At 41.8% G+C, this 57,671-nt stretch carries 39 protein-coding genes, 1 tRNA gene and 1 riboswitch (1 of these 41 running past the window's edge); of the genes, 12 read left to right on the forward strand and 28 right to left on the reverse strand.

The features are described from left to right. The first annotated feature begins 611 nt into the window (after window positions 1-611). The gene (locus tag NBH01_RS04630; RefSeq protein WP_062694572.1) at window positions 612-1,970 is read left to right on the forward strand and encodes a purple acid phosphatase family protein; all 1,359 of its coding nucleotides are present in this window, start codon (window positions 612-614) and stop codon (window positions 1,968-1,970) included. On the opposite strand, the gene NBH01_RS04635 is transcribed toward NBH01_RS04630, so the two are convergent. After that, on the reverse strand, window positions 1,959-3,122 hold the full coding sequence (locus tag NBH01_RS04635) for an exo-beta-N-acetylmuramidase NamZ family protein (RefSeq protein WP_225629871.1): 1,164 nt from the start codon (window positions 3,120-3,122) through the stop codon (window positions 1,959-1,961). The two genes, NBH01_RS04630 and NBH01_RS04635, sit on opposite strands and share 12 nt — an antisense overlap. A 75-nt stretch (window positions 3,123-3,197) precedes the next feature. Between NBH01_RS04635 and NBH01_RS04640 the strand changes: the two genes are divergently transcribed. Both NBH01_RS04640 and NBH01_RS04645 read left to right on the forward strand, forming a co-directional pair. Further along, complete coding sequence (locus NBH01_RS04640) at window positions 3,198-3,734, forward strand: HD domain-containing protein (protein WP_011108149.1); 537 nt, start codon at window positions 3,198-3,200, stop codon at window positions 3,732-3,734. Window positions 3,735-3,824: 90 nt separating this feature from the next. Beyond that, window positions 3,825-6,533, forward strand: a complete 2,709-nt coding sequence (locus NBH01_RS04645; RefSeq protein WP_062694577.1) for a putative LPS assembly protein LptD — start codon at window positions 3,825-3,827, stop codon at window positions 6,531-6,533. On the opposite strand, the gene NBH01_RS04650 is transcribed toward NBH01_RS04645, so the two are convergent. The 4 genes from NBH01_RS04650 to asnA all read right to left on the reverse strand — a co-directional run bounded on the left by NBH01_RS04650 (window position 6,530) and on the right by asnA (window position 10,210). Then, window positions 6,530-7,111, reverse strand: a complete 582-nt coding sequence (locus NBH01_RS04650) for a Crp/Fnr family transcriptional regulator (protein ID WP_062694579.1) — start codon at window positions 7,109-7,111, stop codon at window positions 6,530-6,532. The two genes, NBH01_RS04645 and NBH01_RS04650, sit on opposite strands and share 4 nt — an antisense overlap. Before the next feature lie 612 nt (window positions 7,112-7,723). Next, the gene (locus NBH01_RS04655) at window positions 7,724-8,074 is read right to left on the reverse strand and encodes a hypothetical protein (RefSeq protein ID WP_011108146.1); all 351 of its coding nucleotides are present in this window, start codon (window positions 8,072-8,074) and stop codon (window positions 7,724-7,726) included. A 430-nt stretch (window positions 8,075-8,504) separates the two neighbouring features. Then, window positions 8,505-9,167 carry a uracil-DNA glycosylase gene (ung, locus tag NBH01_RS04660; protein ID WP_062694581.1) on the reverse strand — a complete coding sequence of 221 codons (663 nt, stop codon included), beginning with the start codon at window positions 9,165-9,167 and terminating at the stop codon, window positions 8,505-8,507. Between the two features lie 5 nt (window positions 9,168-9,172). Beyond that, window positions 9,173-10,210: an aspartate--ammonia ligase gene (gene asnA, locus NBH01_RS04665; protein ID WP_008759769.1), complete on the reverse strand. Its 1,038-nt coding sequence runs from the start codon at window positions 10,208-10,210 to the stop codon at window positions 9,173-9,175. A 219-nt stretch (window positions 10,211-10,429) separates the two neighbouring features. Between asnA and NBH01_RS04670 the strand changes: the two genes are divergently transcribed. After that, window positions 10,430-10,502 (forward strand) — tRNA-Arg (locus NBH01_RS04670). Between the two features lie 62 nt (window positions 10,503-10,564). On the opposite strand, the gene NBH01_RS04675 is transcribed toward NBH01_RS04670, so the two are convergent. Genes NBH01_RS04675 through NBH01_RS04685 form a run of 3 tightly spaced genes read right to left on the reverse strand, consistent with a single transcriptional unit; the run spans window position 10,565 to window position 14,947 of the window. Then, complete coding sequence (locus tag NBH01_RS04675) at window positions 10,565-13,432, reverse strand: bifunctional fucokinase/fucose-1-phosphate guanylyltransferase (protein ID WP_502801500.1); 2,868 nt, start codon at window positions 13,430-13,432, stop codon at window positions 10,565-10,567. Between the two features lie 4 nt (window positions 13,433-13,436). Further along, complete coding sequence (locus tag NBH01_RS04680; RefSeq protein ID WP_055220002.1) at window positions 13,437-14,111, reverse strand: inorganic diphosphatase; 675 nt, start codon at window positions 14,109-14,111, stop codon at window positions 13,437-13,439. Window positions 14,112-14,140: 29 nt separating this feature from the next. Continuing rightward, window positions 14,141-14,947 (reverse strand): DUF8479 domain-containing protein, encoded by an 807-nt coding sequence (locus NBH01_RS04685; RefSeq protein ID WP_250700014.1) that lies wholly within the window; start codon window positions 14,945-14,947, stop codon window positions 14,141-14,143. A gap of 194 nt (window positions 14,948-15,141) precedes the next feature. Between NBH01_RS04685 and NBH01_RS04690 the strand changes: the two genes are divergently transcribed. Next, window positions 15,142-15,645, forward strand: coding sequence for a DUF5035 domain-containing protein (locus NBH01_RS04690; RefSeq protein WP_165360479.1), 504 nt, complete (start codon window positions 15,142-15,144; stop codon window positions 15,643-15,645). Between the two features lie 93 nt (window positions 15,646-15,738). On the opposite strand, the gene NBH01_RS04695 is transcribed toward NBH01_RS04690, so the two are convergent. From NBH01_RS04695 to lysS, 3 genes are all read right to left on the reverse strand, one after another. Further along, on the reverse strand, window positions 15,739-17,076 hold the full coding sequence (locus tag NBH01_RS04695; RefSeq protein WP_008759774.1) for a glucose-6-phosphate isomerase: 1,338 nt from the start codon (window positions 17,074-17,076) through the stop codon (window positions 15,739-15,741). A gap of 145 nt (window positions 17,077-17,221) precedes the next feature. After that, complete coding sequence (locus NBH01_RS04700) at window positions 17,222-18,217, reverse strand: NAD(P)H-dependent glycerol-3-phosphate dehydrogenase (RefSeq protein WP_008759775.1); 996 nt, start codon at window positions 18,215-18,217, stop codon at window positions 17,222-17,224. 94 nt (window positions 18,218-18,311) lie between these two features. Next, complete coding sequence (gene lysS / locus NBH01_RS04705; RefSeq protein ID WP_151209635.1) at window positions 18,312-20,042, reverse strand: lysine--tRNA ligase; 1,731 nt, start codon at window positions 20,040-20,042, stop codon at window positions 18,312-18,314. Between the two features lie 105 nt (window positions 20,043-20,147). Here lysS and NBH01_RS04710 point away from each other — a divergent pair, with 105 nt between their 5' ends. After that, window positions 20,148-21,509 (forward strand): MATE family efflux transporter, encoded by a 1,362-nt coding sequence (locus NBH01_RS04710; protein WP_055220010.1) that lies wholly within the window; start codon window positions 20,148-20,150, stop codon window positions 21,507-21,509. A gap of 210 nt (window positions 21,510-21,719) precedes the next feature. On the opposite strand, the gene NBH01_RS04715 is transcribed toward NBH01_RS04710, so the two are convergent. Beyond that, window positions 21,720-22,154, reverse strand: coding sequence for a DUF6078 family protein (locus NBH01_RS04715; protein ID WP_250700015.1), 435 nt, complete (start codon window positions 22,152-22,154; stop codon window positions 21,720-21,722). 224 nt (window positions 22,155-22,378) lie between these two features. On the opposite strand from NBH01_RS04715, the gene NBH01_RS04720 reads away from it, so the two are divergent. The 3 genes from NBH01_RS04720 to NBH01_RS04730 all read left to right on the forward strand — a co-directional run bounded on the left by NBH01_RS04720 (window position 22,379) and on the right by NBH01_RS04730 (window position 24,316). Next, a complete protein-coding gene (locus NBH01_RS04720) occupies window positions 22,379-22,531 on the forward strand; it encodes a hypothetical protein (RefSeq protein WP_162838069.1) in 153 nt (50 codons plus the stop codon). 2 nt (window positions 22,532-22,533) lie between these two features. Further along, a complete protein-coding gene (locus NBH01_RS04725; RefSeq protein ID WP_008766601.1) occupies window positions 22,534-23,085 on the forward strand; it encodes a GNAT family N-acetyltransferase in 552 nt (183 codons plus the stop codon). Between the two features lie 454 nt (window positions 23,086-23,539). Further along, entirely contained in the window at window positions 23,540-24,316 is a 777-nt protein-coding gene (locus NBH01_RS04730; protein ID WP_250700016.1) for a hypothetical protein, read from the forward strand. A gap of 118 nt (window positions 24,317-24,434) precedes the next feature. Here the strand turns inward: NBH01_RS04730 and NBH01_RS04735 are convergent, their stop codons facing one another. The 10 genes from NBH01_RS04735 to NBH01_RS04780 form a co-directional block, all read right to left on the reverse strand. Then, window positions 24,435-27,860, reverse strand: coding sequence for a glycoside hydrolase family 38 N-terminal domain-containing protein (locus tag NBH01_RS04735; RefSeq protein WP_250700017.1), 3,426 nt, complete (start codon window positions 27,858-27,860; stop codon window positions 24,435-24,437). Window positions 27,861-27,903: 43 nt separating this feature from the next. Continuing rightward, window positions 27,904-28,941 (reverse strand): glycoside hydrolase family 43 protein, encoded by a 1,038-nt coding sequence (locus NBH01_RS04740; protein WP_225693463.1) that lies wholly within the window; start codon window positions 28,939-28,941, stop codon window positions 27,904-27,906. Between the two features lie 23 nt (window positions 28,942-28,964). Next, window positions 28,965-32,093, reverse strand: a complete 3,129-nt coding sequence (locus NBH01_RS04745) for a GH92 family glycosyl hydrolase (protein ID WP_250700018.1) — start codon at window positions 32,091-32,093, stop codon at window positions 28,965-28,967. Between the two features lie 106 nt (window positions 32,094-32,199). After that, window positions 32,200-33,429 (reverse strand): DUF4998 domain-containing protein, encoded by a 1,230-nt coding sequence (locus NBH01_RS04750; protein ID WP_061473409.1) that lies wholly within the window; start codon window positions 33,427-33,429, stop codon window positions 32,200-32,202. 19 nt (window positions 33,430-33,448) lie between these two features. Then, a complete protein-coding gene (locus NBH01_RS04755) occupies window positions 33,449-34,648 on the reverse strand; it encodes a DUF5000 domain-containing lipoprotein (RefSeq protein ID WP_061473427.1) in 1,200 nt (399 codons plus the stop codon). A 23-nt stretch (window positions 34,649-34,671) separates the two neighbouring features. Next, complete coding sequence (locus tag NBH01_RS04760; protein WP_016268600.1) at window positions 34,672-36,600, reverse strand: RagB/SusD family nutrient uptake outer membrane protein; 1,929 nt, start codon at window positions 36,598-36,600, stop codon at window positions 34,672-34,674. Window positions 36,601-36,607: 7 nt separating this feature from the next. After that, the gene (locus NBH01_RS04765; RefSeq protein WP_048697081.1) at window positions 36,608-39,760 is read right to left on the reverse strand and encodes a SusC/RagA family TonB-linked outer membrane protein; all 3,153 of its coding nucleotides are present in this window, start codon (window positions 39,758-39,760) and stop codon (window positions 36,608-36,610) included. 236 nt (window positions 39,761-39,996) lie between these two features. Beyond that, on the reverse strand, window positions 39,997-41,157 hold the full coding sequence (locus NBH01_RS04770; RefSeq protein ID WP_008766592.1) for an MFS transporter: 1,161 nt from the start codon (window positions 41,155-41,157) through the stop codon (window positions 39,997-39,999). Window positions 41,158-41,167: 10 nt separating this feature from the next. Further along, on the reverse strand, window positions 41,168-44,311 hold the full coding sequence (locus tag NBH01_RS04775) for a GH92 family glycosyl hydrolase (protein WP_011108135.1): 3,144 nt from the start codon (window positions 44,309-44,311) through the stop codon (window positions 41,168-41,170). A 31-nt stretch (window positions 44,312-44,342) separates the two neighbouring features. Beyond that, window positions 44,343-47,036 (reverse strand): ROK family protein, encoded by a 2,694-nt coding sequence (locus NBH01_RS04780; protein WP_008766590.1) that lies wholly within the window; start codon window positions 47,034-47,036, stop codon window positions 44,343-44,345. A 129-nt stretch (window positions 47,037-47,165) separates the two neighbouring features. On the opposite strand from NBH01_RS04780, the gene NBH01_RS04785 reads away from it, so the two are divergent. Continuing rightward, window positions 47,166-47,900, forward strand: a complete 735-nt coding sequence (locus NBH01_RS04785) for a GntR family transcriptional regulator (protein WP_008766589.1) — start codon at window positions 47,166-47,168, stop codon at window positions 47,898-47,900. A gap of 26 nt (window positions 47,901-47,926) precedes the next feature. Here the strand turns inward: NBH01_RS04785 and NBH01_RS04790 are convergent, their stop codons facing one another. The 6 genes from NBH01_RS04790 to NBH01_RS04815 all read right to left on the reverse strand — a co-directional run bounded on the left by NBH01_RS04790 (window position 47,927) and on the right by NBH01_RS04815 (window position 55,143). Further along, the gene (locus tag NBH01_RS04790) at window positions 47,927-48,490 is read right to left on the reverse strand and encodes a Crp/Fnr family transcriptional regulator (RefSeq protein WP_008766588.1); all 564 of its coding nucleotides are present in this window, start codon (window positions 48,488-48,490) and stop codon (window positions 47,927-47,929) included. Window positions 48,491-48,503: 13 nt separating this feature from the next. Next, complete coding sequence (locus NBH01_RS04795; RefSeq protein WP_225693469.1) at window positions 48,504-49,859, reverse strand: MATE family efflux transporter; 1,356 nt, start codon at window positions 49,857-49,859, stop codon at window positions 48,504-48,506. Between the two features lie 123 nt (window positions 49,860-49,982). Next, the gene (locus NBH01_RS04800) at window positions 49,983-50,738 is read right to left on the reverse strand and encodes an ABC transporter ATP-binding protein (protein WP_008766586.1); all 756 of its coding nucleotides are present in this window, start codon (window positions 50,736-50,738) and stop codon (window positions 49,983-49,985) included. After that, window positions 50,735-51,751, reverse strand: coding sequence for a FecCD family ABC transporter permease (locus tag NBH01_RS04805; protein ID WP_008759785.1), 1,017 nt, complete (start codon window positions 51,749-51,751; stop codon window positions 50,735-50,737). The genes NBH01_RS04800 and NBH01_RS04805 overlap by 4 nt, the downstream gene beginning before the upstream one ends. Continuing rightward, complete coding sequence (locus tag NBH01_RS04810; RefSeq protein ID WP_225693471.1) at window positions 51,748-52,887, reverse strand: ABC transporter substrate-binding protein; 1,140 nt, start codon at window positions 52,885-52,887, stop codon at window positions 51,748-51,750. The genes NBH01_RS04805 and NBH01_RS04810 overlap by 4 nt, the downstream gene beginning before the upstream one ends. A gap of 192 nt (window positions 52,888-53,079) precedes the next feature. Further along, window positions 53,080-55,143: a glycoside hydrolase family 127 protein gene (locus NBH01_RS04815; RefSeq protein ID WP_250700019.1), complete on the reverse strand. Its 2,064-nt coding sequence runs from the start codon at window positions 55,141-55,143 to the stop codon at window positions 53,080-53,082. A gap of 166 nt (window positions 55,144-55,309) precedes the next feature. Between NBH01_RS04815 and NBH01_RS04820 the strand changes: the two genes are divergently transcribed. After that, a complete protein-coding gene (locus tag NBH01_RS04820) occupies window positions 55,310-56,287 on the forward strand; it encodes a GntR family transcriptional regulator (protein ID WP_008766583.1) in 978 nt (325 codons plus the stop codon). Between the two features lie 127 nt (window positions 56,288-56,414). Then, a riboswitch (cobalamin riboswitch) is annotated at window positions 56,415-56,627 on the forward strand. Between the two features lie 180 nt (window positions 56,628-56,807). Continuing rightward, window positions 56,808-57,671, forward strand: partial view of a YncE family protein gene (locus NBH01_RS04825; RefSeq protein ID WP_225693475.1) — the 5' portion only. The gene runs 204 nt beyond the window's last position; 864 of the gene's 1,068 nt are visible here — the first part of the coding sequence; the start codon lies at window positions 56,808-56,810; the stop codon falls past the right edge of the window.

The raw sequence follows: 57,671 nt of genomic DNA on the forward strand, positions 1-57,671 counted from the left end.
CAAAAGACAACTAACATAGGAATAAGAATAACAAAAGTAAACCTATTTAGATATTAAAGTATATTGAGTAAACTAATTCAGTTATAACAAACGAAGTTGTCAACTAAAACCAGTACACATCAACTGCTGATAGTTTCCTATTGTAGAAATTGTTTTTTGCTTGATGAAACTTTAGTTTCATCGTCTTGAAACTGGAGTTTCCTCTGCTTGAAACTTTGGTTTCTTCAGCTTGGAACTAAAGTTTCTGCGGCTTGAAACTATTGGTTTCAATGCTTTGGAACTATAGTTTCATCGCATGGAAACCAACTAGACTAAGCTATTCTTTGATTTATCATTCCAAGGAGCAATATATGATAGTAGCAGGATATGACAGCAAAGCGTGACGGCATTGTGACAACAAAATGTGCTGTCACAATGCTGTCACGCCCTGCTGTCACCTCTTTATTAGCTTATAATCAGTGTGTTATTTAGCTTTTGGTGACAGATGACAGCAATTTTAGATATTTAAATTCTCATGTAGAGGTGAATTTGTTAAAGGTTAAAAAAGGACATAATTTCCGATTTATGGGACACTATATTTATCTTTGCTACCAGTTTTTAAAATCGGAAAAATGAAGATTACGAAGAAGAAAATAGCTTGGGGCATCGTTCTCCTGATATTGATTGCCGGTGGTGTCATTTGTAAGATACGCTGGAAAGTCTGGTTCCACAATATCCCTGAAATACGCTATGTGCTGACGGAAGACCCGCAACGGGTATTTCTGACATTCGGAAATGACGGCGAACTGTCCCGTAATGTGAGCTGGGTGTGCGGAGGCGTTTCCAAGCAGGCAAAGCTGGAATATACAAAGATCGGTTCCGGAGATACTCTTCTCGTTGACGGCTCTTCCAAATTTCTCCGTACACTGGGCGGGTTCGGTTATGCCAACTGGGCAAAATTTAAAGAACTCTCTTATGGCGATTCCTACTCTTATCGGGTATGGAATGACGATCGCTCATCCGATTGGTATTCGTTCACGATGCAACCCGATTCGACTGATCATTTCTCCTTTATATTTATAGGTGACGTGCAGGATACTTTGCGTGGAAAGACACGTGGCTTTATGGAAAATGTGCGCCATCGCTATCCGCAGGCGGACTTCTATATGTTTGCCGGTGACTTTGCAGAGCGTCCGATGAACTGTTACTGGGATGAAGCCTATCAGAGTGTGGATTCCATAGCTCCCACCAAACCGATATTGGTTTCTCCGGGAAATCATGAATATGTAAAAGGACTGGTACGTGTTTTGGAGAAACGATTTGCTTATGTCTTTTCTTATCTGCTCGAATCGAGGTATAAAAATAATAATGTATATTCTATTGATTACAACGATGCCACTATCATCACGCTGGATAGTAACCGTGATCCTTGGTTCCTCTTCTCTCAACGGGAATGGCTGGAGAAAACGCTGAAGGCTTCGAAAAAGAAATGGAAGATCGTCATGCTCCATCACCCGGTATATTCTATAAAAGGTAAGACGAACAACCTTGCCGTGCGCTGGATGTTCGACGGACTGTTCCGTGAATATGGAGTAGACTTAGTGCTTCAGGGACATGAGCATAACTATGCCCGTATGACTAATAAGAACGATGAGGGCGAAATGACCACCCCGTTGTATCTGGTAAGCCACGCTTCCCCGAAGAGTTACCGTCTATCTTTCAATGATAAGTATGATCGTTTCGGGACGAACCGCCGTTTCTACCAGCATATCGACGTGACGGGAGACACGCTCCGGATGCAAGCTTATCTGGAGAATGACTCACTGTACGATGATGTCCGTATTGTGAAGAACGCTTCCGGCACTCAAATCATTGACAATGCAAAAGACATTCCGGAGATACTTGAAATGCCTGCAAGGTTGAGTGGAAAGAAGGCCGAAGAGTTCGAACGGAATGCTGAGAAGTGGAGGAACCGTTCCTTAGTAAAGTAAATACTTCTGTCTCATATCACGGTAGGTCTGCAACTCCTTTTGCCAGCTGTCACGGATTTCCTCTTCCGATTCTCCTTTAAGGATCGCTTTGCGTACCGAATCCGTTCCCATCAGTAAGTCAAACCATCGGGGACGGGAGAAGAATGCTGCGCCTTCGCCGAATAAACGGTAGAAACGCAGAAAGTAACGGAGCGTGAAACCGTTTACGTCTGTTACGTTCCGTAAATCTTCGCCATAACAAGTGACTCCTTTGTGCATCGGATTTTTGTCGAATCCCGGCAGGGAGCGCGGAGTGAAGGCAAAATCGCCATACTTTTTGTTAGGTGCGCCTAACACCTGAAAAGGAAAGGTCGTTCCGCGTCCCACACTGACACGTGTTGCTTCAAAAGGGCAAAGTGAGGCATAAAGGCGGATGGATTGTGCATTGGGCAAGTTGGGAGATGGTTTCACGGGAAGTACATAGGGCTGTCCGTGTTTCCACCCTTTTACGGGAATCACAGTCAGCGGACAAGTCTTTGCCTGGGTAGTCATCCATCCTTCTCCATTGATCATCTGCGCCAGCTCTCCGATAGTACAACCGTGAAGAACCGGCAAAGGCAGCATTCCGACAAAACTTTTATATCCGGCTTTTAATACAGGTCCCTCTACGTAATCGCATGGATTGGGGCGGTCCAGTATAATCATCTCTTTTTTGTTTTCCGCACAAGCTTCCATTACATAATACATCGTACTGATATATGTATAGAAACGTGCGCCCACATCCTGGATGTCGAACAAGATTACATCGATATCTTTCAGTTGGGCGGCAGTCGGTTTTTTATTATCTCCGTAGAGCGAGACGATGGTTACTCCCGTACGGCTGTCTTTTCCGTCTTTTACTGTTTCACCGGCATCCGCGTTGCCGCGGAAACCGTGTTCCGGTGCAAAGACTTTCACTATATCGATTTTTTGTTTTAATAAAGTATCCAGCAGATGAATTGGCTCTGTGCCGACGATGGAAGTGTGGTTTACCACCATTCCTACCCGTTTCCCTTTGATTAACGGCAGGTATTGATCCATACGCTCGGCACCCGTAATTACTTTTCCACTGGCGTATGTAGAACACAGTATTATGAACAGAGAGAAAAGAATGAGGGAACTTCTGGCTTGCATATCAGTAAATTTTTGTAATATTGCACAAAAATATCATTTATCAGTAAGGGAACAAGTAATAACTAGTGAAAAAGTATGAATCCAATAGAAATCATCGACAAATTTTATCCGCAGGATACGGAACAACGACACATTCTACTAATACATAGCCTTTCTGTAGCCCAAAAAGCTTTGAAGATTGTAGATGCACATCCTAACTTACCTATCAACCGCAGCTTTGTCAGAGAAGCCGCGCTTCTGCACGATATAGGAATCTTTATGACCGATGCTCCCACCATCCAATGTTTCGGAGAGCATCCCTACATCGCACACGGTTATCTGGGTGCAGACCTTTTGCGAAAAGAAGGTTTTGAACGCCATGCACTGGTTTGCGAACGTCACACCGGAGCCGGACTGACACTGGAAGAAATCATAGAACGCCAGCTTCCTGTTCCTCATCGTGAGATGGTGCCCGTCACTCTGGAAGAGCAAATAATCTGTTTTGCCGATAAATTCTTTTCTAAAACTCATCTTGACGAAGAAAAGACAGTAGAAAAAGCCCGGAAAAGCATTGCAAAATATGGTGAAGAAGGTCTAAACCGCTTTGATGGGTGGTGCTCTTTGTTTTTATAGCACTAAAAAATAATTAAATAACGGAGATTCTCACGCATTATTGATGAAGATTGTGTACTTTTGCCACTTCAAGCGTAAAACTATTAGTTAATGGCGCCATTGAGAGCAAAAATAATTATATCATTCATATTGCTGATTGTCTTGCTGATGCTTCCTGATGAGGCTACGTCTCAGCGTCGAAGAAGAGGGATGATTGCCTCCAACACTGTACAAACGGATTCCCTTAACAGGAAAGATTCGTTAGGGGCGGATACAGTTGTGGTACGCGTCGACTCTGTAGCACCGACAAAGAAACAACCGCTCGATGCACCGGTTATTTATGAATCTAACGACTCCACCACTTTTACATTGGGAGGTGCCGCTACGCTTTATGGTAGCGGCAAAGTCAACTACCAGAACATTGAGCTGGCAGCGGAAGTGATTTCCATGAATCTGGACAGCAGTACAGTACACGCCTACGGTATTAAAGACACGACGGGAACGATCAAAGGTAAACCTGTCTTTAAAGAAGGTGAAACTGCATACGATACAGAAACAATCAGCTATAACTTCAAGAGCAAGAAAGCGGGAATCACCGATATTATCACTCAACAGGGTGAAGGTTATGTGACCGGTAGCAGAGCCAAGAAAGGAGCAAATGATGAAATCTTTATGGAGCACGGTCGCTACACGACTTGTGATCATCATGACCATCCTCACTTCTATATGCAGTTGACAAGAGCCAAAGTGCGCCCCAAGAAGAATGTAGTGACAGGACCTGCCTATCTTGTGGTGGAAGATGTTCCCCTGCCGCTGGCTGTGCCGTTTTTCTTCTTCCCTTTCTCCAGCAGCTATTCTTCGGGTTTCATTATGCCGACGTATATGGATGATTCAAGCCGTGGTTTCGGTCTGGCGGAAGGCGGATATTACTTTGCTATGAGTGACATCATGGACTTGAAGCTGACAGGAGATATATTCACGAAAGGTTCATGGCGGCTTTCCGGATTGACCAATTATAATAAGAGGTACAAATACTCCGGTACATTGCAGGCGGATTATCAGGTGACCAAGACCGGAGACAAAGGAATGCCGGATTATACGGTTGCCAAAGACTTCAAGGTAGTGTGGAACCACCGTCAGGATGCCAAGGCAAGTCCGAACAGTACTTTCTCCGCCAGTGTGAACTTCTCTACCAGTAGTTACGAACGATCTAACATCAACAACCTTTATAACTCCCAGTTGTTGACTCAGAATACAAAGACATCAAGTATCAGTTACTCCCGTAGTTTCCCCGATATCGGTCTGACCTTGTCTGGAACGACCAATATTGCGCAGACCATGCGTGACTCATCCATTGCAGTAACGCTTCCTGACCTTAATATTACATTGAGCCGTCTGTTTCCCTTCAAGCGGAAGAAGGCTGCCGGAGCCGAGCGTTGGTATGAGAAGATATCAATCAGTTATACAGGACGTCTGACGAACAGTATCCGTACTAAGGACGACCGTCTGTTCAAGACCGGTATCAGCGGATGGGAAAATGCGATGAATCATAATATTCCTATCAGTGCTACTTTTACACTGTTCAAGTATTTGCAGGTCAATCCTTCGGTGAATTATACGGAGCGTTGGTACACCCGCAAGATAAATCAGACATATAATGAGGAAACGGGACGTTTGGAACAGAATCTGAATGATACTATTAATGGCTTTTATCGCGTATCCAACTATTCAGCCAGTTTGTCTTTAAGTACTAAGCTGTATGGTATGTACAAGCCTCTTTTCATGAAGAAGAAGGAAATACAAATTCGCCACGTTGTCACTCCGCAGGTTAGCATTAGTGGTGCTCCTTCGTTTAGTAAATACTGGGAAGAGTATACAGATAATAACGGAAATACTCAATATTATTCTCCTTTTACGGGGCAGCCTTTTGGAGTTCCTTCGCGTGAAGGTTCAGGGACGGTTAGTTTCTCTTTGGCTAATAATTTAGAGATGAAGTATTTTGATGCAAAGAAGGATACATTAAAGAAAGTCAGTTTGATTGATGATTTGAGTGTGAATATGTCATATAATATGGCTGCAAAGGAAAAGCCATGGAGCCCCTTGAGTATGAATCTTCGACTGAAACTGACAAAGAATTATACTTTCAATATGAATGCATCATTTGCTACTTACGCTTATACGTTTGATAAAAGTGGTAATGTGGTCGAAGGTAATCGAACTGAATGGTCGTATGGACGTTTCGGACGTTTTCAAGGGTATGGTTCTTCTTTTAACTATACCTTTAATAACGATACCTGGAAAAAGTGGTTCGGTCCGAAGGAAGACGAGAAGGATAAAGACAAGAAGGAGTCAGAAGATGGAGACGGAGAAGATTCTGAAGGTGCGGAAGATGGAACTACGACCAAGAAAGTAGAGAAGGCGCAAGCCGACCCGGATGGTTATCAAGTATTCAAGATGCCCTGGTCTTTAAGTTTCAGTTATTCATTCAATATTCGTGAGGACAGGACTAAGCCTATCAACCGTTATTCAATGCGTTATCCGTTTACTTATACTCACAATATCAATATGAATGGTAATGTGAAGATTTCCAATAACTGGTCGCTTTCGTTCAATTCGGGTTACGATTTCCAAGCGAAGGAAATAACGCAGACTTCCTGTACGATTTCTCGTGATTTGCATTGCTTTAACTTGTCTGCCAGTCTTTCACCATTTGGACGTTGGAAATACTATAATGTTACGATTCGTGCTAATGCAAGTATTCTTCAAGACTTGAAATATGAGCAGAGAAGTCAGACGCAAAGTAATATTCAGTGGTATTAGGGTGTTATTAGTAAACGCTTTCTAATTCTGCATAAAGCTTGGGGAGTGATTCCTAAAAATGATGCAATGTATTTTAATGGAACTGTTAGGAACAAATTTTGATATTGTTTACATAGTTTGGTGTATCGCTTTTCAGGAGTCATTCTTAGTAGAGCCACTTCCAATTCTAAATTTTCTTTAATAATATTTAGACTGTATGTTTTCAAATTTATTTCTTCTCCTATTTCTTCTAAAATCACGTTTGATATAGATAAAATTGTGCATTCTGACAGACAACTTAAGCATTCTGTCGCTTCTGTAGCTGTTCCATAGTGACACAGTAAGTTGCCTGAGAGTGTAAATCTTAATGTTTGTTCTTCTGATGTGTTGCTGTCTATTGTATAGTGCCTTATAGTTCCGTGGGTGAGTATGCAAAATGAATCATTTAGTAATTTATTTTCAAGTATAGTCGCCTTGGGATATTTTGTAGAAGTAAATACTTTATATAATTTTTTCAATTTAATCATAGAAAAGGCTGATATGTATGTAGATAGCGCTTTTATGTCGTTTTCAATATTAATGTCATTTTTACTATACATGTTGTTTTTGTTATTGTGAGTTATAATAGATCTTTTGTTACAAATGTAATGAAGAATAGTATATATATGATATATGTAGTGATAAAAGATGCAAACATGGAGGTGTTGATGAACTTAAGTTTATAAATAGAGGATATTTTACCAACAATATACTGTATATATCTAATTGCTGGGTGCTCTAATTTGAATACTGATATGAAATTGATTAAAATTATTTTGATTATAGAGAATCGTTATTGTGATTTTTTTATAGAAGAACTTGGTGATTGTGAAGATTGCATATTGTTTATGCTGTATAAAATAATCTATTTCTTTTTTTTGTTGTTTATTTTGTGATTATAGTGATGAGATTTACTTGAAAGTGATAATTGCTATGATTTTGATGTTATAATAGAGAACAGAACTATTTGAATTTGTAGGTATAGGTAAAGGATGATGTTATGGATAGAAGTTAGTCAAACATGATGATGAAGACTATGTGGTATTAATAGGTGTAGTTTTTATAGAAATCATATATTAAAATTATTCTAAATAATTGAAATCTATGAATTAGTCTTTATAAAAAGAGTTTGCGTTTTAAACATACTCTTTTTATAAAGACTTGTTGGCAGTTTAGCGTCTTCTAACTTCAAGGTAAACAGAAATATTACCTGTGATCCAATAATCAGCGAAACTCTTGTCTAAGCTTAACTTTTGACCATTATAGTAAAGATCAAAATACCTTGTGCCCAAGATAGCAGAGGCTTCATTCCAAACTTCCTGAATCTTTGTGTTTTCAGATAAATTGGGTACGTAAATGGGATAAATGGCACCATTATCATTAATGAACATGTTGACAAATCTGGGAGTTGCAGATTCTGATGTAGTGTTGATATCTACATCTTCAGATACTGTTTGTGCATACATTGGCAATGAGCAGAATAATGCAAATGCCAAACCGAAAAATAAATTTGTTCGTTTCATTTTACTTTTGGTTTAAAGGTTGATAATTTTTTGTCTCATGAGTACAAAGCAAAGGTAGAATTATTTATGGAAAAAGAACTGAACTTAAATTAATGATTTTCAATTCTATAGAATTTATGAACAATAGTTCATTGTATATTTTGTAGTAGTGAAATAAATACTGATAATATTATATGGTGTTTGGATTTAATCTTGTTTTATAGGATTGATCTATTGGCTAGCTTTATGTATGAGAAATATTTTTTAAGATTAAATAGACTTAGTGGTGTGTAAGGTAAGCTAATGCGGATATTTAAGAATAGAAAAGTGTAGACAGATATATAACAATATCTAGCAATAATAAGATGAATGGAGAGTTGAGAGTTACTATGCAGCGTCATCATTTATTGTGCAGCCAACTCTCAACTTTCCATTTTCAACTCTCAACTTCTTACCATGTTATTTCCGTTTCTCCGTTTGCTTTCAGATAATCGTTTGCACGGCTGAAATGTTTGTTGCCGAAGAAACCATTGTAGGCAGAAAGGGGAGAGGGATGAGCAGAGCTAAGTACCAGATGCTTGTTGCGGTCGATGAAAGCTCCTTTGCGTTGAGCATAAGCTCCCCACAGGATAAATACAAGATGTTCCCGTTCTTCTGCCAGTGCGCGGATAGCGGCATCTGTAAAAGCTTCCCATCCACGATTCTGATGAGAGCCTGCCTGATGGGCGCGTACAGTCAGAGTAGCGTTGAGCAATAATACTCCTTGCTCAGCCCAGCGAGTCAGGTTACCGGTAGTAGGAGCGTCTGTACCTATGTCTGCCTTTATCTCTTTAAAGATATTGACCAAAGAAGGAGGGAAGGGTACTCCGTCGTTTACAGAGAAACAGAGTCCATGTGCTTGCCCCGGTCCGTGGTACGGGTCTTGTCCGATGATTACTACCTTCACTTTGTCGAAAGGACAAAGGTTGAAGGCGTTGAAAATAAGTTTTCCCGGAGGGAAAATCTGATACTGGCTATATTCACTTTTTACGAATTCTGTCAGTGTGCGAAAGTAATCTTTTTCAAATTCAGGCTGTAAGTGTGTTTTCCAGCTTTCTTCTATTTGTACGTTCATAGCAATTATATAAGGTGTATATCAAGTTCCTCACATTCTTTGCGCATATCTTCGGGCCAGATGCTGGCTTGTATTTCTCCGATATGAGCTTTGCGAAGGTAGAACATACACAAACGGGATTGACCGATACCACCACCAATAGATAGTGGAAGTGTGTCGTCCATTAATCGTTTGTGGAAATAAAGTTTCAGTCTCTCTTCTTCGTTTTCTTCTTTGAGCTGGCGTTGTAGCGCTTCTTTGTCTACACGAACACCCATAGAGGACAGTTCGATGGAGCGTTGCAGTACATCATCCCAAAGTAAAAGGTCACCGTTCAGTCCGGGCAGGTTGTTTAGGCCGGTGGATGTGTAGTCATCATAATCCGGTGCACGTCCGTCATGTTTTTTGCCGTCGCTTAGTTTGCAACCGATACCGATGATAAATACGGCACCGTATTTTTGGCAGATGGCATGCTCACGGCATTTGGGTTCCAGGTTCGGATAGAGTTGGCGTAGTTCTTCCGAATGGATAAAATGTAATTTCTGAGGCAGACAAGGTTTGATCTGCGGATACATTTCATATACCATGTATTCTGTACGGATCATGGCAGCGTAGATACGATTTACGATCTCTTTCAGGAAATCTACGTTTCTGTCCTCGTTGGTGATGACACGTTCCCAGTCCCATTGGTCTACATAGAGCGAATGGAGGTTTCCGAGTTCTTCATCAGAACGGATGGCGTTCATGTCGGTATAGATACCGTATCCCGGTTCGATATTGTAATCGGCGAGAGTTAATCTTTTCCATTTGGCTAATGAATGAACGACTTCTGCTTGTGCGTCACCTAAATCCTTGATAGGGAATGAAACAGGACGTTCTATACCATTCAAGTCGTCATTGATACCCATTCCTTTCAGTACGAAAAGAGGGGCTGTCACGCGTCTGAGGCGTAATTCGGATGACAAGTTTAACTGGAAGAACTCTTTTATTTGTTTGATTCCCAACTCTGTTTGTTTTAAGTCGAGTAACGGTTTATAGTTCTTTGGTTTTATCAAGTAACTCATAGGATTGTTGATTGTTAATTGTCGGCAAAGATAGGAATAATATTAATATCTGTATTGGATATTCTCTAAAAGATTGTCAAATTGATAAAGTATATGCTCTAAAGCATTTCAAAATAACAGAATGTTAAGGGGCAATACTGACTTAAGAACTATAAAAAAAGATGAATCATTAGGAAGATGAGAAGATTTTTTATACTTTTGTCATCGCATTTAGGAAATGGCCCCGTAGCTTAGTGAATAGAGCGTCAGATTCCGGTTCTGAAGGTCGTGCGTTTGAATCGCACCGGGGTCACATGAAAATCCCTTGATAATCAGCAGTTATCAAGGGATTTTTGTTCTTATATGACCTTTCTTCTAGCTTCTCGATACCTGCAATCCTTTATCGGAAAGCGTCATTTCAACAAAGCGTGCACGCGGATTAGGAGCCTGTTCGGTCAATATCCGACGGATGCACCCTGCTGCTTGCGGATCTTTAGCCACCATATATAAGTAACCGCCACCTCCTGCACCGGGTAATTTATATCCTAGTGTATAATCTTTAATCTGTTCGATAATAGCTGCTACTGCCGGTGGATTCGTGCCACTGTCCAATGCTTGGTTTTGTATCCAGCTTTTGCCGACAAGATTGCCGAAAGTTTCGAAATTACCTCGCAGGATAGCTTCGCTCATATCCATTGCATGGGCTTTCATTTCTGCCAATAAACTCAGATGCACTCCGGAGTTAAGGAACATGGAACTGACAATTTCAGCTAAAATTCCTTTTGCTGTACGGGTGATTCCGGTATAATAAAGCAGATGGCAGTCCCGATATTCCGGCTGCACAAAGAGCTGGTCGGGTAACCACCGTACTAACGGATGTTGTTCAAAGCCGGATTCGGATTGCAACAATTTTACGCCGGGGAATACGCCACCGTATTGATCCTGCCATCCGCCGCCGGTGGTGAGCAATTGTTCCAATACCAGTGTATAGTTGCAGATGTCGTTCCTATCCCATGCCAGTCCGCAAAAATCATTGATAGCTCCGAGTACGGTAGATGCAAGAATAGAACTGGTACCTAGTCCCGAACCTGCCGGAATGGCGGCCAGTAAAGTGATTTCCAGTCCTGAACCGAACGCTTTCAGATGCTTTTCCAATGACGCATGAGATTCTGCCGCAAATAATGGGGAAAATCCTGCCAAGGTAAGTGCTGCCTTCGGTATGGAGAAAGGCGAACCGACTTTCTTGTAATCCTGCAATTCCTCATAACTTCGGATAACCTCCACAGCTCCCATATCAATGGAACGAAGTACGATATGGAACTCGTGACATGGTTTGACGTATACCTGTAGCGGCGGCTGCCCATTCAACTCAATCGCCAGATTGACTACACTTCCTCCCGAATAGAGAGAGTAGGGAGGTGTATCTGTCCATCCTCCTGCAACGTCAATGCGCACCGGACTACGCCCCCATACGATCTGATCCGAATAAACATTGAGTTTAGGATAGTTCTTTTTTCCGGCAACGGCTTCCAGTAATCCGTCACGGAGTAGCTGGAACGCGGCTTGTTCTTCTTTGCAGCCTTCATTGCCTTGCAGCTTCAGGATACGTGCCCGAAGCATACGGTTATGTATACGCACCATGGGTGCGGCATCCTCTTTCAAGACAGCGGGAACATCCAGATTGAGCCGGACAAATTCATTGGCTGCGTCTTGCAAGTCAAGCTGATAGAATACACTCTTCTCATAATTGGCGGACAATCCTTTCCAGTTATCCCTGCGGAAAGCGCTACGCTGTGCGTAAAGACGTTCCAGGTTCGCTTGTGCCGATATCTCGTCAGCGGATAGTTTTTCAGCTCTCAGCCATAACTCTTTTCCTTCTTTCAATTGCGGTTCGGCTATCATCCAGCGTATTAAAAGGCCCAGTTCTTCGATGGAAGTCGTTACGGGGAAAACAGGAGCAGCTTGCAGATCATCTGTACGTCCTTTTATGTCTTCCAGCCCAATCTCTCTTTCCTTCATCCACTGTGTGAAAGAGTTCCCCAAGTAGGTGGTCGAGTCATTACTTAAATCACCTTTGAAAACATCATCCAGCCCATAAGGCCGTGCGACAAAGGCTGCGTCTCCCATAGGAACGATGTCGATGCAGACTCCGTCCGGCAGGTTTATATTCCAATGGTTTTCGGGAACTCCTGTAATAATCTGTCGTGAACCTAATTTCCATCCTTCTCCTACGTGGCTGTTCTCAATCCATAAATTGGCGTTCTCTGCAGATAACTTCACTTGGGTAAACGAGTTTTGTATAAAGATGGCAGGATTCGGTTTTACTTTCCGGTGCATGATACGCCTTTGGTCATGCACTTTATCCTGTATGGCGAGCGTGGAAGAAATCAGTTCCCGACTCGTTCCGAAATGATAAAACTCTCCGCCGGGCAAAGGCAGGATTGCTACCGAAAGTTTGTTTACTTCGTCGTCTGCCGTTTGGGGATGCTCTCCCAGTGCCAGACCATAATCCGAATATAAATCGTAGTAGCTGATATCATTCGTGCCTTTTTTCAATGACCGTTTCATCAGTACCTCTACGGCACGGTCACTTAATATCCATATACCGATATCCATCAGGAAAAGATGGGTCTTCGATAATCCTTCCAATTCCTCTAAAGAAGGTTTCTGCAACATGAAGTCGAGCACTTCCGGCTTCTTGCGGTCCGATACGAATACCCCGTGGTGAGTAGCCAGTGAAGGGTTCACCCATAAACCATAACATACGACATCTACTTCCGGAATGTCTTGCAGCGGTTTTTCCGAACGGATATATACGTCTCCACTGGCTATCAGCGTGTTCAAGCCTTTCGGGGCCTGCTTCATGATTCTTTCGTATAGCGGAAGTTGCAGTGACAGCAGATTCTGTCCCAGCTTTTGTCCTCTCTCCCAACTGAAAACCGGTATGGGAGTCAGTATTTTGCCCGAAGGAGCATAGCCGGGCAAGCGGCGGCTTTGTCCTCCCGCATGTAGCAGAATCCTTTTCTCGTTTCCAATCCATTTGCTGAAAGTCTCTTCCGGTGCAAAAGCCTGATGGCACGCCTGCAACAGCCAGGTTGTTCCGCCGCCGGAACCTAACTTGCTGCCTACAGGGTCTGATGTACAAAACCAGTCAGTATGATTCACTTCTTCCAGTTGATGAAAACTGTCAATTAAGTTGGGAGGTAAGGATAATAACTTTTGCATAGTAGAATCGGTGTTTATTGGTTTATAACATGATTGTATCCCAGCTGTCGCAGAGTGCCTGCATAGAAGGAAACAGCAGATCGGCTCCGGCATCCAGCAGCACTTGTCCGTCCAACGGACCGGTATTGACCGCGATTGTGAAAATTCCGGCTTTATGTCCTGCTTCCACGCCCAAAGGTGCGTTTTCAATCACAACAGCTTCATCCGCTTTCAAGCCTCCTTTCTTAAGAGCCATCAGATAAGGTTCCGGATGGGGCTTGCCATATTTAACGTCAAAAGCGGTCACCATCAGCTCTTTCTGAAACATTCCCGGAAAATTGTGTTCCAGACGTTCCAACAAAGAAAGCTGTCCCGAACCGGTGACTACCATAGGAGTCAGCCCTTCACTCTTTACTTTCTGCAAAAGTTCCCATGCGCCGGGCATACGTTCTGCTTCCGGGTAAGAATTGAACAGGATACTTTTTTCGTGATATATACTTTCTATTTCCTCTTGTGTGGCCTCTTTTCCTAATTCACGTTGAAATACGATATTGATAGTCGATGCCCCCGTGCGTCCTTCGTGCATATATGCTTCTTCACGGCTCAGATCAAGGCCGTGGGTTTTCATTACCTGATGCCATGCTTCGGAGTGATAGGGCATTGAATTAAAGAGTACGCCGTCCATATCGAACAGGACGGCTTTCAGTTTCTTCTTCATAATTGAGTTAGATGGAATCTGTTTGGTATTTATTCTTTTTTCAGCAGATCTTTTAGTTCAGATACGGTAATGACCACATCGTGTTGAACTTCCGATTGATTGCCGATATATCTGTAGGTTATATTTCTGTTACAATTCACACAGTATTTGATGAATAGTTGGGTAGCAATATCCGTCTGATCGGCTAATGTTTCGACAATGCCTTTTTTTACCTCTACTGCGTTTGCTTCAATCTGGTCCATATCACACAGGTCTTCGTCAACGCGACAGATATAAATCACTGCTTCATCGTTGAGCTCGACCTTCTCGATTATCACTTCCTCACTAGCCTTCATCGGGAACTGTAAGTTCGCCATATGAACCTGTGATTCCAGTTTTGCCAGCTCACTTTCGGAAGCATTGACATCCGCATTGAGAGCTTCCTTAATTTCATCCGTTGTCAGTTCGCAGACTACCTGTTCTCCTGAATCTTTTCCTATAAATATCATCTGCAGACCAGCTTTGCATTTCATTACGAGATCCAGTAGTGTTTTCACCTCTTTAGACGGATTTTGGAACATGGTTTTCAGGGAAGTCTTCATGCTTTCCGGATTTTTCTGCAGGGCTTTGATATTGGCAATCTCTTCGTTTAAGTAAAAGGTATACACTACGTTTTCTCCATCAAAGACGATGCTGGTGATTTTGCCGGCCTCGCCCATTTCCATCGGGCATTGTTTGTTGGCAACCTCAATGGCTGCTTTGAGTTTGATTTCCTGACAACTGGTGGTTAACATCATCAGTAGTGACAAGCTGATAAACAATATCACTGCATTCGGTCTTCTTACTAATTTTTCCATTGTTTTTTTATTTAGAATTCATTTGTTCTTGGGATAAAAAGAGATATACGAAGCAAAGATAGTCATAAAATATGAGAGATATAACAGAATGGAGGAGATAGTTGCTGGTTGTGTTTTGGATGATAAATCGTATGATAATTTGTCGTTTAGAAGATAATATGTATTTTTGTAGCATGATAAAACTAGTCGATAGCATGAAAAAGAAAGTATTATTTCTGCTGCCATTGTTTCTGGGTGCTTGTTCGGATAGCGGAGAAAGCCCTGTTATCACGATAGAAAAGCTATATGTGAAAGTAGATCAAGGCGATGGAGAAACCATCCGCGAAGACTATGCAAACCGGATGAGTGAAATGCCTGCTTTGAAAGTGGGAGATAAGGTCGATGCGTTTTTGGTCTTGGACGGCAATGGAGCCGAACTGAAATCTTTCCAGCTTCAGAATGGTGAAGAGATGAAGACTGAGCTCCGTTATGAAAAGACAGAAGTCACTACCGAAGGAAATCTGACAGACGAAGAAAAAGGGCAGTTGCGCTTCAAAGATGGCGTGACAAAGACTAAGGTGCTGGTTCATGCCACTGTTGAGCATGTAGATAAAAATGGTGATGTACAATTATCTTTTTATCTCTCTTCAAAGGCGGAGTGTGAAGGAGCGCAGGAAGTGATTGACTTGAAAACAGAAGTCGTTGAGAATGAATCCTGAAAGGGAATGAGTTACTTTAACGTAACGAAGGAAATAGAATAAAAGAAGCGGTCTCCGGAGAGGCCGCTTCTTTTTATTGTCAGTTATTGGATATTACAGTTTAGCCTGAATAGCCTTTGATTCTTCTTCATATCCTGGTTTGTTCAGCAAAGCAAACATATTTTTCTTGTATGCTTCCACGCCCGGTTGGTTGAAAGGATTCACACCCAGCAGATAGCCGCTGATGCCGCAAGCCTTTTCGAAGAAGTACAGCAGACCGCCGATGTTGTATTCGCTCAGTTCCGGAAGAACGATGCGCATGTTGGGTACACCGCCGTCTACGTGAGCCAGCTGAGTTCCCAGTTCGGCCATTTTGTTCACTTCGTCCACCCGTTTGCCGGCAAGGAAGTTCAGGCCGTCCAGATTAGCTTCATCGAAAGGAACTTCCAGTTTATGGTCTACTTTATCCAGTGAGATCACAGTTTCGAAGATCGAACGTTCGCCTTCCTGAATCCATTGTCCCATAGAGTGCAGGTCGGTAGAAAAGTCAACAGATGCGGGGAAAATACCCTTGTTGTCTTTACCTTCGGATTCTCCGTAAAGCTGTTTCCACCATTCACTTACGTAGTGCAGTTTCGGGCAGAAGTTGACAAGGATTTCAATCTTCTTGCCTTGTCTGTACAGTTCGTTGCGGGTAGCAGCGTAGATAGCCGCAGGGTTTTCTGCAAACGGCACGTCAGAACCGCATGCCTTTTCCATATCGGCAGCACCGGCAACCAGTTTGTCGATGTCGAATCCGGCAACTGCGATCGGCAGCAAACCAACCGGAGTGAGCACAGAGAAACGTCCGCCTACGTTGTCCGGAATGATAAATGTCTTGTATCCTTCTTTGTCGGCAGTCACACGTGCAGCACCTTTCTTGGCGTCTGTTACGGCAACGATGACTTTCTTGGCAGTTTCTTTGCCGCGTTGGTCTTCACATTGCTTTTTCAGCAGACGGAAAGCAAGAGCGGTTTCGGTAGTCGTTCCCGATTTGGAGATATTGATAACACCGAATTTCTTGTCTTTCAGATATTCGGTCAGTTCATACAGATAGTCTTCGCTGATGTTATGTCCGGCATAGATCATGACAGGAGCAGTTTTCTTATCCTGCAACCATGTGAAACTGTTAGACAGCGCTTCGATTACGGCACGTGCGCCCAGATAGCTGCCACCGATACCTGCTACGATCACTACTTCGCAGTTGTCTCTTAATACTTTTGCAGTAGCGTTCAGGTCAGCCAGATGTTCTTTGCTGATGGACGAAGGCAGATGTAACCATCCCAAGAAGTCGTTACCTTCTCCTGTTCCTTTTTCCAGCATTTCCTGTGCAGCTTTTACCTCGGCTTCATAAGCAGAAACCTTTTCTTTGGAGATGAATCCAAATGTTTTTTCAATGTTCAAGCTAATCATATCTATCAATTTTAAGTAATATGTAATAAGTATTAGGTAATAAGTATTAAGTATTACGCATTAAGTATTATACATGAAATGTGAAGCCTAGGTAGCTACGGTTAATACCTAATACTTATTACTTAATACTTATTACTTATTTCTCTCATCTAAAAGAATCAGTCAGCAATTTGATCTCTATCATGGGTGAGATGCGTTCATACAAGATATTGTATACGGCATCCAGTATCGGCATGTTGACGTGGTGATGCTTGTTGATCTCTTTGATGCACTTCGTGCCGTAGTATCCTTCCGCGATCATTTCCATTTCAATCTGCGCACTTTTAACGGAATATCCCTTGCCTATCATCGAACCGAATGTGCGGTTACGGCTGAAGTTGGAGTATCCTGTCACCAATAAGTCTCCTAAATAAACAGAATCATCTACATTTCTGTTCAGGGGATGTACTGTATTCAGGAAGCGGTTCATTTCCTGAATCGCATTGGATATCAGTACTGCTTGGAAGTTATCGCCGTATTTCAGTCCGCTGCAGATGCCGGCGGCAATGGCGTATACATTTTTAAGCACCGAACTGTATTCGATGCCGGCTACGTCGTCGCTGACGGAAGTCTTGATGAAGCTGCTTCCCAGACGGCGGGCGAAGATGCGTGCTTTGTCCTTGTCCGGGCAGGCGATGGTCAGATAAGAGAGGCGTTCCAGCGCTACTTCTTCTGCGTGGCAGGGGCCTGCAAGGACAGCGATGTTTTCGGGTGGTACGCCATATTCTTTTGTGAAATATTCCGATACAATCACGTTGTCATCGGGTACGATTCCTTTGATAGCAGTGATAATAAACTTATCCTTAATCTTTGTTTTCAGCTTTTTCAGATGAGCTTTCAGATAAGGAGAGGGGGTGACGAAAATCAGTGTATCCGATTCCTTCACGACATCGTTGATGTTAGAACTGAAAGTGATACGCTTCGTGTCGAATTTCACCCCTGTCAGATAGGCGGGATTATGTCCAAGTCTCTTAAAATCGGCGATGCGGTCGTCTCGTCGCATGTACCAATTAATAGAGTCTTCCTGAGCCAGACACATCTTTGCGATGGCTGTAGCCCAACTTCCTCCGCCCATTATCGCTATCTTACCGGGTAGTTTCATATTTAGTTGAAAGTTGAAAGTTGAAAGTTGAGAGTTGAAGATTGGAAGTTGTTGCTTGAACAACATTTTCAATTTTCAACTCTCAACTCTCAACTTATTTAAGTTTATTTATCCACTCGGTCACGTCGTTCACGCTTGGATTGGTCAGTTCTAATTTGTATTTCTTATTGATGCCGCAGATGTCCTGGTGCAACTTTTGCGGATTGACATCCTGCATATCAGCTACTGTGTTGTAGCCGGCTTTCTGGATGACCGGCACCCAGTCTTCTGCAATACCCAGTTCCATGTATTTGGCGGCAGGGTCTTTCTTGATTACTTTCTCCGGACGCATTTGCGGGAAGAACAGTACTTCCTGAATGGTGGTCTGTCCTGTCATCAGCATCACCAGACGGTCGATACCGATACCGATGCCGGATGTAGGAGGCATACCATATTGCAAAGCACGCAGGAAATCCTGGTCGATAATCATTGCCTCGTCGTCACCCTTGTCGGCAAGACGCATCTGTTCTTTGAAGCGTTCTTCCTGATCCAGCGGATCGTTCAACTCCGAGTAGGCATTGGCCAGTTCCTTGCCGTTCACCATCAGTTCGAAACGTTCGGTCAGGCCCGGTTTGGAACGGTGCATCTTCGTCAGCGGTGACATTTCCACCGGATAATCGGTGATGAAAGTGGGCTGGATGTAGCTGCCTTCGCAGAATTCACCGAAGATTTCATCAATCAGTTTGCCTTTGCCCATGGTGTCGTCGATTTCTTCCATCTTCAGTTCTTTGCAGACCTGACGGATTTCTTCTTCGCTCTTGCCGTTGAGGTCGTATCCAGTCTTCTCTTTGATAGCGTCGAGGATAGGCAGACGGCGGTAAGGAGCTTTAAAGCTGATTGTCTTTCCGTCTACAACGGTTTCGGTGCTTCCGTTCACGGCGATACAGATGCGTTCCAGCAACTTTTCGGTGAAGCTCATCATCCAGTTGTAATCCTTGTACTGTACGTAAAGTTCCATACAAGTGAATTCAGGGTTGTGGGTTCTGTCCATTCCCTCGTTACGGAAGTTCTTTCCTATTTCGTATACACCTTCAAAACCACCTACGATGAGTCGTTTCAGATAAAGTTCCGTTGCGATGCGCAGGTAGAGGTCTATATCCAGTGAGTTGTGGTGAGTGATGAACGGACGTGCGCTTGCTCCGCCGGCGATGGATTGCAGGATCGGAGTTTCTACTTCCGTATATCCGGCTTCGTCGAGGGCGTTGCGCAGTGTTCTCACTACGGTGGCACGCTTTTCGAATGTTTCTTTGATGCCGTCGTTTACTACCAGGTCCACATAACGTTGGCGATAACGGAGTTCGGGATCTTCAAAAGAGTCGTAAGCTACGCCGTCTTTATATTTTACGATAGGCAGCGGTTTGATAGACTTGGCAAGTACGGTCAGTTTTTTGGCATGGATACTGATTTCGCCCATTTGTGTACGGAATACGAAACCTTCGATACCTACGAAGTCACCTAAGTCGAGCAGGCGTTTGAATACAGAGTTGTACAATTCCTTGTCTTCTCCCGGACAGATGTCGTCACGTGTAATGTATACCTGTATACGACCTTTAGAGTCCTGCAGTTCGATGAACGAAGCCTTGCCCATCACGCGGCGGCTCATAATACGGCCTGCAACAGAAACCTGACGCGGTTCGTCTTCATCTTTAAATTCTGCTTTTATATCAGTAGAGAAAGCATTGGTTACATACTCTGCAGCGGGGTACGGATCGATACCCATTGCACGAAGCTCATTCAGACTATTGCGCCGAATAATTTCCTGTTCACTTAGTTCTAATATATTCATTTCGTTATGTATTAACTCAATTTTGGAGGCAAAAATACGAAACTTTTCTCATATATCCTGTAATCCGTCTCTTTTTTGTATCTTTGCGCCCTCAAAACAATAGGTATGACAGGACAAAAGACACCCACTGCGCTGGGTACGGAAAAAATCGGGAAGCTTTTAATGCAGTACGCCATTCCGGCAATTATCGCCATGACGGCATCTTCTCTTTATAATATGGTAGATAGTATTTTCATCGGTCACGGGGTGGGGGCAATGGCTATTTCGGGCCTGGCACTTACGTTTCCGCTGATGAACCTTGCGGCGGCTTTCGGTTCGCTGGTAGGTGTGGGAGCGGCAACACTGGTATCGGTGAAGCTGGGACAGAAAGATTATGATACGGCACAACGGGTGCTTGGCAATGTGCTGGTATTAAATATTATCATCGGACTGGCTTTTACGGTTCTTACCTTGATCTTCCTCGATCCGATTCTTTATTTCTTCGGGGGAAGTGAGGCGACTGTCGGCTATGCCCGCGACTATATGGTGGTTATCCTCTGGGGAAATGTCATCACTCATCTTTACCTGGGCCTGAATGCGGTACTTCGTTCCGCAGGGCATCCACAGAAAGCGATGTATGCCACGATTGCTACCGTGGTCATTAATACGATACTCGACCCTATTTTTATTTACGGCTTTGGCTGGGGAATACAGGGTGCGGCTATCGCTACGATTACCGCACAGGTCATCGCACTTCTCTGGCAGCTTAAGCTGTTTAGTAATAAGGACGAACTCCTGCATTTTCATAAAGGCATTTTCCGTCTGAAAAAGAAGATCGTTTTTGATTCTCTGGCCATCGGTATGGCTCCCTTCCTGATGAATCTTGCCGCCTGCTTTATCGTCATCCTTATTAATAAAGGGCTGAAACAGCACGGAGGGGATCTGGCTATCGGAGCTTTCGGTATTGTCAACCGCCTGGTATTCCTCTTCGTTATGATTGTGATGGGTTTGAATCAGGGAATGCAGCCCATTGCCGGCTATAACTTCGGCGCCAAACAGTATCCGCGCGTGACGCAAGTGCTGAAAATAACGATTTATGCCGCGACTATTGTTACGACCATCGGTTTTCTGATGGGAATGTTTATTCCGCAACTGGCTGTTTCCATCTTTACGACGCACGAAGAATTGGTGAATATCTCGGCAAAGGGCTTACGGATTGTTGTGATGTTTTTCCCGATTGTCGGTTTTCAGATGGTGACTTCCAACTTCTTCCAGAGTATCGGTATGGCGAGTAAGGCTATCTTTCTCTCTATTTCGCGTCAGGTGCTTGTACTGATTCCTTGCCTGTTGATTCTTCCCCGGTTTTACGGGCAGCTCGGCGTGTGGATCAGTATGCCTATCTCTGATTGCCTTGCCAGTCTGATTGCAGGAGGGATGCTTTGGTGGCAGTTCCGTCAGTTCTCACTGTCGGCTGATAAAACTCATTAAAAGTAAACCGAAGACTCCTTTACTGTAATAACTTATCTTTCTTACTTTTCTCAAACCATTCTCACTACGATGAGAAAATTTTCTCACTATGGTGAGAAAAAATTCTCATTGCATTGAGAAAAAATTCTCATACCTATGAGAAAATCTTCTCATTGTGGTGAGAATAATACTACTTAGTAATAGTCTGATAATGATTGCTTATCTTTACTTTTACCAATCGTATTTCTCTATGTATTTATCGAATGCAGGCTTAAACTTGATTCCATGTTTTGAGAAGATGGCGGCAATTTGCTTTTGTTCGTCAGGGTGTAAAAGGCGCTCTTTGTTGCGGATGCGATAATACATGTTACGTCCCATTAGGGAGTACATTTCTTTGCGTATGGTGACGGCCATGGCATGCGGAATGTTATCGAGCAGATGATCCATGCCGGAGGCAAAGAGGACAGTGCGGAACGGACTGAAAAAAGTACAGTTGGTTTCGTTGTCTGCTATGTGGTTTGGGTTTACTGCCGAATAGTAAGGAGTCGTTTGCGGTATGCAGAGGGCAGCCTGATAGCGGAGGCATTTGCTGTGGCGTGGACATTTGTTGTGGGTACAGTATAAATAATTCTTGGGGATGTCATTAAAGTCTATCTGTGTGTGCATGATTCTTGAATGCTTTTATAGTTTGTTGTTGCTTTATTTTCTATTTATATTCAGCTCATTGGAGCAAAGGTAGTGTTTCTTTTTGATATAAAGAAATATAGAGAAGATATAGTGAGTGTATTTGAGACATATATGTCTCGAAGATAAATTCCTGGTTACTTGCACTTCCCGATTTATTAGGTTACTTTTGTAGCGTATTAAATGAAGAAAGGAGATAGGTGAGTATGGCAAGACCGATTAAAGAAACTCCGATACTTTTCGGAGAAGATGCACGGCGGTTTGAAGAGCGGATGAAAGAAAAACGCAGGGAGACCCCCGAGCAGCGGGCAAAAAGATTGAAGGACTATGAACTGGCAATGAAAATATTTAAAAAATAGATATGGATCGTCAGTTAATAGAGACAACGTATGAGATGCGTAAACTAGATACCTCAGAAAAAATAGAATCGTTCGATTGCGGAGATACCGACTTGAACGATTTTATTTTGAATGAATCTTTCCTGTATCGGGAAGCTTTGCTGGCTGTCAGTTATGTACTTGAGAATAAAGTTAATCAGCGATCAGTTGCTTATTTCAGTCTTGCCAATGACAGGATCTCTTTGTCTGATTTTGAAAATAAAACTGAATTCAATCGTTTCCGCAAACATCGGTTTGTGAATGAGAAGCGTTTAAAAAGCTATCCTGCTGCAAAGATTTGTCGTTTGGGTGTTGACTTGTCTGTAAAAGGTCAATCAATAGGCTCATTCCTATTGAATTTTATTAAAAGTTATTTTATTATTGAGAATAAAACAGGTTGCCGTTTTTTAACTGTTGATGCGTATGCGGCTGCTGTTCCTTTTTATATGAAAAACGGTTTTGTCCCATTGAATGATGAAGATGTGGATTCTGCTACACGTTTGCTCTACTTTGATCTGAATGATATTGTGAAATAATTCAGATTCTGTTCTACTTTTATATAATATAAAATGATGGATTGGTAATGTTAATTGTTACAACATAGTCTTTTGAATTTATATAATAGTGACGATTGCTTTGTTTCTAATTTTCCCCAAACATTTATTAGCCTCTTTTGTTATTTTCCGAAAACTATTTGTAACTTTGTCATCGGAACGTAGCATACCGTTTAAAGGTGTGCGATTGCGCGTTTCCTCGGCTAATAGGAAATTGTAACGGATTTTTTTGATGTATGCCGGGAAGACGCCTGTACTTCTATGACTTCTCATAGGGTACGGGCTGTCTGCCCGTATACATCAGGTAGCCGTTACTACCTCCTATTAGCGGGATGTGACAGCTCCGTACTCTTTTATAATATAAAAGGTACGGAACTAGGTAAGAGTATTAACTTAGTTCCGTTTTTTTATGTCCTATTGGCTCACAACAAAACAAATGTCTGAAAGACATGGCGTTCAGGAAGCAACTCTGCGAAACTGGGCGAATCTCGGTTACATTACCAGTTGCCGGATGGGCAACCAACTGTTCTTGGATGACGAAAGTCTGACTGCCTATCTCGAAGCTCACAAAAGGCTTGGATTGCAAGCGGATTATCTGGCAAAGATTGTGGAAGAGAAAAAGCTGGAACGCGACTTTATTATTTCCAGATATGATGATCTGCTATATGTATTGCGAACACAGAAAACGTGTAAACCTCTATATGAAATTATTATTCGTGAACTTTCCCAATTGATTGTTCATCCCGGAGCCCGTGATATTTTCTACTCCATCTCTATGGGGGAGTCAATAGAGAAAGTTGCCGGTCGGCATCGAATTACTTATGACAGGGCGTTACAGATTTATAATTCTCATCTCAGAGGACTGAAAGTGAGAAAGAATGTGTTGGCTACTTATCGGAAACATATCATAGATGCCCGTTTTCAGTCTTTGGCGGATAAAAGCAAGAATATAAATTTGAATCAGGAAGAAAGGGTACTCCATTTGTCTGTCGGCAAAGTGGCCGATACGAGGCTGACTAATGTCTTGTATAAAGAAGAAATCCGGACGGTAGGGCAACTGCTGGAATTAGTATCGGGAAAGGGATGGAGATGGCTGCTGAAAATGGAAGGAGTAGGGAGGGTTTCTTATGACCGCTTGCTGTCCAATCTTCAGTTGGCGGGAGTGGTCGATGAAAGTTTGGAGCAGATACTTTCCGGTCGTTCTGACAGATGATGAGGGGCAAAAGTCAATAGTATTAGGAGAGTTGCTACTGACTTTTGACATCTCCTCGTCTCTTTGTGGTGATGATTCTTCCGTTTTTTAGGGTAGACTACGCATTTGATTCTTTTGATTAAAAACGTTTTATCTTTATAAATTTATTCTGGTACCCCTCAAATATATGCTCTGACGTTTCATTTTTCAATTTCTCTTCAATAGCGTTTACTATTGTGAAGGGGACGGTTTGCCCGTCTTCATTTAAAATCCTGAGGTTGGTTCTCTTTCCATCTATCTCTCTAATGTTCAGTAGTATATAACCTTCTTCTTTAGAGGGGGTACATGAAGTCATCAGGAAATTGTCTTTCTCAAAATGGAAGGCTGAGTACTCTGTGGGTTTATGATTCTCTGTTCCTGTCGGCATTACCCGGGCATATAGAGGAATACGTGAGCTCCAGCCAAACTTGGTAGCAAGGTTGTTAGATGGGTCAACGGAAGAGGTCAGATGGTAACTCCAACGGAACTCTCCTTCTTGGGAAGCTTTGAAGTTGGTATTCCAGTAATTATTCATCACCCACGAGTAGACATGAGGCCTTTCGTATTGTTTCTGATATTGAAATTTACCGAGATTTATGTCTCCTAGTTGATAGAGGGGGATGAGGCTGCTTCCTATAATAATTTGCGCCTGATTATTTTGTACCGATACAAAGTTTTGAACAGTATTCCAGTCTGTAGATGTCCCTTCCAGTTGATTCTTGCCAGATATAACTGTTCCGCCCTGAACGTCGAATGCCAGTTTTCCTTCGGGCAGTTGGAAGGGAAAAGCAACGTATATCCCTGAGGGATCCGTTTCCGGCAGACGCTTGATTGCGTACTCCAGTTCTATTCGTTTGGTATCATGATATAATTTAATTTCCAGATTGACCCCGAATGCTTCGTCTGTTCCCGGAGATTTTCCCTGCAACAGGATACGTTGATAAATAGGTCCATTCGAACTGTCGATGATCCGGCACTCACTCAATCCTGTTCTGTTGTAATCATCCAGGCGATATTGGGCCAATTGGTCACGATTACCTAATTTCTCATAGATAAAAGCACCCAGTTCCCATGGAGACGAACTATCGACCAGTTCACAATTCAATTCTTTATCATACAAACTTTGGATCGTTCCTTTGTCCGGGTTGAGTTGTAGTTTGTAGAAATGATTTTCGATACTGGCATTGTTTATTGTAATAGTTCCTGTATCAGTAGACGGTTGTTTGAAGACAATTTCAAACGTCTTGTATCCCATAGGCGGAATATCCTCTGCGAAAATTGTATAGTAGCACCCTTCTCTGCGATAACGGATCGGTTGAACTTTCAACGAATGTCCTTGAAAGTCTGTTATTTCGAAGAATTGGTTTCGGGGGATCACTTCAAAATCAATATATACAGTCAGCATCTCCGAACGTTTCCAGTTCAACGTATTGAAAATTGTAAGGGTCGGGTTCTTGCCTCTGCGGAGGTCTCCTTGAAGTAAACCGACGGAGGTTTCATACAGCATTTGTGTTCTTTTGACTGCTTCCCATGCATAGGCTGACTTTTCTCCCCATTGCACCTGACTGTTTTCGCACAACGGATCACTGACGCTTTCGGATGCTCCGAACGTGTGTTCATCATAGAATAGCAGGCTTTCATGTATGTGCTCTATTTGTTGATGAGTGGCCTGTGGCAGGCATTTGTCTTTTAATACAGCCATAGACAGTAGCCCTTCTACCGCTGTCATATCCGAATGAGTTTTGCGTGAAGCCGCTGTTTCTCTTGCGGCAGAACCGAAACCGTCCGTCCACCAGTCCGGATATGCGGCTCTGTATGCGGGAATTTTATCCCCGTATCGCTCCGTTACATAATCCATAAATTCGGATGCAGTGGCACTTCGTAACTTAGGATATGCGTACTTTTCATTCCATTCTCTGATGAGTTTGCATTCAATGATGGAGGGGGGTGAATTATCCGTGAAATAACCGGAGTATTGTACGCCTACTGCATCAAACGGATAATGCTTACGCTCCAGTTCTGATAAATAATGTAGTAACTTCGGTTCTGTCTTTTGAATGTCTCCCTGCTCTATTCCCCAGAAATTGCCGGTATTATAATGGTCGGCACGGTAAGTCAGGATCGGTTTACCTGACGGAGATTCCCATTGGAAGACAGTCGGCATATTAAACGGAACCTGCGATTTGTAATGGTGTTCTCCCATCCACAGGTATTTTATCTCGAGGTCCGGCAGATAATCTGCCAGACACCATGCAATTCCGTTGACGTCATTCTGCATGGCCAGCGCAGAGGGAATTCCATGTTTTCTGAATTCTTTGACAGGCTGAAGGAAAGTCTTGAAAGAGTTTTCGTCTACAATCTCCGACATATTGAAATACATGGAAGCAACTTCTATTTGTCCTTCGGCAATGTATTTTTTTAGTTTGTTCACTTGTTCTTCCGGTCTGTTTTTCAAATACTCGTCTACAGCCCATGCCGATTCGCAGGTCCATCTGAACTTCGCATCATTTGTGTAGTCTTTTGTTTGTTCGCAGTATTCGATGGCATAATCTATATACCGGAGATGTTCCGACAGGATTTCGGTTTGAGGTTTGGTGTAGCCTATATCTGTGTGAGTATGCTGAACGAGATATACCGTCCATTTCTTGACAGGAGTTGCCTTTTCATTGATTTTGCTGACGGTTTTTCCTTGTTCTTTCAGTATGATCGGTAACTCACATGGAGCGGTGACTTCCGGAATGGATGTCTCAATATTATTTATTCCGGGGGTCAATACGTATCTTTCCGGTGGGAAATTACCGACTTGCAGTTCCACCGGTCTCTTTTTATGATGCCAGTTGACTGCTTTTATTTTGACCGGCTGTCTCAGTTCTTTTTTCTTTCCGATCACCAATACAGGAGAGAAGGCGGAAGATACGAGACTGGCTTTGGTCGTAAGATTGTTTGTTTGCAGAGGAGAGTCAGATGTCAGCTTTATCTGGTCGAATGCTACCCAACTACCTGATATGTTTCGGATCGTGAGTGTGTTGTTTCCTGCTCTGAACTCATCAGCCGGAATGTCAAGCGTGACGGATAACTCTTTTGAAGTTGTTTCTTTTGTGTCCAGATATTCAGGGTTTGTGCCTTTGGGTGTTTGGATGGATTTCTCGAAGCTGTTGAGCCTCACCTCCAGTCGGGGAGGTGAGGAAGGATGAGTTTCTGCAAATAGAAGTCGTAGTTGTATTTGGGTTGTCGGAGAAGGAGCTTCGGCCAATGAAAAGCCAATAACAGCCTGCCCTGATATGCCACCTGCCCAGGCATCACTAGGCCCCGGCAGAAAGTAAGGAAAATCAGCAGAATGATTTTTCCCTACTTCGTATAGATAAACATCATTGATGTAGTTCCGATAATCGTTTTTATAGAACCTGAACTCTTTGGCGGATTTATCTTTGTTTCCTATTTGCCAGACTGTATTTTGAGAATGAACTGTGAGAGTTCCCAACAATCCGATGATACAAACGATTTCTTTAATTTTTATCTTTCTCATGTGAGTTCCTTTTAGAAAATGATATGCTGTTGCTATATCTTAATTAGAATTCGTATGTATCAGGTGACCAGCTATCCAGCCATTGAATAGCCATGCTTCCGTCTTCACGGAACTGTATAGGCAACCAGATATAGGTGGAGTGAATTAGGTCTGTTTTATTCCATTTGTCAAACATGGCTATGTATGCGTCTTTCTTTCCTTGAATCGGCAGTACATGGGTACTTTGTCCATAGAAGGTTTTGTCGGCATCTTTTCCTACACAAGGATTTCCTTTTACGGTCCACGGTCCTAAAATTTGGGTAGCCACTGCATATTCCGCTTCATTGGGACTCCAGCCGGTACATCCCGAACTAATGACGTAGTATAGTCCGTTGTGTTTGAACACAGCAGGGGCTTCCCGGAATTTACCTGCGAAATTGCGTGTGAAAGTGCCGGAAGGTTTCAGGTAGTCGTCGGACAGTAAACTGATATATAATGTAGAATTCTGTTCGGAAGAGTAGATATGATAGGCTTTGCCGTCGTCATCTTTGAAGAGGGTCATGTCCCGGCTGATTTGCCCGTTCGGGTGCATAGAACCCAGATAGGTGAAAACACTGGTCGGTGAATCGGAAACAGCGACTCCGGCAGCGGCTTTATTGTAGTCGTCACTGTCCACGTGCAGCCACATTACAAATTTCTTGGTTTTATCATTGTATATAACTTTAGGTCTCTCCAGCACTTTGGAAGGATGGAGATCGGATTGTGTATCGGACATCTCCGGTTGGAGAACGAGTCCTTCATATTTCCAGTTAAGAAGGTCCTTGGAAGAGTAACAATTTACTCCACCGGCTTCCGTACGATAACATTCCCAACCAGGAACATTGGGATTCCAGTAAGTGGAATCACTTTTACATTCGCCATACCAGTAGTAGATTCCCTCGTGATATAATATACCGCCTCCGTGAGCATTTATTTTCTCGTTGTTGGTGTCGAGCCATTCTACTCCCGGAGTGATGGCTGTATACTTGTGTGATGTGTCATGTGATGACTGACATGATAATAAAATGGCTGCTGTGATAAGACTGAGTAAGATCTTTTTCATTTGTTACTATTTTTTTTATGATGTTATTTGATTCCCCAATTTTTATTCGGACGATCTCCCATTTCAAGTTCCAATGTGCCGCCTTTGAGCAGTTCTTTTGCCGGAAACTTGAAAGAATTCAACTTCTTGCCGTTTAGTTTGGCGGACTGGATGTACTTATTTTCCCGCGAAGTATTGCTAGCTTTGATGATAAATTGCTTTCCTCTACCGAAATGTTTTCCCAAATCTATTTTTATTTTTTCAAACAGAGGACTTCCCAGTTCATAAACAGGTTCTGCGTTACACCCTCCGTCCGTCTGGAATAATCCCAATGCAGCCATGACGAACCAAGCGCTCATTTGTCCTTGGTCTTCGTCTCCCAAATAAGCATTTGATGTGTCAAAGCCGTAATAGCGGTCGATAATGGAACGGCTCCACTGTTGCGTTTGCCACGGTTGGCCTGCCCAGTTGAATAGAAAGGCGAAATGCATGGATTGCTGGTTACCTTGTACTACTGGAAAGTCCCAATACTGGTCTCCCGGGGCATTATACCTCCATGGTTCACTGGCTTTGAACCCCCACGACAGCCGGTCGATGAAGCGCTTTTTACCGATAATTTCGGTGAGTGCGGGAACGTCCTGAGGTACAAAAAAAGTAAGTTGCCAGGCGTTTCCCTCTACATAATGATGGTTAGCTCCTGATTTGAACGGATCAAAGTTCTTTTCCCATTCTCCATTGCTGTAGCGCATTTGGGCATAACCTGTCGCCGGGTTGATTGCGTTTTTCCACCAGTTGCCTCTGTCGGAGAATGTTCGGTAATATTCCTCTTTTCCCAGTGCTTTTGCTAGTTGAGAGACTGTCCAGTCGTCATAAGAGTATTCTAATGTGTTAGAAAAACGTCCTTTGTCGGCAGGTACATATTGATGTTGCAGATAAGTTTCCAGATCTCTGTTGCCGGCAAAACCATTGGCTACACGTTGGGCTGGGGTAGTTTGCATCTTTACGATTGCCCGGAACATTTTTTCCGCATCGTAATTCCGTATTCCCATTTGGTAAGTACTTACTAAAAGGGGAATCTCATGTTCGCCCACCATGACAGGTATGTATTTCATTCCGCTGGGACCTTTTGCCAGCCATCCATTGGCGTCATACATAGCCAACTGCGATTTTACCCATCTGGATGACCACTCGGGAGCAATCAGATTCCATACCTGATTCAGATTCCAAAAAGTATTCCAGAAGGCATCGCATCCCAAAGCGACAGCATCCGGGTCGTCCAGCTTTTGAATGTTGCCTGCTGCATCCACCCATCTGCGGTCTGCATCACTGAAAGTATTCCGGCAGAACGCACGGTATAAATTGGTGTAAAATCTTGCCTTTTCCCGATAATCGTTGCTGTATATCCGAACTCTGTTTAAAATATTATTCCAACTATCCGACTGATGTTTGCGTACAGCTTCAAAATTCCACCCGAATGGTTCCGTTATCTCATTGGAAAGATTGTTGAAAGCCCCTGCCATATCTACATAAGATATTCCGGAACGTACCATAACTTCCGGATGATCGGTAGTATCAAATTCGGCATAACAGCCGAATCGCTGAGGGTAGTGGGCTGTCATAGTGTCTGTTTCCCATAAAGTATGATCGTGCCATCCTCCAAATTTCTTGATATCTTTATTGAACTCAATCACGAAATAGATTGTATAGTTCTGATCCGCATCCGCCGACCATACGTTTTTGGATAGCTGCTTACTAAATCCTTCGATCCGTCGTGCTCCTGTTTGCTTTACACTTCCTTCAACAATCTGGTAATCGTATTCACTAGGGATTTTCAGGTCGATCATGACACGAGCATCCTTATCTTGCGGATATGTATAACGCTGAAAACCACACCGGGAGGTGGCAGTCAGTTCCGCCTTGATTTGATAATCGGTCAAGTCTACTTTATAATATCCGACTTTCGTTTCTTCACTTGTTTTGTCGATGGCTGAACGATACGAATTGGCATCTTTGACTAAGGAAGACTGGCTGCCTATCTCCGTTTTTAAAGGACCGTTGGCAGGCATGATGCCCAGACCCGCCATGGTCCATTCGAGTATGTGGCTAAACGTACCTATGCTCTCGAATGAAGGATCATATCCCGATTGCCAACCGCTATCCTGATTGTCCGGACTTAATTTGACCATGCTGAATGGCATCCACGGACCTGGTGCTATCATCCAACGGGAGTGCGCAGTTCCCATTCGTGTATCGATGTAATCGGCCAGTGTGATTGTATTGTGAGGTGCGCGCCTGATCATTCCTTTATCTAAGATTGCACCATCGGCGGATATGATGTAATGGCTTGTCTTGGGAGACTTGACAACTGGCATCGGAGCTTCTAGTATGTATCTTCCTTTTTCCAAACGTTGTTCCAGTATCTTTTTTCCATCTACTTTTACTTCAAGGAGAGGATGCCCGGAAAGATGTTCTATGTCTACTAATAGTGGTTGGGCTACAGGACTGGTGGTTTGAAAGTCCGCAGCTTTAACATCCCGGAGATAAACGGATTTGTTGACTTCATTTAGTTCGGCATTATCCGGCCCCATAAGTCTGATATCATCGAAGAGAATCCATGAGCCTTCGAGACTTGTAAGCGCGATGGAGTTGCTTCCTTTTCTGATCACTCCGGAGTTCAGAGGAATTTCGATCGTATGCGGTTTGATTTGTGAATAGTCACCGTCTATTGATTTTCCACTTCCTTTGGGAAGGGCATATTTCCATGATTTTCCGTTGATCGTTATTTTAAATAGTGCCGGAAATTCGTGGTGAGTATCTAATAGGTCTATGATTAATTTCCATGAGTCCGTTTCGGGGACTTCCTTCATACCAAAGAGTATGTTTAAAACATGAGTCCGTATACCGGCAGTATAACTTGTTCCTCCCCAATGATCGGCAGGTCCCGGCAGAACATAAGGAAAATCTTTTTGAGGGGAAGACAATCCAATGATATAAAACCTGTCCTCCCAACCAAAATCGTTTGCCAGAAACTCTTTGTATTTGTCAGGGGACAATGCCAACTCACTGGCACTATGATTTTTCTCCCCGATTTGCCAGACAGTCTTGGTAGGTGCTGCATACAATCCGGATAGGAGGAATAAAAACGTGAATAAACTCAATGGTATTCTTTTCATATTAACTTTCGGTCTTTTGGATTCAAGATACAAATTTGTTTTTTACATAGGAATGTATCATTCTTTTTTTGTATACACTCCTATGCAAAAACAAATTCAACTGTTATCACTGTAACAAACTAACCTTTTTACCCCAGAACTTGATTTCGCTGGCGGAACCATAGGCCCCCATTCCTACGTGTGGAGCTGAGAGTGATTCTACAATACGGTATCTGATGTATCTTATATTTTCGTGTTCTTTATCGCAGGCGAACTTAATACTGGGTTGCCAACCGGAAACAGAAATGTTTTTTGTAGTCAGCTGTTTCCATCCTTTTGCTTTCGCACTTTCTTCCCAAGCCGGGTTTATAGATGGAACATCCGGTTCATGGCTTTCCAGGTCTTCTACATCTTCAATTCCCCATATTTGGAATAATCGAGGCATCCAGTCTGTTCTTTCATATCCGGTAAAGAACAGTTCGCATTCGGTAATCGTTGCTGTAAGTCCCATGTCAATGGTCAGATGATGAGGAACTCCTTGATTATCGCTGGCATGATAACCGCTGTCATAATTCCATGTATCATTGTTCCATAACTTTTCTACTGAACCGCCATAACCGTTTACAACATCTGAAGGCATATTTGCGTTGGCAAAGTTAGTTCTGGGGATTTCTACAATCGGATCGTCGGGCAAAGTGTATTCTGAAATGGGCAGGGATACGATATCCAATGCTGTTTCGCTGGGTAGGATTCGTGTTTCTACTGTTAATATAGAAGTAGCTTTCCAATCAGGTAAATTGGTTGAAGCAGCATCTCCTTTCACTGTTAAAGTTAGTAGTTGCTCATTTGAATCATAGTACTTAACTATTGCTTCCACCACATTGTCTGCCTGATTCCAAATTAAGTTGAGCGAGTTGTCGGCAATGACGAATTGTATATCGGTAATTCGCTTGGGATAATAAGTCGCTATGTGCTCCGTTCCGTATACATCTACATTGTAGGTTTCGGATAGTGAGGTATTACCTTCTTTATCCTTTGTGGTTATTTTAACGTAATAGTTGCCTTCTTCCACATCTTTGATTTCATAACTGAATTCAGGTTGCGTTCTGTCAATGTCTGTTGTGAAAACCTTGTCGTAACCTACAAGTTCTATTATGCAAGTCTTTGCTGTGGCTAGATATTTCATAGACCCCGTTATCATCATGCGCTGAAATCCCGGATGTATTTTTACATCCGCCAGCTTTCCTACATAAATTTGTTCTCCGTCTTTGATATATTCAGAATAGGTATCATGAATATCTGTGCAGGAGGTCATACACAGGAGAATAGTAGTTATTATATATATTACTTTTTTCATTTCTGGCTATTTTATAAGGTTATTCTTCACCTTGGATATCTCCCCAAAGAGTGATTTCTGACATAACTGATGTTTCCATTCCCGACCATGACATTAAACTCTGGAACCGGAAGTAGCGAATGAATGGTACATCTTGGTTGAGGGTAAATACATGGCCTCTTTGGGCTTCCTCAATATCTTCCTGAGTAAGCGCATCACCAAATGCCCCGCCGGATGGTTTCTTCATTTCTCCATCAAATAATACCACCCAGTTATCCGGATTCTGCAAATCTTTACCCTCTTCGCAGCCATATAATTTGAAGTACTTGGGAGCTCCATGGGCATATAATAAGTCTTGGCTGTCCAGACGTTGCCAGAATTGGAATTGGCTGAGACGTACATTGACATTCAAATCAATACTGAAGGCATGCGGGAAAGGTATCGGGTATTCGGTATGTCCCCAGTTCCATCCACCTATTTGCCCGTCCCATAGACGGGAATGATAACCTTCGTGGTAATCCCAGCTGACATCATCCATAACTTTGACAAGTTGGAATTTTGTTTTATCTAATAAGCTTTCTTTCCAAGGAGTAATTTCGGCATACAATGTGTCGGAAGTGTTTTCCCATTTATCCCTAACGAAGATGGCTAATTTCAATAATTTATGTTCTAAGCCTTTTATAGTCAGGCGGCCTTCTTCCTGTTGTGAGGAGTATACGTCATGGATCTCGTATTCATTGTGCTCATCTACCCATTTGTAAATGTAGAAAGATAATGCACTTCTTGCTGCATTATTGAAATCGAGGAAGAAACCTCCAAAACTTTCAGTCACTTTTAATGATTCTTGTGTCTGAACGACTGCAGGAGTCAGAGGCTCAATAGTCACGATAGCCGGTGTGGAATAGTTTTCGTGGCGGTCTACAGAGTAAAGTTTGACCTCTCTCTTTTGTGTATCCCCCAGCCCTTCTATTACCAAAGAATCTACATACATGGAAGATCTTACTTCATGCTGTTCTCCGCGGGTATTAGTGAAGATAGCTTTGACGTATAATAAATCGACATCATCGGAAGGAGTATATTTAATAATAGCTCCTCCGTTTACATTCTTCACCGATATATTAGTAATCGGTGCCGGAGCTTTTCCATCATTCGTACCGCGTGGTTCGGCCTCGTAATCACCGGCGCAGTTTGCAAAACAAACTGCTGCAAGTATTAAAAGTATAAAAGCTATATTTTTCATCTTTGTCATTTTTATGTTAAAAGTTACCATTGAGGATTCTGAACAAGTTTCGGATTTCTGTTGATAGAATTTGTCTTAATAGGCCATAAATAATCTCTTGGCATGAATTTTCTCGTGAAGAGAACTCGTGCATTATAAAAGTACTCCGGGTCCTGCTCTAATACCGACCAGCCTTTTATCTGAGTATTCAGATATGTAGAGCCTAACTTCCATCTGCGTACATCATGGTAACGATGGCCTTCGAATGCAAGCTCTATCATTCGCTCTTTCTGTATAATTTCACGCATTCCTCTTTGGGTGGTTGGCTTATCCGGGCGGTTGGAATGATTACGCCATGTATTTACCAAAGAACCTCCTTCATCCAGACCGGCTTTATTCCTGACCTGTTGTACATAGTAGTATACATCTGTAGTCGGAGTTTCATTAAGCTCGTTGAGAGCTTCTGCATATAGCAGGTATAGATCGGACAGGCGAATAATCGGGAAAGAATATACGTAATTGATATTGGTCGCACTGGTGTTTACGTTTTGATAACTAACCAATTTCTTTGTGAAATAACCTGTCGGTGAATATAGTTCGTCTGAAACGCCGGCAATATCTCCTTTCTTTGATTTGATAGGATAGGAGCTCGTTTCATTGTCGTTACAGCATTCGATGGAGAACCATTTTCCACCATCAAAACCAATATAGGCATAAAAACGAGGCTCTCTGTTTAAATGCATCTTGATAGTTGTGTAGTTTGGTGTAAAATGAATAGGATCATCTTCTGGAGTTGTTGTCAGTTTATATCTGTTTTCATATTCATAATCTTTATCCTCATCCATCGGGACTCCGTTCGCTGTATAGAATTGTTCTACAATTTCTAATGACGGCACAAGTTGTGAGCAACTACGAATCATTCTGTTCCCCAATGAATAGCTGGTTAAATGCGCTTGGCATAGATTCTGTATTCCATCTGTTGCATTGGAACCTAATGCCCATATTATTTCAGAATTAAAACGACCGGTAATTGTGTTACGTAGTGTCAACTCTTGTTGTAAAGTTGATGAAGGAGTATAATTTAGCTTCTCATCAAATTTGTATAAAGAAGCTCCGGCTTCGTGGGCAGTGTTGATGGCATCCAGGCACGCTGCGGCTGCCGCCTCCCATTTTTCCTTTTTATACTCTTGGTCGAAGAAAGGTATCCCTTCTGAATTGACAAATTCAGCATACATCGTATTGCCGTTGAATAAAGGACTGGCAGCCAGTATTAGTAATTTAGCCTTGATTGCTTTCGCAATAGGTAATGTGATACGCCCTAATTCCGTGCGTGGAGAAGTCACATTGAATGTTAATCCGGAAGGGATGTTCATGGCTTCATCCAATAAATCAGTTGTATAAGTGACGATATCATTAATCGTTTCTCTCTCCAGTTGCATCATATCTAAGTCTGCTTCTACGCTGATGTTCTCTTTAAGTAAAGGAATGGGCCCATAGTGCAACATGAGATAATAAATATAATATGCTTTCAGAGTCATCACTTCGGCTTTCCATTTATTTTTCTCTTCCATACGCATGTCAGGTACGCGATCGATGTTGTCTATAAAAATATTGCATTCATGGATTCCTCTGAATATGTTGTAGCCTCCCTGACCTCCATCCCAGTAATTTAGTAAGGGGTCGTTAGAGTTTTGCATACCACGTGCAATGTTGAATGAGGTTATATTTTTATAGTAGTGGGACTCTGGTTTCAGATACCACATTTCTCCACCGCAGATGAGGCCGGAGTTGTGATCAAGATTGGCTGCTGTAGGTACGAAGTTATAGCAGGTGGCTAAATATTTTTCAGCATTAGCCCGAGTGTTGAATGCCATTTCAAGCGTTGCGATATTATCCGGCACGATATCAAGATAGTTGCAGGATGTGATTAATATCGCCAATAATGTACTAGTGAATAAATGTTTGTATTTCATAATGTAATCAGAAGCTTAAGTTAATACCAAAATTGTAAACTGCCTGAATAGGATATTGCATTCCGTCGTTTCCTTGTTCTACATCCCATAATTTAAAACGATTCCATGCGAAAAGATTTAGTCCGCTGGCATAGATTCTCAAATTGGACATACCTAGATGGCTGGTCAGCCTTTTAGGTAATGTATATCCGATTTCGACTGATTTTAAACGCAAGTAAGAACCGTCGCGTAACCACCATGTACTGTTTCTGTTATTGTTTGCAATGTCAGTAGTTGACAATCTTGGGAAAGTAGCGTATATATTACGATTCGATTCAGACCAGTAATCATCCGCATATGCTTGCATCATACCATTGAGGTTATTTCCTCCGAAATCCATTTGCATGAAAGGATTTGTTGCTTTGGAATTAATAAAGAAAGAAGATCTCGCTGCTCCTTGAAAGAAACAAGAAATATCAAAATTCTTGTATCCCATCGACACTCCGAAGCCGTATACAATTTCTGGAGAAGAGGAAATCCCTATTGGAACAATATCTTCATCATTAATTATTCCGTCATTATTTACATCTTTGTATTTTATGTCACCGGGCATATATTCACCATATGTCTGAACAGGTGAATTTGCAATATCTTCTTCATCAATGAACAGTCTTTCCGCTATTAATCCATAAGTCTGATTAATACGTTTTCCAATATGACTAAGCCAAGGGTAAGGACGATAGGGTTCTTCTACATGCTCATATTTGCCTGTTGCATAAGTGAAATTGCCACGCACTCCTAACCAGAAGTTTTTATTGAAAGCGTGGTTGGCATCTACCTGCACTTCGAATCCATGTGAAGAAGCTTCTCCTTTATTAGCATAAAGAGGTGCACTGAATCCCATTTCATACGGGATGGTTTGGCGTTCGCCAAAGATGTTTTTTCGATATTCGGTGAAGTAATCGAATTGTATGTCAAATATATTAAATAGCCCAACTTCGAGACCTAAATTCATTTTTTGAGCAATTTCCCATTTGATTTTGTCATTTCGATAGCGTATCATGTCGATAGTACCGACATTCCGTTCAAAATCTTGTCCCCAACTGAAATTTGCACCACTACCGTTTAGATTTACCTCGGACATATAAAAGAATCTGTCATTCCATGCACCAATATTGTCGTTACCTACCAAACCGTAAGTTCCTTTTAGTTTCAGTTTATTGATAATATTCTTAAGGTCTTGATTCCAAAACTTTTCTTCGGAGATCATCCAGCCTGCTCCTATCGAAGGAAAGAGTCCGAATCGTTCATTTTTGGCAAATCTTTCGGAACCATTGTAACCAAAGTTTGCTTCAGCAAAATATCGTCCGTCGTATGCGTATGTAAAACGACCTGATAATCCAATGTTACGGGCTGGTAAAGATGTCTGTATCGAACTTGCGCCTCCGCTCTTATTCTCTCTCAGAACTCCTACTAATAATCCGGTGATATTATGCTTTTCCCGGAACGTACGGTTGTAGTTGAGAGATGCTTCATAATAATACGAACTGCTGACTTGATTCCCTTCTGCTGTATAATCCAAATCTTCCCGTCCACCATTAGGGTTCAGCTCCCTTAAAGTATATGTGTCGGTTAGTTTATCATAATAGCTGATTGAATAATAAAAGGGTGAAGTAGAACGTTGTTGTCCGCTGTATGAATTTCGGGTAGTACTTGCGAAGACTTTGATACTAAGTCCTGGAGTTATAAAATCTAATTTCTGATTTAATTCCGCCTGGGCAGAAATAACCGAATTGGTGTATTGTTTGTAACCACGAATCATTTCCGCATAGGGATTGATGTAATTACCATCACCTGCGTTACCAAATAAAATATGTGAAGTAGATGTATGATTTTCATCAGGCATATAATATTTGGGGAATAAAACAGGACTTGTTGCCATTGCTCTTCGGTATAGATCATTGCCGCTTACAATAGGACCGGTATAATCATCAAAATTGCCACTGAATTTTACAGAAAATGTAGTCGTCTTGGTCACATCAATATCAATGTTAGAACGTACATAGATTTTTTTTAAATCAATGTTACTGTTATAATTGTTTCGTTTATCTACCTTCATGATACCATTGTCATCCGATATGCCTAAAGAAACATAATATCTGGCAGTTTCACTACCTCCGCTCATATTGATGTTGGCACGTGAATTAAATACATTATCATTAAATAATTCATTGTACCAGTCTACCGCCGGATATACATAGGGATTTTTGCCGGCTATTGTTGATGCTATTTTCTCATCGGTATGAGGCCGGACAGCTAACGGATTACGTGTGAGTACAGCTTCATTGTGGTATTTCATATAGCTGATAGGATCTACCATGTCTATTCTTTTTGTAGGTGCTGACAATGAACCTTCCACTCTGGCACTAATTTTTACCTTACCGGGTTTGCCTTGCTTGGTAGTAATCAAAATGACTCCATTAGCTCCGCGTGCACCATAAATGGCAGTTGCTGTTGCATCTTTCATTATAGAGAAAGCAGCAATGTCATCTGCGGACAGTCTGGAAAGATCAGTAGTAGATGATTCGATATTATCGATTAATATCAGTGGACTTTTAGAGTAACCAAAAGTTGTCACACCGCGAATAAAGAATTCCACATTGTCATTTCCAGGTTCACCGGACAACTGGTAAGATATAATTCCGGCAACATTACCACCTAAGGCTTGAGTCAGATTACTGGTTGGAATTTTTAATCTTTCAGGTTTTAAGGTTGATATTGCTCCAATCACACTTTCTTTTTTCTGTTTAGCAAAACCAACCACAGTAACTTCATCCAATTCATCTACCTTTGGCAAAAGTTTAATGGTTTGAGGTACTTTATCTATCTTGTATTCAATAGATTGGTATCCTAAAAATGAGAAAATCAAAATAGAGCCTGGTTCGGATGAAATAGTAAATAAGCCATCTATATCCGAAATGGCTCCTTTTGTTGATCCTTTCACCTGTACAGTAGCTCCTGCAATAGGCAAATCTGTTTCATCCACAATTTTCCCTGATATTGCTTTGGATGAGTTGTTACTACTACTGGTTTGAGCTTGCAAGGTTACATAGCTTTCAATGATTAGAAGGAAAGCTATCCATAATACGAAGCGTGGTAAGTTGCATAAAAGCTTCTTCATACTCTGTGATTTTAAAAAGTAAGTCATAAGGGTTTTATATTAGATTTAATGTGATTTCTTGTATATAAAGGCTGTATATTTTAATCTACATAGTATTAATTGCTTATGATATATGTATTATATAATGTCTATATGTATATACATATTGCAAATATATATATTTAAAGCAGGAAAACTAGAAAGATTTATTTATTTAATATAAATTTATATATGAATGGTTGTTTTGAGAATAAATGTTAATGCGGCTTTGTGTGTATGGTTTTAAATTTATGAAACGAACATAAAATTAGATAGATTACACAAATTAGCATGACAAGGATGGAGCCTGATTGGCTTTCGGTATAATCTGCGCAAACTCCCATGAGAGGAGGAATGATGGAGCCACCGGATATCCCAGTTATCATGAGTCCTGATATTTCGTTGGTTTTATAGGGTAATGTATGCAAGGCTAGCGAGTAGATGACGGCAAATATGCTAGACATTGCAAAGGCTATAATGCATACTAATAACAAAATAATATATTGAGAATGTATCCAATAAATGCAGGACAAAGCTATTAATACAATGAACATATTGATCCGATAATAATAAATTTCGGAAAACTTTGCTAATAGAATTACACCACATAAGGTCCCCAAAGTGCGAGCGGCAAAATACCAGCTTGTACCATAACTTGCGATTTCTTTAGTCAACTCTGCATTTTCAATTAAAAGTTTTGGGGTAAATACATTCATTCCTACATCTAAGCCAACAATACAAATGATGCCTCCGAATAAAAGGCAGATGGTTTTATTTTTCAAGAGAGAAATAACTTGATAGAAACTGGATGTTAATCTTTTGTCGTCTTTCTCATTTATTGGAGTGAAAAATAACCAGATTCCGGAAATTAGAGTAATGGCGGCGAATATGGGAAACATTAATATCCAGTTGTTGAAATAAACAGAGCAGAATCCGGCCACTATAGGTCCTACAAAAGAAGATAGTGCTTTGATGAATTGTCCGGCTGTCATAATGCTTGATAATTTTCCTTCAGCGATAACATTGGTTAATAAAGGATTAAGTGACACTTGAAGGATGGTATTTCCTATGCCTAAAAGTGCAAAGGCGATATAACAGGCTGTCTGTGTGAATGTAAGTAATGGAAGTAACATTCCAATAAAAGTAGATAAAAGTCCTATCAGTGATATTGTTTTTCTACCTTTCTTGTCCATCCAGATAGAAATCGGAATAGAGATGAGTAAAAACCATATAAATACCATTGATGGCAGGAAACCGGCTTGGGTTTCGCTCCAACTGAAATAATCTTTCGCATAGGTGACTGATACTCCTACTAAGTCACAGAACCCCATAATAAAGAAACCAAAAAGAACTGGTAGTATCTTACTTTTATTTTTCATATGTGTTTATTTATTTAAATGCATTTGGATTTGGTCGGTCACCCATAATGAAATGAAGTGTTCCTCCTTTTTTGAGTTTACTCCATTCTATATAGTTATTACTAAGGCGCTTGTTATTGAATCTTACATATTGAATGTAACAATTGTCTTTGGATACATTTTCTGCTTTTATGATAAGTTTTTTTCCAGAGTAATAGGTGTTGTCTAACAGAATTTCTACCCGGTCAAATCGCGGACTCCCCAGTAACCATACAGGATCTTTGCTGCAACCGCCATCCATTTGGAAAAGTCCTATGCTGCTTAAGATGTACCAAGAACTCATTTGGCCTTGATCTTCGTCTCCCGGATAGGCGTCTCGGGGACCCATTCCATAATATTTTTCTTGTATAGCACGTGCCCATTTCTGGGTGTGCCACGGCTCACTGGTATAAGAGAAGAGGTAAGCTGCCTGCATATTTGTTTCATTCCCATGATTAATAGGATAAGCTCCCATATTATCTCCTAAAGCATTGAAGCTTACTTTTTCGGATGTTGCAAATCCGGCATTCAGCCGGTCGATGAATTGACGCTCTCCTATTAAATTGATGAGGCTTTTTACATCATGAGGAACGTACCAGGTGAATTGCCAAGCGCTGCCTTCGCAAAATCCGGGAGCATGATATGGGTTGGTGTTTTCGATCCACTCTCCGTTGGGACGTCGGGGGCGTACATATCCGGTTGATGGGTCGAATATGTTTTTCCAGTTATCAGAACGTTTCATAAATGTATTGAAGTCATCTTTTTTATTAAGAGCGTCAAAATATTGAGCAGCGCAATAGTCTTGATATGAGTATTCCATTGTATTGGAAACGTATGATTGATAATGCGGAGAATTCCAATCCCATGCGTCATCGTATAGAGGTACATAACCTTTGGTTATATAATCGGGATAACTTTCGTTACCGACTTGTCCTCCTCCGGGATAGTTTATCATAGTGGCTGTTTGTTGGTGAATTAATGCCCGATACATGAGTTGACTGTCGAAGTCACGAATTCCATGTTGATAGCCGGAGACTATCAATGGCAAAGCAGGATTGCCTATCATGACTCTGAAATATTTCATACCGGGATTACCATTGGGAAGCCAGCCGCCACGACGATAGAACTGCTCGTAAGTGTAAATCCAATTGGACATGTACTCCGGATAGAGAAGATTATAAAATGGACCTAATGTCCAATGCATTCCCCAAGCAGAATCACCTCCATATACGCTTTTACCTGGCTTGTCTATAAGAGCTTTGTTACCGTTCATATCTATCCATTCCCCATTTACATCATTCCAGATGGTCCGTGGACTGATAGAACGGTAAAGATTGGTGTAGAATTTTTGCTTTAAGAGGTAATTGTCTGTTGTGATACTGACTCTTTGGAAAAGTGTTTCCCAGGTATCTTGTTGATTGGTGACAACTTTATCAAAATTCCATCCGAATGGTCTCGCTATTTCTTCTTCCAGATTTAGCCGTGCGTTATCAATGCTTACTAATGAAATACCTGTCCTTACCATAACATCATCACCAGTGTTAAGGTTAAAGTCGAGGAAGATTCCTGCGTCCAGTTTGTCTTGACTGTTATTTTCGACTGTAAATACCTGTCGGGACTTCATGTTTGATTTATGTAGCTGTTCAATTTGGCTATATACTTTGTTTCGTATCCAGCCATTCATTGTTTTGAATGGCTTATCAAACTGCATGACAAAATGTAATTTATATCTTTGTACTCCATGGTATCCTGTTGACCGGCAATCGTTCAAGGTCCATCCCTCTATTTCTGTGTCAGATACTTTTTTTACGTATACATCATCTAAATTCCAGTCGTATTCTGCTGGAAAGAAAAAGTCAACTAGTATTCGTGGCTGCTCTGCTTTGTTGAATGTGTATCGCTGAAGGGAACTGCGGGTAGTTGCTGTTAATTCTGCTTGGATATTATAATCTGTAAGATTAACAGAATAATAACCGATTCGGGCTGTTTCGGTTTTCTTATTAATTCGGGAGCGATACCCATAGTCCGGCTGTTTTTCTGTTCCGGGTTGTATTTTTAAATCTCCCGTAGTTGGCATCATTAAGAGTCCTGTCATTGTCCATTCGTGAATGTGGCTGAATCCCATTATGTTTTCAACGTTATATTCATATCCTGCTTTCCAATGGGCATCTTCGTTATCGGGCATAAGTTTTACCATTCCAAATGGCATCCATGGTCCGGGGCCTATCATCCATCGTGAACCACTGGAACCAGCAAACTGATCAACATAATCAATTGATCTGCGTAGTTGCTGGTTACTACGGATAAATTCTTGAGTTGCTACTGTTTGTCCTTCTGTTGATATTTTAACTTTGATTTTAGACTGGTCTTTAAGTTTTCCGGTTGGAATTTCGTAGATATTCTCTCCTTCTTCTACTTGTTTGAATATCTTCTTTTGGTTGATTTGTATTTTAAGTGTTCCGGATTTTTTAGTTATAGTTTTCAGTAGAAGAGGCTGTGTTCTTGTTTTCCCTTGTTCTAATTCATAATCAGCCATTTTCATTGAAATAATAGGAGTATCACCTATCTTATTGATTTGTGTCTCTTGAGGTCCGTTTAGGCAAATGGCGTCAAAAGTTAGGGATTTACCGTTGAATAACTGCATTACAATCTTGTTGTACCCTTCCTTTAGAATTCCGGGCTGTATTGAATATGTTAGCTGTTTGGTGCCAGGCTTTATAGGAGAATCGTAATTCTTTCCGTTGACTTCCAGTCTTAAGAACATACAGTCTTCGTATTCTACATTCTCTATAAAAATATTCCATTGATATTTCTTTAGCGGATTGACATCGGATAGTTTTATTAAAATAGGAAGTTGTATCCTGCATTGTCCTGCCCAGTAAGATGAGCCAGCCCATTCAGCAGTAGGCCCCGGTATAATGTATGGAAAATCGGCCGGTGTGTGTTCGCCTGCATAAAAATATTTTTTATTATCCCCAAATCCGGAGATAATAAATCGATCTTTTCCATCCGGTGCTAAGGCAAACTCCTTGGATGAATTATCTGTTTTGCCAAGTTGCCAGATTGTGCTGTATTGTGGATATACATTCGCAATACAATATATGAAAAAGATAATTTGTACAATAGTTCGTTTCATAGTAGTTGGATAAGATGTTTTTATTAAGACATTATTTCAAAGTAACTTCTTTTTTTACAAAGGCTTTTACCAACATTATTCTTTTGTCGGGATTTTCATTTATGATTGTATATGATCGGGCAGCAGCAGGGATGACAAAAGTCTCTGCATAATTAAAGCGTTGTTTCATGCCGTCCTCTGTTTCAATGCAAACGGAGTCTCCTTCTACTATCATACATACATGGCATGTATTTTCTGTATTCATTTGAATACGGTCTTTGAAGGTGTAACGATATACATCATAAAAATGCTCTTTATGAGTAGGTAGATGCTCTATAGTACACTCCTGATTTTCTTTCATGATATATGGATGGCATATCAATTCCTGGATTACTTTTTCCCCTTTTCTTTCAAAATATAGATTATTCATTCCGTGTTGAATGTTTAGAGGTCGTGGTTTCCCGTCTAATCCCATGCGTATCCAGTCGTACATTTTAAATGTGAAAATATAGGGTGCGCTACTTATTTCCAATACCACGCAATCTTTTCCTGAAGCATGTATGGTGCCATTGGGAATAAGAAAGAAATCGTGCTTTTTAGCTTGGTGTTTTTGAACAAACCTTTCTATCTCTACCTTCGTTGCTTTTTGTTGACTTCGTTCCAAGGTATATTGGAATTCCTCAGGGACGATGTTGTCTTGAAAGCCTAAATATACACATGGCGAGTTTTTACAATCCAATATGTAATATGTCTCATCTTGGGTGAATGGCATGTTAAAATGCTCTTGTATATATCGGGGGCGTGGATGGCATTGGATAGAAAGATTATCTCCGTCAAAGGTGTCTAGAAAGTCGAAACGTATCGGGAAATCGTACTTAAATGTTTCCGAACATTCTCCTAATATATTCTGATAATCACTATACATAAGAAAATCGAAAGATACTTCAAGCCGATATCCGTCACTCTCCAGCATTAGTCCGTTTTCAAGTACCATCAGTTCAAAAGACCATGCCAGATTATTTACTTCTTTATTTAATCCTTGAATATGATTTTTCATCCATTGTCCTCCCCAGGCGCCAGGCTCGAACCATGGACGAACTCTGAAGAAATTGCGGCTCATTTTGTGCAATCCTTCTCGTAGGTCATTTCCTGAAATCATTAATAGTTCATCCCATTCTCTTTGTCCGTCAATAAGTAGGTCAATCAGAGGCAGGCATTGCTTTTTGTGCTTATTAAGAACAATCCAGTCTACAAAATATAGTTGTTTGTAAGCCTGTTGATTGTCTTTTCGATAATCTAATCCTAAATTATTGATGGCTCCGGCGCGCATTCTAAACTGAATCTCATTTTTAGGAATATCAATATAAATCAGGGGAGCTTTCCATTGAGATAGGGCTGCTCCTGTACCTATAAATATATTTAAATCTGCTTCCGGGTCAGGTTGTATGGAATTAAGCTTATTTTCATCAAACCAATTAACCAAATGCTTATCAGTAATGGTGCCGAATAACGGATTATCTCCTCCAAGATAAGGAGCAATCATTTTTTCAATAGTCTGTGGATCTTTCATTGCTACACTGGAATGAAAGAATCGCACATTCTTTCCTCTTTTTCTGAGTTCTTCTCCTAACTTAATGATTAATTCATCCCAAAAGACTCCAATATAACCATCTATTTTTATTTGGGAATGCTTTTCTATCCAGTCAGCTAGTTGGTTTATACCTTTCCCAATTTTGCCTTTTCCCAATGGAAATGCCGGGTATATATCATATTCTCCTGATGGGGTGGCAGTAGAGTTAGTAGGTGCAATAAATTGCTGTGTGTGTCTTTTCTCTTTTGTATTTTCCATATTTTCAAGTATGTTGCTTGTGTAAATAGCAGATCCGATTAATGGCGACATATCCCATAATTTACAGATATCTATTTTAGTGATTAAATTGAGTTTCTTTAATTGAAACTGAATATTATCTAAAAAGAAGTCAGAAGCTTTCGCTATATTTCCTCCTATAATAAGTTTCTCCGGTTTAAAATTTAGCAGGAATGGGGTTATGAATTCTACGAAATTTGAAGCGAAGTTTTCAAATAATGACTGTGCATTATTGTCTCCGTTCGAAGCGCGTAGTGCGATTTCTTTTACGCCAGTTACCTTTTTATCTGGAAATAGCATATTCCATGTATTTACAAACCATCTTGTCGAAAAAAAGTCATCTGCCATTCCGTCTCGGTAAGGTATGTTGTAGAGATATCCATGTTCAGGTATTCCTTCTGTCAGTTCGTTCAAAACAGTATCATTTTCAAGAAATGTACTTCCAAGTCCGGTGCCGATTGTGACTATAATGCTTCTACTTGTGTCTTTTGCTGCTCCTGCATAATACTCTCCAAGGGCATAAGCGGATGCGTCATTTATGAAAACAGTATTCAGGTCAGATACTTTTTTAATTTCTTCTTTAAGGTTAAGACCGAAAAGTGACTGAAACTTTGGCACACCATAAATGGCAACTATACCTTTGGCATAGTCGCAAGGACCGGGCATGGCTATACCGATTCCGCCTAATTTAGATAGGGGCATACAGGCTTGAATGTCAGTAATAACTTTTCTGACTTTCGTAATGATGCTTGATGTTGAATCTGTGGCATTCAGTTCTTCGTGAGATAGTATGTTTTGATGAATGTCATTCGTTAGAAGGTTGACGATTCCACCTTTTATATGTGTACCACCTATGTCTATTCCCAAATAATACTTCATAGTTATTATGATTTAATTAATTAGTATGTCTGAACATATAAACATTTGCAAATGTATTCTTTTTCTTGAAAAGAACAAAAAGTATTGCCTGTTTTTATTTTTATTTTTATCTTTGTAAAAAAGTTAATCATGAAGATATTAGTTAACCATAACAGCGCAATCCCCCTTTATCTTCAGATAGAAGAACAGTTGAGGACTATTATCAAAGGGGAGGAATATAAACAAGGTAAAATGCTTCCAAATGAAATTGATTTGTCTAAACAATTGGGCATATCTCGTAATACCTTGAGACAGGCGATTAATAACCTTGTGAACGAAGGATTGCTGATGAGGAAAAAGGGAGTAGGTACAGTTGTTGTAAATTCAGCTGTATGTTCCAAAGCTCAGAATTGGATGAGTTTCACACAGGAAATGAAAACTTTGGGAATTGTACCAATGAATTATGAACTTCATGTTAGCTGGACAAAGCCTACAGATGATATAGCCCTTTTTTTTAATGCTCCTGATGTAAAAAGAATACTGAAGTTAGAGCGTTTACGTGGAAATCAAGAATACCCTTTCGTGTACTTTATATCCTATTTTAATCCTAAAATAGGTTTAACAGGAAGTGAGGATTTCTCCAGACCTCTTTATGAGATATTGGAAAGAGATTATCATGCTATTGCAAAAGTTTCTAAAGAAGATATTAGTGCCAGGCTGGCTGACAAGTACATTGCTGGTAAGCTTGAGATAAAGGTCGGAGATCCAATTTTGGTGCGTAAAAGGTTTGTTTATGATCCCGAAGGGTGTCCGTTGGAATGGAATATAGGATATTATCGTGCGGACAGTTTTATTTATTCACTTGAGTTTGAGAGAAATATTTGATCTTATACTCATAAAAAAAGTGAAGATTATAAGGATGCCCGAATCCTGCTCAGCGACTGCGGTGTTATCCACAGATAAGATGCAATGTACTTTAAAGGCACATATTGCAACAGTTCCGGAGTCTCCTTGATAAGAGTCAGGTAACGTTCCTTCGCTCGTGGACTGCCGGAGTTGATGAGCCAGTTTTCTTGCAGAAGAAGCTGGTGATCCATCAGCCGCAGTCCCAGATTGGCTAGTCCGATGGAAGAATGATATAATTGATTCAAGGTTGCGCGGGATATACTGTAGGCTACACTGTCGCACATTGCTTCAATATTAATCAGTGAATAAGCATTGTCTGCATATCCCCAGACGGAGAAAGCTGCTTCTCCGTCTGAAGCGAACCAGATGGTGGCATCTGCTCCGTCTTTGTGGTAATATGCCCGCCATATTCCCGTTTTTATAAAATAAAGGTTGCTGTTCTTTGTCCCTTCACGTACAATGAGGTCTCTCTTTTTGAAATGTACTTCCTCCATACAGCCTAGTAAGGTCTGTACGTCACTTTCCAATACTTTATATTTGTCGCAGAGTTTTTTAATGAATGCATCCATGTTGCAAATATACTCATAGTCGGTGGATCATGAAGCGATCTTTGAAATAAATTCCGATAATATAGAGAGTCGTTAACAATTCTGCCAACGGAACCGCCAGCCATATTCCCGGTACTCCTAAAACAAGTGGAAGTACAAAGAATCCGATCAGCATGAATACCACTCCCCGCAGAAGAGTGATGATGGTGGCTCGTTGACCTCGTCTGATGCTCTGGTAATAGCCGATGCCTATCATATTGGCGGCAAAAAATATGAATCCAACCCCAAAATAAGGAATGCCATTGACCGCAATATCAAAGGCCGGACAGCTTCGGTCAATGAACAACGAAACAATATTCTGACGGCATAGAAACGTGATGATGAAAAAGCTGATTCCGCAAATTAAAGCTGTACGGATGGCAAGATGTAGGGCTTTTCGAACCCGATCCGGTTGCCCGGCACCGAAATTATAGCTGATAATCGGCTGTGCGGATTGTGCGATGGCATTGTATACCATAAAGATGATGGGGAAGAAGTAGCAGGCAATGCTGAACGCAGCTACTCCGTCTTCTCCGAGATGATGGATAAAGACATAATTCCCTAAAAACATCATACAGGCGATGGAAGCCTCACTGATGAAAGCGGAAGTTCCCAGTTTTATCATATAGCCACCGTTACGGAGCGTTAGCATCAGGCTTTTCAAACTTAGCTTGATGCGATGCAAATGAATGTTGCGGGAGAACCGCGTAAGATAGATTACAGTCATCAATCCACCTACTACTGTTCCCAGGCTGGTGGCAAAGGCAGCACCCATCATTCCCCAGCCAAATTCAAAGATGAAAATATAGTCGAATATAATATTGAATATAGCTGCGATGGCATTGCACATCATGGCATAATTGGGAGATCCGTCCAGCCGGATGAAAAACATGCCTGTGCTCAATAACTCATAGAATACGAGGAAGGGTAGATACCAGATCATATATTCTATGACAAGAGGCAATAATCTGTCTGAACTTCCGAGTAAGCATCCCAATGGCCCTACGAAGCAAAAACATAAAGCAGACATCACTAATACGATGAACGTAGAGAATACAAGAGCCTGAGTAATGTTGATATTTGCTGCCTTGCGTTTACCTTGAGACAGATAGATGGAAGCGACTACTGAGCCTCCGACTCCGAACATTAGTCCGATGCCTGTTGCGATCATAAAAAGTGGAGCTGTTATATTGACGGCAGCTAGGGCGTCACTGCCTATTCCCTTACCTACGAATATGCCGTCTGTAATAACGAATATAGCTGAGAATACCATTCCCAGTACCGTAGGAACTAATAACTTACGAAACAACATGGAGATGTCCATACTACCGAAATCAATACTATCTTTCATAACTTTTTATTTTTAGTTTGTTGAAAACATCTGCAAAGGTAGATGGATGGAAGGAGATTAAAATTATCATTTGATAATTTCCGCCTGTCATGCTTGTTTTTGTTTAATCAGGATATGGGATATTTATCTGATTCTTATTTTCATGGCTTGTGCGTCAAATGTGATTGACTCGTTATGGAACAGTCTTTCTATATGTCCGCTTGTTATCATCTCATTGGTAGGCAGGCTGTAGAGTTGAGGATTATCAATCAGCATGATTGTGTCGCAAAGTGAGAGAGCGATGTCCAGGTCGTGTGTGGAAAACAGGATACACTTTCCTTCCTTTTGCGTCAGCTTCCGGAGAAGCAGACAGAGTTCGTAGCGGTTGGGCAAGTCAAGGAAGGCGGTAGGTTCGTCGAGCAGGATGACAGGAGTGTCCTGTGCAAGGGCACGGGCTATCATGATGCGTTGGCATTCTCCGTCGGACATTTTGTCCATCGTCTTTTCCGCATAGCTGTCCATGCCTACCAGGTGCATGGCGTTGTCCACCTTCTCCTTGTCTTCTCCTTGCAGCTGACCGAGCCAGTTGGTATAGGGAGCACGTCCCAGTGCGACGACGTCTCTGCATCGCAGGTTGGCGATGCGCACTTTGTCGGTGGTGACGAAGCTGATGTTCCGTGCCAGTTCTTCCGGTTTCAGTGAAGCGATGTTGTTCCCGTGTAGGATAATTTCTCCGTTTTGGGGCTTTTCCAGTCCCATGACGGCACGCAGCAGTGTACTTTTTCCTGTGCCGTTTCTGCCGAGCAGTGCGACGAGTTGTCCTCCCGTGATGTGGGCGGAGACTTTTTCCAGCAGCGTACGCTGTTCGTATCCCAGTGTCAGGTCTTTGAGTTGAATCATTTGAATATACGCAAGTTTTTACCTATTACCCATAAAATAACCGGAACTCCCAGCAGTGCGGTGATACAATTCACCGGCAGCAGGAATTTCTTGGCGATGATGTCGCATATCAGCATGGCGATAAGTCCTGTCAGCATGGTGCCCGGCATCAGTATCCGGTGGTCGGCGTTATCAAACAGCAGCCGGGTGATGTGCGGCACTGCCAGTCCGATGAATCCTACGGGGCCGCAAAAGGCGGTGACTGTTCCTGTCAGCAGTGCCGTAGAGATGAAGACAAGCGTTCGCGAGCGTTTGATGCTCATGCCCATCGTGCGTGCGTAGTTTTCGCCAAGCAAGAGCAGGTTCAGTGACTTGATGCAGGCTACGGAGAGCAGCAGACCTATGCATACAACCGGTATCATGATAGACAGCTGTCCGGCTGTGATGTGGCTGAGCGATCCCATCGACCACAGGGTGAACATTTTCAGTTGTTCCGCCGAACTTAGATACTGCAATATCTGGATGATGGCTCCCGCTACGTAGCCTATCATGACTCCCATGATCAGTACGCCCAGTATATTCTTTACTTTCCGGCTGATGATGGCTACGCCCAGCAAGATGACGGCGGTCCCTATCCAGCCCGAACCTACGATGCCGGCGGATTGCAAAAGTGGGAAATCCGCCCAGCCGAGCAATGGGGCACCTAATATAAACAACGCCACTCCGAGTCCCGCACCGGAACTGACTCCCAGCAGATAAGGGTCTGCCAACGGATTCTGGAAAACGGTCTGCATTTGCAGGCCGCTGACCGACAAGGCGATACCTATCAACCCTGCTACTACTACCCGGATAAAGCGGATGGAGAGAAGGATGTTGCGTGTCATCTCGTCGCATTCGCCTCCCGTCAGTACGGCCCATACTTTGGGGATGGGGATATAAGTGTCCCCTGTCGCCATGTCTATTAATAATAAGACTACGGCGATTATTCCCAAAGTGATGAATAAAAGAGTGGTGTGCCTACGAGGTTGCTTCATTCCAGGTGTCTGTAATAGTAGGTTGAGTCGGATACAAGTTCGGGATGAAAGATATGAATCAGATCACGCAATACGACGTCCGGACGTACGACTGCCGATTCCCAGTAGTCATTGCCTCCTGTGGCGGTTATCCGCAGGTTGTTGTTATAAACAGTTTTATCACGGACAGATTTGGCATCGGCAAACTTGGGATTCATGTTTTTCAGTTCGTCCAGTGTGGATGCCGTGCCTACATTGATCCAATAGTCTGCTTTTTGTATCAGTCCGTAGGCAGTTTCCAGACCGATGGGGGCGGAGCTGTTGGAGGTGTTCTCCTTGTATATATAGTCGGCTCCTGCGTCAGTGACCAGTTGTGCCATGTAGCTTTGGGTGGAAGGCATCACCCAGCTGTCGTTCCACGGGGTGTTGAACATCACGGTAGGGCGTTGCTCTACGGATGCGGTGAGGTCTTTCAGTGCCTGATAGCGTTTGGGGATTTCCCTGAATACATCGATGCCTTTGTCACGGCTGTCTGTCAGTTCGGAGAGGGCAACCAGCCATTCGGCTTTGCCAAGCGGTGACTCTTCCAGATATTCTCCTACGTACATGTAGGGGATGGCTAGCTCTTTCAGTTTGTCCGTTACGGCAGTCTGGGCATCTCCGATACCATATAGCAGTACGACGTCCGGTTTCAATCCCAGCAAAAGTTCGTAGTTCATCTCGGGACCCATATCTTTGATAGAATCTCTGTGGGCGAGGATGTAGGGATTGGCTATGTAGTTGATGCCGGATACGGCGACGATGCGGTCCACTTGTCCCAGTGCGTCGAGCATGGCGATGTAGGAGGAAGACATACATACGATGTGTTGGGCTCCGGCAGGGATGGTCGGTCCGGTGAATCCTGTGGGGGGGAGCTCACCATTGCGGGAGATGAAGTAGGACATTGTTACATTTTTGGCTCCTTGCCACGGGTTGGATACTTGTATCAAGGTGCTTTGGGCATTCTTTGCGCCAAGTATCTTGAATCCGGTAGCATATTCGGGCGTGTATACGTCTTGCTTGAATGCTTCCAAAGAAGTTTTTTTATTGTATACGCAGCTTGCCAAAGAAAGGAGGCATAATAGCGTGATAGTTGAAATAATGGATTTAAATTTCATACGGATGTTTTTATCTGAGGACAAAAGTAGTAAAAAAGAAGAAAATTCACCTCCCTTACGAGAAAGTTTCGCTGGGAGGTGAATGTATTGAATCTAACTTTTCAGTATTGATGCGGAAAGTTATTTGACGAAGACTACGGCGTTTACATTGGCTGTGCCGGTATTGTTTGCTTTACAACTTCACAACTTAATTTAGAGTTTAGGTACCCATACTTTATGACTGCTATCTCTTTTACGATTGGTTATCGAGTAGTAAGGAATAGCAATAGCAGTCGTTTTTCCGTTACTTTTGATTATATTCACTCCATTCAGTAAGTCCTTTTGATAAATGATTTCCAATGGAGCATTTGTGTCTAATCGGAAATCTTTGAAATCCGGATTATCTACGTCTTCAAAACAGTAGATGATAGGACCGGAAGCTATACAAACCGTGTTGCTCAAGTCTTTTGTGTTAGTGTGTGCGGTGATGATGCGGGGTTGTATAGGTAGTTCAAGCTCGATTAGGTCTCCTTTCTGCCACTTTCTGTTGATTTCGGCATAACCGTCAACGATTTTAATTGGAACAGATTTCCCATTGACGAACAGTTGGGGCGCTCCTTTTAAGTTTGATTGATAAAGCTCGTATGGCTTCTCAATGCCTTGTGCCCATCCCGGGATACGTACTTTAATCGGAAATTTGTCTGTTTTCTGTGGATTTACGGAAATATTGACTTTGCCTTTCCAAGGGTAGGATGTTTCTTGTTTTAATTGTACGCTGTTTTTGGAAGAAAGCTTGATTTCTGTTTCACTGCCTATGAACAGGTTAATATAAACTCCTTTTTTGTCTGATGCATAGATGAATCCCGGAAGAGCAGATGTGATTTTCAAGAACATTGGAGGACAGCAAGGGCAACCATGCCATTCCCAACGATTATGTTTCTCCGCGTTTAAGGGATTCTGATAGGTATAATTATCTACTTTGAGTGAAACTGCGGTAAGCAAACTGTTGTATAGAACGCGTTCCAGTTCGTCCATATACATTCCTTTACCGGTTAGCTCGTTCATTCTTTGGCTAAAGAATCCGGCGCCAATGGCAGCACAAGTTTCCAGATAGGCACCCGGAGGAAGGAAAAAGTCTGGACCGAATTTTTCGTCTTCGTGGATAGCGCCGACTCCTCCTGTGATGAACATACGTCTACCGGTCATATTGTCCCAAAGGCGCTTGGCTGTTTCTATATATTTAGGTGAATGATTTTCCAAAGCGGCAGTAGTGATACCAGTTGCTAATAGTGTGGCGCGTACGGCATGTCCTTCAATGGTTTGTTGCTCAAATACCGGAATTGAGTCTTGAGCATAATCTCCCCATGTCGGACGACTATGCTCGCCATGCTCAGGAGCATTATATTGGGCATCTCTGATCCATTTTTCGGATTTGCCATTGCCCCAAGTCAACCATAAAGGATAGCCACAATGATGCCCTCTGTTTTCAATCCAGAAAGTAGCTAACTTCCAGTAAGCGTCTTCATTTACGGACACTGATAATTGTTTTTTAAGTTCCGGTTGTTCTTTGAATAGCCAGTATAGTTTGATAATGGCTTCTTCCGGGCCGGAGTGAGAGGGAACAATATTTTTCTTGGGTGCTGCTCCCATATAGTCTGCCATGTAATTTGTATAGCGGGTGGCGACTTCCAACAGTTTGGTTTTTCCGGTTGCTTTGTAGTAATGCACAGCGGCTTCAATCATCATGCCGGCATTATACACGTCGTGTTGCCACCGGAGGAAACCACCATTGTCTCCCCAACGGTGTTCCGGTTCTTTCAGAAGTGTATAAGTCTCTAAGTATCCGGTTGGTTCTGTCATTTGTGCTGCTTCGATACGGTCGATATATCTGTCAATACGTGTTTCCAGTGCTTTATCCGGATACATGACCAGATAATCTGCGATACCCCGAATCGATTCATAGATAAGTCCGTCGAACCACGGCTCTCCGAAGTGTCCCTGTGTGCCACGTTCACCTTTGGCCACTTTATCAAAATTACAGAAAGCATTGTGCTGTTCCGGGGCGTTGGTGTGTTTACCCTCGAATTTGTTTAGTACATCATTGATGGTTACTTCATTCCATGTTTTAAATTTGGGGCTCCAGAATGCGTCGTTCACTTTTACGTTTTCAATGTCCGCAAATTGTACTTTCCCAGTCTGTCCTTGTACCGTGCTATGTGGAGTTCCGGATAGTGTTGCTATAACTGCCAAGGATTTAAGTAGATTTGTACTTTTCATGTTTCTAACTTTATGTTTAACTTTCTAATTTATATGAAGATGAATCTGCCGCAAAGATAGAATATTCTTTTTGACTAGTACGAACTGGTCTGTATGTTGTAAAACACATACCACTCCGTACCAGTATGGCTGTGATATTTGTATATTTGCGCAAAAATAATGAACGATGAAAAGCAATAAATCAAAATATAAGTTGGTAGTTGATTATGTGATCGACGGGATTAATGAAGGACGATTAAAGAAAGGTGCCTGGATACCTTCTCTTAATGAATTTAGAGAAATGTACGGCTTGTCTCGTGATACTGTTTTTTCCGGAATACGAGAATTGAAATCGAGAGGTATCATTAAATCGAATCCTGGAGTCGGGTATTATATCGTAAGTACGCGTGTTCCGTTCAAACACAATATATTTCTGCTTTTCAATGAGTTCAATGAATTTAAAGAAGATATTTATAATTCTTTTATGGAGACAGTAGGCAATTCAGCTACTGTTGATCTTTATTTTCATAACTATAATCGGAAGGTGTTTGAGACTTTGGTGAATAATGCAAACCATAAATATACTACCTATATTATAATGTCCGGCAAATTTGCCGATATTGGTCCTTTACTGGAGAGTTTATCCGGAAACGTATTTCTACTCGATCATTATCACTCGGAATTGAAAGGGAAATATTCGTCTGTATTCCAGAACTTTGAAAAAGATACTTATGAAGCATTAGTGTATGGTCTGTCCAACTTGCGAAAGTACAAGCATATTGTAATGGTTCAGAAAGATTCGAAAGAACCTTTTGAACGTTATGACGGATTACGGGCTTTTTGTAAAGAGCATGGCTTTACGCATGAGTGCATTGGCGAAATTCAGGGAAGGGAGATTGTAAAGCAGGAGGTGTTTATGGTTGTTAATGATAGAGACTTGGTCAATTTGTTGAAGCAGGCTGACCGTCAGCAGTTAGTTCCGGGAAAAGATTTCGGTATTATATCTTATAATGATACCCCTTTGAAAGAAGTGCTGGCAGGAGGGATTACTACTCTTTCTACTGATTTCAAATTGATGGGACGCACGATGGCTTCTCTTATTAATAAAAAAACGATTGAGACAATTGAGAATCCTTGGAATTTAAATATTCGTAATTCACTATAAAGACTATCTATCCTATATTTATCATATATACATGTTCATAGTGACGTCATTTTAAAAGATTCTGTTCATCAGATTTGTTCCTGTTAAAAAAAGACAGGGGAGAAGTGAGGCGTGAAGTATAATTATAGTATCTTTGCACCTGCAAGGTTCGTATTTGGAGTTGTCTAACCTTCCAAAACGATGAAAAGGGAATCCGGTGTAAATCCGGGACAGTACCTGCTGCTGTAAGTCCTCTCTTTCGGGAGATGAGTTTATCACATTCTTTGCCACTGGTGACATCACTGGGAAGGCGTGATAAATGGGGACGAGTCAGAAGACCTGCCTTGACGCTGCAGATTTATACCCGCGGGTTTTCGGGTAGAAATCAACTGGTATAGTTCATTCCTATATTCAATTGATTCCTCATTCAACCGGTCGGTACAAATGCTATGTTTGATATTTGTCGCAAATTCTGATTTGCCGGCAGATGTCTGAAGAGTGATGCGACAAGTTAGTTAATAACCTTTTCTCACTTTTAATTATGAAACGAATTTTACTTTCTGTTTTATTTATTGTCTTCTGTCTGACGGCTTTTGTCGGTTGTATGAAATGGGATTATGGCAAGATGGAGCCTTTCAGGGCTACAGGAGATGGACTTTTCATTATGAATGAGGGGAATTTTCAATACGGTAATGCTACCTTATCTTATTATGATCCGGAAACGAAAAAGGTGGAGAATGAGATCTTTTACCGGGCTAATGCGATGAAGCTGGGTGATGTAGCACAATCAATGATTGTCCGGGACACTATTGGATGGGTGGTAGTGAATAATTCTCACGTAGTCTTCGCTATTAGCACCAATACATTTAAAGAGGTGGGACGCATAACGGGACTTACTTCTCCACGCTATATTCATTTTGTTTCGGATGAGAAAGCCTATATTACACAAATATGGGACTATCGTATTTTTATTGTCAATCCAAAAACTTATCAGATAACCGGATATATCGAATGTCCGGATATGACGATGGAAACAGGCTCGACAGAGCAAATGGTGCAGTATGGCAAGTATGTGTATGTGAATTGCTGGTCTTATCAGAATCGTATATTAAAGATAGATACTACAACGGACAAGGTGGTAGATCAGCTTACTGTAGGTATACAACCTACTTCTCTAGTGATGGATAAGAACTTCAAGATGTGGACGATTACTGATGGAGGGTATAAAGGAAGTCCATACGGATATGAGGAGCCGTCGCTTTATCGCATTGATGCCGAGACATTTAAAATAGAGAAACAATTTAAGTTTCAGTTGGGAGATGCTCCTTCGGAAGTACAGCTTAATGGTGCGGGTGATGAGCTTTACTGGATTAACAAAGATATTTGGCGTATGTCTGTCGATGCA

Origin of the sequence: Bacteroides sp. B1-V-101 (assembly GCF_023656585.1) — a bacterium.
GTDB classification, from domain to species: Bacteria; Bacteroidota; Bacteroidia; order Bacteroidales; family Bacteroidaceae; genus Bacteroides; species Bacteroides thetaiotaomicron.

Coding starts and splice junctions, on each gene's coding strand:
- NBH01_RS04630 (WP_062694572.1), top strand. CDS start 612: ATGAAGATTACGAAGAAGAAAATAGCTTGGGGCATCGTTCTCCTGATA.
- NBH01_RS04635 (WP_225629871.1), bottom strand. CDS start 3,122: ATGCAAGCCAGAAGTTCCCTCATTCTTTTCTCTCTGTTCATAATACTG.
- NBH01_RS04640 (WP_011108149.1), top strand. CDS start 3,198: ATGAATCCAATAGAAATCATCGACAAATTTTATCCGCAGGATACGGAA.
- NBH01_RS04645 (WP_062694577.1), top strand. CDS start 3,825: ATGGCGCCATTGAGAGCAAAAATAATTATATCATTCATATTGCTGATT.
- NBH01_RS04650 (WP_062694579.1), bottom strand. CDS start 7,111: ATGTATAGTAAAAATGACATTAATATTGAAAACGACATAAAAGCGCTA.
- NBH01_RS04655 (WP_011108146.1), bottom strand. CDS start 8,074: ATGAAACGAACAAATTTATTTTTCGGTTTGGCATTTGCATTATTCTGC.
- ung (WP_062694581.1), bottom strand. CDS start 9,167: ATGAACGTACAAATAGAAGAAAGCTGGAAAACACACTTACAGCCTGAA.
- asnA (WP_008759769.1), bottom strand. CDS start 10,210: ATGAGTTACTTGATAAAACCAAAGAACTATAAACCGTTACTCGACTTA.
- NBH01_RS04680 (WP_055220002.1), bottom strand. CDS start 14,111: ATGAAGAAGAAACTGAAAGCCGTCCTGTTCGATATGGACGGCGTACTC.
- NBH01_RS04685 (WP_250700014.1), bottom strand. CDS start 14,947: ATGGAAAAATTAGTAAGAAGACCGAATGCAGTGATATTGTTTATCAGC.
- NBH01_RS04690 (WP_165360479.1), top strand. CDS start 15,142: ATGAAAAAGAAAGTATTATTTCTGCTGCCATTGTTTCTGGGTGCTTGT.
- NBH01_RS04695 (WP_008759774.1), bottom strand. CDS start 17,076: ATGATTAGCTTGAACATTGAAAAAACATTTGGATTCATCTCCAAAGAA.
- NBH01_RS04700 (WP_008759775.1), bottom strand. CDS start 18,217: ATGAAACTACCCGGTAAGATAGCGATAATGGGCGGAGGAAGTTGGGCT.
- lysS (WP_151209635.1), bottom strand. CDS start 20,042: ATGAATATATTAGAACTAAGTGAACAGGAAATTATTCGGCGCAATAGT.
- NBH01_RS04710 (WP_055220010.1), top strand. CDS start 20,148: ATGACAGGACAAAAGACACCCACTGCGCTGGGTACGGAAAAAATCGGG.
- NBH01_RS04715 (WP_250700015.1), bottom strand. CDS start 22,154: ATGCACACACAGATAGACTTTAATGACATCCCCAAGAATTATTTATAC.
- NBH01_RS04720 (WP_162838069.1), top strand. CDS start 22,379: ATGGCAAGACCGATTAAAGAAACTCCGATACTTTTCGGAGAAGATGCA.
- NBH01_RS04725 (WP_008766601.1), top strand. CDS start 22,534: ATGGATCGTCAGTTAATAGAGACAACGTATGAGATGCGTAAACTAGAT.
- NBH01_RS04730 (WP_250700016.1), top strand. CDS start 23,540: ATGTCTGAAAGACATGGCGTTCAGGAAGCAACTCTGCGAAACTGGGCG.
- NBH01_RS04735 (WP_250700017.1), bottom strand. CDS start 27,860: ATGAGAAAGATAAAAATTAAAGAAATCGTTTGTATCATCGGATTGTTG.
- NBH01_RS04740 (WP_225693463.1), bottom strand. CDS start 28,941: ATGAAAAAGATCTTACTCAGTCTTATCACAGCAGCCATTTTATTATCA.
- NBH01_RS04745 (WP_250700018.1), bottom strand. CDS start 32,093: ATGAAAAGAATACCATTGAGTTTATTCACGTTTTTATTCCTCCTATCC.
- NBH01_RS04750 (WP_061473409.1), bottom strand. CDS start 33,429: ATGAAAAAAGTAATATATATAATAACTACTATTCTCCTGTGTATGACC.
- NBH01_RS04755 (WP_061473427.1), bottom strand. CDS start 34,648: ATGAAAAATATAGCTTTTATACTTTTAATACTTGCAGCAGTTTGTTTT.
- NBH01_RS04760 (WP_016268600.1), bottom strand. CDS start 36,600: ATGAAATACAAACATTTATTCACTAGTACATTATTGGCGATATTAATC.
- NBH01_RS04765 (WP_048697081.1), bottom strand. CDS start 39,760: ATGAAGAAGCTTTTATGCAACTTACCACGCTTCGTATTATGGATAGCT.
- NBH01_RS04770 (WP_008766592.1), bottom strand. CDS start 41,157: ATGAAAAATAAAAGTAAGATACTACCAGTTCTTTTTGGTTTCTTTATT.
- NBH01_RS04775 (WP_011108135.1), bottom strand. CDS start 44,311: ATGAAACGAACTATTGTACAAATTATCTTTTTCATATATTGTATTGCG.
- NBH01_RS04780 (WP_008766590.1), bottom strand. CDS start 47,036: ATGAAGTATTATTTGGGAATAGACATAGGTGGTACACATATAAAAGGT.
- NBH01_RS04785 (WP_008766589.1), top strand. CDS start 47,166: ATGAAGATATTAGTTAACCATAACAGCGCAATCCCCCTTTATCTTCAG.
- NBH01_RS04790 (WP_008766588.1), bottom strand. CDS start 48,490: ATGGATGCATTCATTAAAAAACTCTGCGACAAATATAAAGTATTGGAA.
- NBH01_RS04795 (WP_225693469.1), bottom strand. CDS start 49,859: ATGAAAGATAGTATTGATTTCGGTAGTATGGACATCTCCATGTTGTTT.
- NBH01_RS04800 (WP_008766586.1), bottom strand. CDS start 50,738: ATGATTCAACTCAAAGACCTGACACTGGGATACGAACAGCGTACGCTG.
- NBH01_RS04805 (WP_008759785.1), bottom strand. CDS start 51,751: ATGAAGCAACCTCGTAGGCACACCACTCTTTTATTCATCACTTTGGGA.
- NBH01_RS04810 (WP_225693471.1), bottom strand. CDS start 52,887: ATGAAATTTAAATCCATTATTTCAACTATCACGCTATTATGCCTCCTT.
- NBH01_RS04815 (WP_250700019.1), bottom strand. CDS start 55,143: ATGAAAAGTACAAATCTACTTAAATCCTTGGCAGTTATAGCAACACTA.
- NBH01_RS04820 (WP_008766583.1), top strand. CDS start 55,310: ATGAAAAGCAATAAATCAAAATATAAGTTGGTAGTTGATTATGTGATC.